Origin of the sequence: Idiomarina abyssalis, from assembly GCF_019797805.1 — a bacterium.
Classification (GTDB): domain Bacteria; phylum Pseudomonadota; class Gammaproteobacteria; order Enterobacterales; family Alteromonadaceae; genus Idiomarina; species Idiomarina abyssalis.
This window is the reverse complement of the sequence record NZ_CP081832.1, coordinates 2,533,768-2,591,438: the sequence shown is the minus strand read 5'-3', so window position 1 is coordinate 2,591,438 and position 57,671 is coordinate 2,533,768. Positions and strand designations below refer to the sequence as shown.

Genomic DNA, 57,671 nt, shown 5'->3' with positions numbered 1-57,671 from the left:
TACTTTTCTTCGTTGATAACATCTACCGTTACACTCTGGCCGGTACTGAGGTATCAGCACTGTTAGGCCGTATGCCTTCAGCGGTTGGTTATCAGCCTACCCTGGCCGAAGAAATGGGTGTTCTGCAGGAACGTATCACCTCTACTAAGACGGGTTCAATCACGTCGGTACAGGCGGTTTACGTACCAGCGGATGACTTGACTGACCCATCTCCGGCAACAACCTTTGCTCACTTGGATGCAACCGTTGTACTTAACCGTGACATCGCGTCATTGGGTATCTACCCTGCGGTTGACCCGTTGGATTCAACGTCACGTCAGTTGGACCCACAGGTTATCGGTGATGAGCACTACGACACAGCAATGGGTGTTCAGGAAGTACTGCAACGCTATAAAGAGCTGAAAGACATCATTGCGATTCTGGGTATGGACGAGCTGTCTGAAGAAGACAAACTGTCTGTATCTCGTGCTCGTAAAATTCAGCGCTTCTTGTCGCAGCCTTTCTTCGTAGCCGAAGTATTCACTGGTGCTCCAGGTAAATATGTATCTTTGAAAGATACTATTGCCGGCTTTAAAGGCATTTTGGATGGTGATTACGACGATATGCCAGAGCAGGCCTTCTACATGGTTGGTACCATCGAAGAAGCGGTAGAAAAAGCCAAAAACCTGTAACCGACCGGGAGGTTTGAATGGCAACACAAACATTAAATCTGGACATTGTTAGCGCTGAAGACAAATTGTTCTCAGGCGTTGTACAAACGGTTCAGGTCACTGGTAGCGAAGGTGAGATGGGTATTTACCCAGGTCACGCGCCCCTGCTGACAAAAATCAAACCAGGTATGGTTCGGTATGTCAGCGAAGCGGGCGACGAAGAGCTTCTGTATGTCGCCGGTGGAGTGTTAGAAGTACAGCCTGGTCATGTCATTGTACTAGCAGACGTTGCTGTTCGTGGTGACGATCTCGATGAGAAAGAAGCTGAAGCGGCGAAGAAACGCGCTGAAGAAGCCATTGCTGACTCAAGTGCAGATGTGACCTATGCAGAGGCAATCGCCGAGTTATCGCGCGCATTGGCTCAGCTTGAGGTTATTCGTAAGCTTAAGCGCTAAAACTTCTGCGTTAAAATACGTAAAAGGCCTTGTTGTTAGTGCAACAGGGCCTTTTTTGTCGTTACAATAGGTGTACGTAATAAAGCTGCTGCAAGCGATACTGAATTAAGGATCTCATTAATATGAAGTTACGCGTTGTTATTCTGGCCGCAGGGAAAGGAACCCGCATGCGTTCAGACTTACCCAAAGTGCTGCATAAAGTGGCGAATAAACCGATGGTAGAACACGTCATTGATACTGCCAGGTCATTAAAGCCAGATGCCATTAATTTAATTTATGGTCATGGTGGCGATCAGCTGCAGCAAGCTATTGCCGGCGACGACTTAACCTGGGTAGAGCAACGTGAACAATTGGGTACCGGTCATGCCGTTCAACAGGTTATCCCGCACCTTAAAAGCAATGAAAAAGTCATTATTTTGTATGGTGACGTGCCCCTGTTAACCGAGTCCACTTTAATTAAGCTGGTAACTGCCAGTGCTAATACCTCGCTTGGCTTGCTGACTATGACGTTAGCGGAACCAACAGGTTATGGTCGTATTGTGCGTAACGAACGCCGCAGCGTAACCGGCATTGTTGAGCAAAAAGACGCAAATGCGCAGCAGTTAGCTATAGACGAAGTAAACACCGGTATTATGATAGCTGACAGCGACAAGCTAAAAGGCTGGCTTGAGCAACTCAGCAATGACAACGCGCAGAAAGAATATTACCTGACTGACATTGTGGAAATGGCCGCCCAGGAAGGCGTAAATATTGCTACTGCACAGCCTGACAACGCGCAGGAAGTGGAAGGTGCCAACAACCGCCAGCAGTTAGCTTCGCTAGAGCGCGCATTGCAGCAGCGTCAGGCCGAAGAGCTGATGACTCAGGGCGTGACCTTAATTGACCCTGCTCGTTTTGATTGCCGCGGTAAATTGAGTGCCGGCAGCGACGTCACTATTGATATTAATGCGGTTTTTGAAGGTAATGTGGTTCTTGGAGACCGCGTTGTTATAGAGCCAAACTGTGTCATTAGAAACTCCGTTATTGGCGACGACACTGTTATTCGCGCGAACTCTCATATAGAAGATGCAAAAGTGGCGAAAGGCTGTAAAGTCGGTCCTTTTGCACGGCTGCGACCCGGCGCGGAACTTGCGGATGAAGCGCAGGTCGGAAACTTTGTCGAAATGAAAAAAAGCCGTTTAGGTAAAGGCTCAAAGGCCAGTCATTTAACCTACCTTGGTGACACTCAAGTGGGTGAATACGCAAACATTGGTGCAGGTACCATTACCTGCAATTACGATGGTGTGAATAAAGCGCTTACTGAAATTGGTGACGGCGCTTTTATTGGTTCAAACAGCTCTCTGGTTGCGCCTGTCTCCATTGGTAAAAATGCCACCGTCGGTGCCGGCTCGGTCATAACCCGAACGGTAGCAGATGACGAACTGGCTGTAGCCCGGGGCAAGCAGCGTAATATCAGCGGATGGCAACGTCCACAGTCGAAAAAAGGAAGTTAACTTATGTGCGGTATTGTAGGCGCGACGTCTGAACGTCGAGTAACAGGTATTTTGCTGGAAGGCTTAAAACGACTGGAGTACCGGGGTTACGATTCGGCTGGTGTGGCTGTTATTGACGCCGATAAGCATTTAAAAAGTGTGCGTCGTACCGGTAAAGTACAGGAACTTAAAGACGCTATAGACCAGAACCCGTTAGACGGGACTATTGGTATTGCGCATACACGTTGGGCAACGCACGGTGGTGTGACTGAAGCTAATGCCCACCCTCACCGCTCTGAGGATCAAATTGCTGTTGTGCATAACGGCATTATTGAAAACCACGAACGCCTGCGCGAAGAGCTAAAAGCCGAAGGTTATGTCTTTAACTCGCAGACTGACACCGAAGTAATCGCTCACTTGATTCATCACGAACGCAAAACGCATGGTGATCTACTGGCTGCCGTTAAGTCGGCAGTACGTCAGTTGGAAGGCGCTTACGGTACCGTGGTTATGGATACCCAATACCCTGAGCGTTTAGTCGTTGCCCGTTCTGGTAGCCCTCTGGTTATTGGTGTGGGTATTGGCGAGAACTTTGTGGCTTCTGACCAGTTAGCTTTATTGCCGGTGACCCGTCAGTTTATCTACCTGGAAGAAGGCGATGTAGCCGACATTAACCGCACTGAAATAGACATTTACGATTCTGAAGGTAACGCTGTCGAACGTGAAGTTGTTGAATCTGACGTAAGCTACGACGCGGGTGGTAAAGGCGAGTATCGCCATTTCATGCTAAAAGAAATTTACGAGCAGCCTATTGCCGTTCGTAACACACTGGAAGGCCGTTTGTCCGAAACCACTGTGCTGGATAATGCTTTTGGCGAAAACGCCGCCGACATTTTAAAAGGTATCGAGCACGTTCAAATTGTTGCCTGTGGAACGAGTTACCACGCAGGTATGGTGGCTCGCTACTGGCTCGAATCTATGGCGAACGTTTCATGTAATATCGAAATTGCCTCAGAATTCCGCTACCGAAAGTCTTATGTTCACCCGAACAGCTTGTTAGTCACCATTTCTCAAAGTGGTGAAACGGCAGATACCTTAGCAGCACTGCGTTTGTCGAAAGAGCTGGGTTATAAAGGCAGCCTGACTATTTGTAACGTGGGCTCCTCGTCTATGGTACGCGAATCGGACCTGGCCTTTTTAACCCGCGCTGGTGCGGAAATTGGTGTGGCGTCAACCAAAGCCTTTACGACCCAGTTGACCGGCCTGCTTATGCTGACCTTAGGTATTGGCAAATACCGCGGCATGCCAGAGCAACAGCAAGAAGCTGTTGTCCACGCGTTGCAGGCCTTGCCGGCCAAGCTGGAAGAAGCGGTGTCACTGGCCGATGAAATTGAAGAGTTAGCGCAGGACTTTGCCAACAAAGAGCATAGCCTGTTCCTGGGACGTGGTAATCAATACCCTATTGCTATGGAAGGTGCGTTAAAACTGAAAGAAATTTCATACATTCACGCCGAAGCGTACGCCGCTGGGGAATTAAAACACGGCCCACTGGCACTTATTGACGAAGAAATGCCGGTTATTGTCGTAGCCCCCAATAACGATTTACTGGAAAAGCTGAAATCGAATGTGGAAGAGGTTCGCGCTCGTGGCGGTTTGATGTACGTTTTTGCCGACAAAAACGCCCGCTTCAAAGGCGATGAGTCGTTAAATGTGCTTAACGTCTGCCATTGCGACGAAGTGATAGCGCCTATTGTCTATACCGTTCCTTTGCAGCTGCTGTCTTACTACGTTGCCCTGATTAAAGGCACCGATGTGGACCAGCCTCGTAATTTAGCAAAAAGTGTAACGGTCGAATAAATCAGAAAGGGCCGAAAGGCCCTTTTTTTCGGCGTACATTAAAGTTCTTATCCTTGAGCTAACGGAGTAGCCTTTTGATGAAAGGTTTTGCGGCAATACCAAAGCTTCCTGCGATGATAATATAATACTTATCTTTAAAGTCGGTAAGGCCTAACGGCTTGTCTAAAAGATCTACGATATAAGCCACATACCCTATACAAAATATAGCCAAGGATAATGCTATAAAATAAAGACTAAAGTTAGTAATAAACGAAAAAACTCCTCTAGTCACTTGTTCTTTTCTCATGGTGATCCAATTATGTCGGTTTCTCATTTCAAAACCTTCCAGGATAATAATACATGGTATGTCGATAAAGATGGCTTTCCAAGCTATGCTGATGGTATTGGCTCACCTTGATTATCATGAACTTTATGATTCGGTTTATTAAATTTATCATACTCGTTTTTATTGTTTTTGTTGTTCTTGTCACGTTATTCCACAGCGTAAGCTATATTTTATATTTTCTTGGAATTACTTCGGAATTTCTAGGTTTAGAAGATTTTAAGCGTAATTATTATATAGTTATTGCCGCAAGTGTTGGCTTTGCTTTAGGCGAGTCTGTTTTTAAGTCTAGAAAAAAATCACGTGATTAAATCTATATCGAGGGTGGTAGTGACCTATTTAGAATTATCACGGAACCGCTAATACTATAGCGATTCTGTGATAATTATTTCACCCTGTAGCTCAAGAGTATTGCGGCAATTCATCATGGTGCGACCATTATCTGGCTGAAATTTAGCTTGTCTATAATCAGGAGTATGAATAAATGGAATCTAAAACCCTGTCACGTTCTTTGTTACTCACATTTATGACCGCATATTTGTTTGGTTGCGGCGGCTCAAATGATTCTGATGAGGGAACTGAATATACCGTCACAGTGGCGTCTGAACCCGTGTATTACGGTTTAGGTATTCAATTTACCCCGCCAATAACTGGACATGGAACTACTCAAAGTGGACAAGAAATTTTCACCACTAGTATTGAGGGCTTTGAACATGAGTTCGGAACCTCTTATGAGTTACGTGTACTTGAGAAAAACGTTGATACTGAAGGTGTTGCCGATGGCAGCTCAATATCAATTGAGCTGGTCGAAGTTATTAGCTCGCAGTCCGACTCCGTTGGCACCAGCTATGTTTACAGCGAAGTAGAACTTAGCGGAAACCCTTTTACTGATAAAGAAGAGGGAGTTTATGGCTTTTATCAATATGAGTTCCTCTGTGCTGAAAACGCGGATTGCGATGCCTTGGTAGCTATTGCCGATAGCGGTGGTCTTGTTGAAGTCGAGTTCGAGTACACCGGTGGTGAAATACCTGTTACTTTGGTTCGATGGAATTAGTAACACTGTGTGAACCTCATGAAAGACTACCGAGAATCAGTAAGTTTTGTACTGCTGAATCTGCTTTTCCAAGTTACTCTCGGGGCTCTACTGAGCCCTTTACTAGATAATTTTGCGGGCCCAATCATAGTGGCTTCAAGTTGTGAAACGGAGTCACTCGAGGGTACTAAGGGCTGGTTCGAGTCCTATGGTGACAGCCTTTTCATTTGGTTTTTCTATCTGTTTGTTAACTTTATCGCTTTGCTTAACGTCGTAATAACCGCCGTTTTTTGTAAGTTTTTTCTGAAACTTAACTTTGTCGCTTCTCACTTGCTTTGCTGCACTTTAGTTGTCTTTTTAGACTACTTAATTATTTACTTAAACGCTCAATGTTAGAACTTAAAGCGGATACAGAAGTCCATTCAGGTAGAGATCAAATTTCGGAGAATAACGTAGGCTGTAAATAGTAACCAGAAAATGCCCATCATGGACATGCGCAGGAAATGAAGGTGGGCTTCAAGTAAAAGGAGCTATCATGGAAAATTTCTTATCACTATGGGGCGAATCGGCGTACACCAGCCTGGGCTTTTTCTGGATGGCTTTATGGGCGTTTGTATTAGGTTATTTAATCAGTAGCCTAATTCAAGTGCTTATCACTAAGCGGCGAATGCGCAAGGCTATGGGCGGCAATGATCTCAAATCCGTGTCGCTGGGCACCTTTTTTGGCTTTATCTCCAGTTCTTGCAGCTTTGCTGCACTTTCTACCACCCGGGCATTGTTCAATAAAGGGGCGGCCTTTAGTGCTTCAATGGCCTTTATGCTGGCTTCCACCAACCTGGTCATTGAACTGGGTTTTGTTATTTCTATTTTCCTCGGTTGGCAGTTTGTGGTTGGTGAATACGTTGGTGGGTTGCTGCTAATTTTATTCGTCTGGCTTTTTATTACGGTAACTAACCCCAAAAACCTCATCAAAAACGCCCGAGAAGAAGACGAAGAAGACGACGAGCATCAACATGAGAGCACGTTGTCTGATCTCTTTAGCTCAGATACCTGGAAAAAAGTTGGTCAAAAGTACGTTATGGAATGGCAGATGGTCTGGAAAGACGTGCTTATTGGTTTTACCGTTGCTGGTGTTATTTCCGCTTTTGTGCCGAGCGCGTTTTTTGAATGGCTGTTTATTGGCGTGGGTGCCGAGGGCGAACCGGGTTTCTGGTCATTACTGCAACAAGCGGTAGTGGGCCCGGTAGCCGCATTTTTCACCTTTATTGGCTCTATGGGTAATATTCCATTGGCTGCCGTCCTGTTCGGTGAGGGCGTAGCCTTTGCCGGTGTTATGGCGTTCATTTTCTCCGACTTAATTGTACTGCCGGTACTAAAAATTAATGCTCGTTACTATGGCTGGAAAATGGCGCTGTATATTGCCTTAATGCTTTTCACCTGTCTGGTGGCAGCATCCTTGGTTATGCACTATGGACTGTTCGCCTTCGATTTACTGCCGGACGCATCACAATGGTCGTCGCCGGCCGAGCAGGAACATTTCAAACTTGATTATGGCTTTGTTCTGAACCTTATTTTCTTACTACTAAGCGTGGTCATGATTGTTCTTTGGCGTAAGAAACAAAAAGAGCACGAACATCACCACCACCATGACCATGGCGGTTCGTCCTCGGTAAGTGAAAAGGTTATGACCGGCCTTTGTGGTGTGAGTGTATTCTGGTTATTGGGCGGAATGGCCGTCTATATTTTGTAAAGTACCTTAACGGACAGGCTTTGTTATGCCATGTTTAGACTATGAAAGTTCTGATATGTGATGACTCAAAAGTTGCTCGAAAAAGCATTGAGCATGCCTTACCCAAGAGTTGGGACATTGAGGTGCGCTTTGCTGAAAACGGGCAAGAAGCTTTAGCTCTTGTAGAGCAAGGTCTTGTTGAGCTGCTGTTTCTGGATTTAACTATGCCGGTTATGGATGGTTTTGAGGTATTACAGAACATTAAGGAAAAGCAGTTAGACTGCCTGACTATTGTTGTTTCCGGTGACATACAGGAAGAGTCTCAGCGCCGGGTTGAAAAGCTCGGAGCTTTGGGTTTTATAAAGAAACCCATTGTTTCTGAAGAGTTGCACGATGTACTTGAGCGCTACGGCCTTATCAGAGAGTTATTGCCCGGGAACCACCAGCGTAAGAAGACAAAAACGGAACATATTGAACCTACCGATATTTTAAAGGAAGTGAGCAATATTGCGCTTGGTGATGCGGCAAAACTGCTTGGTGGTATGCTGGGTTCCTTTATTCAGCTACCTGTGCCCGATGTTGCTAAGCGCCCATACAATACTCTGATTAACGAACTTCACGATGAAAATATCCGGGTAAACATGGTGTCCGAAGGTTTTGTTGGTAACGCTATAGCCGGAGAAGCCATTCTCTGTGTTGATAACCGAACTCTCAACGACTTACCGTCTAAGTTGTCGGACTATCACGGTTATGAATTTAAGGACGACAGCCGAAGTGTCCTTTTAGATGTTGCCTCAACGCTTATTGCCGCTTTTTTAAAGCGGTTCTCATCGCAACTGGATTTAGAGTTAAATATTAGCCAGCCAGCTTTCTTGGGAATGAGCGAAACCGTCAATAATGTTTTTAAAGAGGATGTGAAAGATAAAGAAGTTTTAATCATTACCATCGATTATGAGATCCCTGATTACCATTTAAATTGCGATCTCTACGTTATTTTCACTGAAGCTTCAATTGCTGCACTTGAAGAACGAGCCGGGTACTTTATCGATGAATAAAGAGGAACTAGACATCACCAACCTACACTGGGTACTGCAAATTCTTCAGAACATTGAGGTTGGGTTGATTGTTTTTGACCGCGATTACAACGTTAAAGTGTGGAATGGCTTTATGGAAAACCATAGCGGTATCAGTAGCGTTGTCGCTAAAGATGAAAATTTGTTTACGCTATTGCCAACCTTACCTAAAAGCTGGTTCCAATATAAAACTGAGTCCGTTTTAAAGTTGGGTATTCAGGCTCACTGTAACTGGCAGCAAGAGCCCCATATTCTGAACTTCGAAAACACCCGACCGTTTACGGCTGAATCTGATTTGATGTTCCAGAACGTGACGTTATTTCCTCTATTTTCTACGGACAAGCAAATTCACCATATTTGTGCGTTGGTTTATGACGTCAGTGAGGAAGCGAATAACTTATTAAAGCTAAAAACCATCAGCCAGACCGACGCCTTAACCCAGCTGTTTAATCGCGGACATTGGCAAACGCTGTTTGAGCAGGAGTTTCTTCGTTGTAAGCGTTACGAAGACACCGCTTCAGTTATTATGATGGATATTGATCACTTTAAGCAGGTTAATGACACTTATGGGCACCAAATTGGTGACCGCGCTATTCAGCTAATAGCAGATATTATACTGGGAAGTCAGCGAGAAACGGATGCCTGTGGTCGTTACGGTGGAGAAGAGTTTGTCATACTCTTACCTAAAACGTCATTAAATGATGCTGTGTTAGTGGCCGAACGCCTGAGAAAGCAGATAGAGGAAACGCTTCTGCCCTTAGGCAAAGAATATAACGATGAGCAGCTAAAATTGACAGTAAGCGCAGGCGTTGCTGAGTTTTCTAATGAATTTTCAATTGCTGAGAACTGGTTAGAAAAAGCGGATGCTGCGTTATATGAATCGAAAGAGAAGGGCCGAAACCAGGTATCGAAGTAAAACCTCCGGCAAACAACCGGAGGTTTTATTCTTATTGTTTAGAAAGTAGCAATTACCTTCAAATCACCTGACACTTTGCTTTTATCAGAAACATAACCAATGCCCTGAGGGTTACTCAGTAAAAACTCAATAACCGCATCATCATTTGCCAAAGTATCTAGCGGCGTTGCACGGCCGGTGAACTTCAACTTTGCCCAGTGGCGTTTAAGCTGCTCACCAGACTGCCCTAATAAGGTTTCTTCGAAAGCCTTTCGGGTTGCTGAGTCTTCAGGTAAGTTTACCCCGGTTAAAACTCGCGACTGCCCCAGGAATATTCGAGAAACTGACTCTTCATTAATCTCAGTTTGTGAAACGACTACGCCATTTTGTGCAAGAGCTGAAAAGCTCAGCAGGCTTGTCGCTATAACGATGAGAAATACAGCAAACTTTTTCATCATAATTCCTTAAAATACAAATTGAACTGCAGCGGAAACCAGTACGTCAGACTCATCGATTAACTTGTCGTCAGAATGGGTAACGTCAAACTTCAGTACAGCGCTTGGCGCGATGTTAAAGTTGGCGCCTACAGAGGTGTAAGTGTTCTCGCTAATAACCTGAGTTGCTACTTGGTTAATAACAGCTTGTAACTGAGGAACAGGAACGCTGAAACGCTCGGCATCAATGACTTTATCGTCGGTTTGGCCAACGGTAGCGTGTAATGTCCAGTCTTCAAAACGCTTACCTGCAGTAAGATAACTAGAGCGCTGTTCAGGAATATAGCTGCCATCAACTTCAAGCTCGGTATATTCTCCACCTACAAACCAGTTGAAATTGTCGTACATAAAACCGACACCAGCGAAAGTCCCTTTGTCTTCAGAAACTTCCAGCTCTGAAGCGACCTGTGCAGCTCCCGCTTCTCTTAGCGTTGCCAGCAAGCCGTCAATCTCATTAAGATGAATGTTGGTATCGTTGGTCTGGTAATACGCAATACGCATGGTCAGGTTGTTGTAGATGGCGCTGGTATTAAAACCTATCAGGTTATTCATTTCTGCTTCTGCCGCTTCGCTGCCACCTGCTTCAATATCGTCTTGCATGTTGCCGGCAATAACTTGCGTATTGAAGATAAAGTTACCGGCAAAGGCGTTGTGTTGGAAGCTCACACCAGTGTAATTGTCGAAAGCGACACGATAGACACTTTGAGGTGTGCGCAGCCAGTGGTAGCTGTAACCTACATCCAGAGAGTCTGAATACATATAGAAAGGCAGGCGCAATTTACCCACGTTAATGCTTGCCGCGTCGGTTAGTTGGTACTGTAAGTAGGCCCATTCAACACCTAAGTCGAAGTCCTCTGAGCCACGAGACATAATCTGTGCGGTGACACTGAGTTTGTCAGACAAGTTAGCTTTTGCTTGTAGTGCAAATAAGCTCTCCGGATTAAAGTCTACGTCGTTATCGTAGCCAAACAGTTCGTCGTCGCTGCCAGTTGTCATACCTGCTGCGATATTACCAAAACCACTCCACTGAATTTTATCTTGTGCCTGAGAAGGCAGGCTCATGACCAGTGCTGCAGCACCGAAACAAGCTGCTAGAGAGTACTTCATTTAAAGCTCCTGAGAAAAGTTACATCATCTTAATTTAGAGGGATCTAAATTTGGCGAAATTTTGCACTGTTAAAGATGCGTAAGCAATACTTCATTTGCCGTACAAAAGAGTGTTAAATTAACAATATGGCTCATTTTTATGCGCTTTTTATCGCCTGAAAAGTACATTTGATTAACAGTTAAGGATGCTATGCACCATCACCATCATCACCACGAAAGCTCGTCAGAGCGCATTGGCTGGGCGTTTTTCCTTAACCTGTGTTTTACCATTATTGAGTTTATTGGCGGAGTGTTGACTAACAGTACCGCTATTTTAGCTGACGCAGTGCATGATCTCGGCGACAGCATCTCTATTGGTATGGCCTGGCTGTTGGATAAGTTCAGTCGAAAAGACGCAACCCACACCTTTACCTACGGCTACCAGCGGCTTTCTCTGGTGGGTGCTTTTATTAATGCTGTTGTACTGACGGCAGGTTCTATCTGGATTTTATTCGAAGCTATTCCTCGTTTATGGAACCCGGTAATGCCAATGGCCGAAGGTATGGCGCTATTGGCCGTGTTCGGTGTCATTGTTAATGGTTATGCGGCATTTAAGCTTTCTCATGGCAAGTCGCTGAATGAACGCGTGCTTAACTGGCATCTGCTTGAAGACGTATTGGGCTGGGTAGCGGTGCTAATTGTGTCGATCATTCTTATGTTTGTCGACTGGCCTATTTTAGACCCCCTTTTATCCATTGCTTTTACCCTGTTTATTTTGGTGAACGTTATTCGTCACCTGGGTTCTACGGTTAAACTCTTTGTACAGGCGTCCCCCGACCCGGAAGTTTATCGGCAAATACGCGAACAATTAACCTCGTTAGAACTCGTGAATGATGCCCACCACTTACATTTCTGGTCTTTGGATGGTGAGCGCCATGTATTAACGGCGCATATTGTGGTATCAAAAGAACTGGAATGCGCGGAAAGAGCGCTTTTAAAACAACAAATATCAGAACAGTTAGCTGTGTTTGAGTTGGCTCATACAACCATAGAGCTGGAGTACCCAGACGAAGCTTGTCGAGATCATTAACAGGAGAAGATCATGGAATTGTTCGGAAGTTATACCTCGCCGTTCGTTAGGCATTGTCGCATTGCTTTACTGGAGACAAAGACAAAATTCTCATTTACCGAAACGGACTTTGAAACCAGCGCTAAATTAACCCCGGCTAAAAAGGTGCCGTTTTTGCACCACAATGATCTGCGCCTTCATGACTCAAGCAGCATACTAAAATACGTTCGGGAAAAAGCCGATGAGCGTTTTTTTGCGGACACAAAAGATTTTGATCAGTACTGCCTGGTAAACACGGCTATGGATGCTGCCATTAATTTGTTCTTGTTAGAAAAAGCGGGTGTAACACCAGATAAGGTACCTTACCTTAAGCGCCAGCAGCAGCGTATTGAAGACATACTTCAACTCATGGAAGACAAAGAGCATGCGGTTGCTTATGAAGGGCCTCACCCCTTTAGTGACGGAGAGCTACGTTTAGGTTGTTTCTTAAGCTGGGGCTTATTCCGTGAACGTTTCAATCTGGATAAGTATCCGCGACTTCAGGCCTTTGTCGATAAATTAAACGACTATCCTTACTTCGCGGATACTGATCCTAACCGTGATTAATCGGCTTTAATGGCACGGCTGCGCTGGGGAATTTCCTCATTCAGCAGCCGGTCATTTTGTGAATAGTCCACCGGAACATCAATAAGATGAACCCCGGGCTTATCTAAGCAGTCTTTTAGCAGCGGTATCAGATTCTCAGTTTTGTCTAAACGATAGCCCTTCGCACCATAAGACTCTGCATATTTCACAAAATCCGGGTTATTGAAATCTAAACCATAGTCGCTGAGTTTCATGTGTTGCTGCTTCCATTTGATCATGCCGTAACCGCTGTCATTCAGGATAACGACAACAATATCCAGCCCCATGCGCACCGCGGTTTCAAGCTCCTGCGAGTTCATCATAAAGCCGCCGTCACCGCATATTGCCATAACTTTCTTTTCCGGGTTAACCAGCTTAGCAGCCATTGCAGAAGGTAAGCCGGCACCCATTGAAGCCAGTGCATTATCCAGCAGTACAGTATTTGGCTGACGCGCTGGGTAATTACGGGCAAACCAAATTTTGTAGATGCCGTTGTCCAGTGCGATAACACCATCGTCCGGCATCACTTCACGCACATCTTCCACCAGACGCTGCGGTAAAACCGGGAAGCTACCGTCGTCGGCACCTTCATCGGTATGGTCACGCATATGGTCGCGAACCTTCAGCATAAAGTCGAAGTCCCAGTGGTCTTGTGGCTCGGTTCCCTCTTTCAATTGCCAGATGCTGTTGCCAATATCACCAATCATGCTGGCGTGCGGGAAGTAAACTGAGTCGACTTCTGCGCCCTGAAAGTTAATGTGTACCACTTTACGCTTATCGTTATCGCCGGTTTTCATCATAAATGGGGGCTTTTCGACCACGTCGTGGCCCACATTAAGGATTAAATCCGCTTTCTCTATCGCCCGGTGCGGGTAGTCGCCATCGGAAACGGCCGCGTTACCCAGCCAGCGAGGATGATCCTCATTGATAACGCCTTTACCCATTTGGGTGGTAATAAAAGGAATGCCGGTTTTATCGACAAAGGCGCGTAACATTTTTGCCGTAATTTTACGGTTGGCAGCGGCACCTATCAGCAACACCGGGTGTTTTGCTTCTCGCAGCAGTTCCAGCACGTGGCGTACCGACTTATGCTCAGTAATGGGGCGGCGCGAATGACTGGCCTGTATTGGAAGGCTGCTGACTTCCTCGCGGCTGATGTCATCCGATAACTCCAGATGAGAAGCGCCCGGGCGTTCGTCCTCAGCGCGACGGAAAGCTTCGCGTATGTGCGCCGGAATGCTGCTGGCGCTAATAATCGCCTGGGTGTATTTGGTAATGGGGGTCATCATGTCGACCACATCAATGATTTGGAATTGACCCTGATGACGCTCCTTTATGGGTTTTTGTCCGGTAACCACAACCATGGGCATAGCGCCAAGCTGAGCATAGGCCACAGGGGTAACCAGATTCGTTGCACCCGGCCCCAGGGTTGATAGACACACGCCGGGCTTTCCGGTCAGGCGACCGTATGTGGCAGCCATAAAGCCAGCGCCCTGTTCATGCCGGGTTAAAATAAGTTCGATATCAGACTTTGAGAGGGACTCAAGTAAGTCCAGGTTTTCTTCGCCGGGAATGCCGAAAATGTACTTCACACCCTCGTTTTCAAGTGCTTTTACGAATAAATCGGATGCTTTCACTTCGCTTTCTCCTTGCGTTAAAGAATCTTCTAGTTAGGCCTACGTAAAGCATAGGAGAGATGATCAAAAAAATCCGCAATCAGCACTAACTGATTGCGGATTTTACAGTTTTTTAAAACTGAGTTCTTAGAACGAGTAACTGACTTTTGAGTAAACAAAGCGGCCACGAGGGTTGTGAACGCTTGGTGCATACCCGTAAAGGTCATTGTTAAACGCTTCCGGTGGCTCTTCGTCGAACAGGTTGGTGGTACCTATCGTCAAACGAAGTTCCGAGGTGACATCGTAGTATGCTTGTAAATCAACCAGTAGCTGCTTATCAACCATACGCGCTTCGCTGGATTCGACGTTTGCCGGTGCCTGATAGTCTTCAAACTCACCAATGTAGTTCAGATTGAGGTTAACACCTAAAGCATCACGTCCCCATTCTGCACGGGCTGTCCAGCGGTGCTCCGGATACTCGTACTCGCCGGCATAGTCGATACCGTCTTTCTCGAACTTGCTCATGTAAGACCAATCAAGACCTAAACGAACATCGCCAATGTCTTGTAGTTGCCAGTTATAGTTTGCTGAAAAATCAACCCCTGCAGCTTCTTGGCTGGAAAGGTTAACGTAGGTGTTGTAAAGAACAGCCAACTCACCCAGCTCATCTCCTGGTAGTGGGTCGCGGCGCTCACAGACCTCGCTGTCCTGGTCGTTACAGTGCTCGTTGTAAACGTTCTCAAAGTCGTTTTGAACAATTTTGTTATCTTGTTCAATTGACCAGTAATCAGCAGAGATATCAAACGCGTCAGTGACCTGCCAAATACCACCAATATTATAGCTTGATGACTCTTCTGGCTGCAGGTCTTCAGAGCCGGAGAATACAATGGTGTAATCCAGTGGTACACAGCTTTCGCCATCGGTTTCGCAACGATACTCATCAACAAAGAAAGTTGAAACCTGCGATGGGCCCAGACCAATTTGTGCCAGTGACGGAGCACGGAAACCTTCGCCGTAGGATGCACGTAAAGTCACGTCTTCAGTCGGACGCCATTGCAATTTAAACTGCGGATTGAAGGTTGAGCCAAAGTCACTGTAGTCATCGTAACGACCGGCAACAGTTGCTTCTAACTGATCAGTAATTGGAATGAGAAATTCGACATAAGCAGCCCACTGGTCGCGCTCAGCTTCGGCCTGCACCGATTCGGTACCAAAGATAAGACCACGCTGGAACTGATCATCCGGTTGGTCAAATACGTCTTCTTCACGGTATTCAAGACCCGCTGCCATGGAGACCCAATGCTCACCCAATTGGAACGCTTCGCCGGCGATACTGGCATCAACTGCGGTCAGGTGGGATTCACCCCGGCGTACCAGTGAAGTAGTAATGTCATTAATGACTTCAGGGTCGTTGATGGTGCCGCCAAATGGATTGTAGTTGCCAGCGTTAATTTGCTCCTGCAAAAAGTCAGTACGTACCCATCCTTGCTCACGTGAACCCGTTTGCATGCCTTCGCTGCGGCCTTTTTGGTAAGAGACATCCCAGACCCAGCCGTCTAAGTCTCCGCGTAAGCCTGCAATAAAACGTAAAGTGTCGGATTCAACATCCCAAATACGAGGGCCGGCATCCACTGTTCGGAAAAAGTTGATATCGACACGCTCGCCCCAAGGGTTGTTAGGGTGGTCAGCCGGGACATAGAGTCCGGCGTCGGCGTCTAACGGAGTCGGTGCGCCGCCGGCTTTTGAACGGTTATGCTGAGCGGCAACTTCAATATAGCCCTCAACGTCTCGTGAGAACTCTTTACGAGACTGAATAATGGCACCTACACGTTCAGCTTCCGGGAAAATTTGCGCATAAGGACCATAGTCAAATACACAGCGTGTTCCAACCAGTGAATCTTCCGGGCAGTCCGGATCGGGCTGCTCTTCACCGTCAACAATAAAGCTTCCCGGAAAGCCTCGTGATGAGCGAAAGTCATTACCACCCCACGGACTTTGATTCGCTGTGCCGTTACGACCAAACTCGGCACCTGTAATCGAGGTGTTTTTCCAGTAATCCAGAATCATGGTGGTATTGCTGTCGTCTCCACCCGTGCCCCAGACCAGACTCATACTGGTTTCTTCATAGTTAGCATCGCCGGTCGTTCCACCGTGGCTGGCGGTTAATTCTGTACCGACAAAGTCATCTCTTAAAATAATATTAACGACACCAGCTACGGCGTCAGAACCGTAAATAGCGGAAGCACCGTCTTTCAGAATATCGATGCGTTCAATCGCCGCTACGGGAATTGAGTTAATGTCGACAAATGAATTTGCTACGCCTTCGGCAAAGGAAGAAACCGCTACACGACGGCCGTTAAGCAAGACCAGTGTTGAGTCGGCACCAAAGCCACGCAAGCTAATTGCAGCAGCGCCGTTCGCGGTAGTGTCCTGGCTATTGCCCTGAGTTGAGAAGGTTCCGACACCGGCCGAAGGTAAGCGCTCTAAGAGTTGCTGAAGGTTGTTGAAACCTGAGGCTTCAATGCTTTCTCTGTCAATAACTTCGACAGGAGAAGCGCCTTCCATATCGGTTCGTGAGATTCTGGAGCCTGTGACCTGAATGCGTTCAAGAGCGTCATCTTCTGCCTGATTCTCTTGATCCTGCGCAAAGCTGACCGGTGACGCGAATGCGGCTCCTATTGCTAATGCACATAGCGAGTATTTAAAGTTTGTTTTCATTATTATGTTCCCCCCCGGGAGTTTTTATCGATTTTGTGTGTTAAATCAACAACACAGCATCTTTTGTTACATTAAATCAACATATGATCAAGATAATTTAGTGTAAAAGTTTGAAAAAAATCGAAAGCTTGATGCTAAATGGATTAAGTGAGGGGAAGCTGTTTATACTTTAAATGAAAAAGCCCGCGACTCAGAAAGAGCCGCGGGCTTTGTATTAAATGGAACTAACGATTAAGAGTTTTCTTCACCTGTCATTTCTTCTAAGCGTGCACGTAACTCTTCGTCGTTTTGTGCCTGCTGAATAATCATGTTGTATTCTTGCGGAGTAAGGCCTGCATCTTCAACGGCTGCAATCATTTCTTCCTGTGCAGACTGCTGAATTTCACGAGCCTCTTCCTGGTTCTCAGCCTCCTGGAACTGGTCACGGTATTTTTCAGTAACACCCTGAACGTCTTCCATAGCGGTTACAAATTTAACCAGCATACCTTCAGAGATTTCCTGAGTTTGCTGCTGCTGAGCCATAGGATCCTGCGATTGCTGCTGTTGAGCCATTGCCGCAGTACTACCCAGCGCGAATACAGTTGCTAATGCGATAATTGTCTTTTGCATGATAATCTCCTAATTGAATTTATCAGTTTTTATTAACGCTCTAACTAAAGCGAAGACTGTGCCAACTTTTCAACATATTGATTTAATTTGGTTTTTATCTTTTCTCAGTTATCGCCCAGAAAATCAGCCCAAAAATGTGTATCCTTAGTACACAGTCAAAGGAGGCAGTGTGACAAAAAGATACAGTTGGCCACTATCCAGCCTGCAGCGAAGACTTTTAATGTATGTTGTCGTGCCGATGTTATTGATTTCGGGCGTGGCGATAAGTGTTGGACTGCAGGTTGCATCTGACGAAGCCAATGAGCGTTTAAAAAGTGACTTAGAGCTGCTGGGACGGGCCATTAGCTTACCCATAAGCGATGCACTACTTAATAACGACTTAGCAACGGTTCAGGCTAACCTGGATTCAGTCTTCAATATTGGCCGGGTGTACGGGGCATCGGTATACAATGTGTATGGTCAGCAAGTTGCTGAAGCCGGTATCACCGAAACTGACTTGAGCAACAGCCAGCTCGCACTGGAAACTGTTCAGACGGGGGTGAAGCAAGACGACTACCGCCGTGTTGAAGGCCGCGATGTTTTCTCTCAATTTCTTCCTATTGTTGATCGTGGCGGCCGCATTATAGGTTTATTACAAATAAACCGGCGGGCCAGTGACTTCGATGAGTCTTTTGAAACGCTGAGTCAGTATGCCTGGCTGAGCTGGGCTGCATTCGGCCTGATCACTATTGCGGTATTGGTATTTGGGCATTATCGCGGTGTTGGGCGACATGTGGTGGCACTAAAAGACGCAATGCTGCAAGTCGCAAAAGGAAATCGAAGCACTCGAGTGACACCTGCCGGGCCTTCGGAGCTTCAGGATGTTGCCCTGGGGTTTAACCGGATGCTGGATAGCATTACTGAAGCGGAGCAGGAGTTAGAACAGCGACGTGAGCACGAAGCGTCGTTGCAGCGAGCGTTGCGGGAACAGGAAAAAATGGCAGCTATTGGCAGTGTAGCCAGTGGTGTTGCCCATGAGTTAGGAGCGCCGCTTACTGTTATTGATGGACGCGCCAGCCGATTATTACGTAACCATAAAGACGATGACAGCCAGCGACAACTTAAGGCCGTCAGAGGCCAGGTACAAAGGCTTACCGGACTGGTGAATCAATTGCTGGCATTTTCAAGAACGCCGGTGCAGCAAAGAGAAAGCATTTCCCTGCGAAATCTGGTAACAACGGCAATGACTAGCATTGAGTTTGAGCAGGATAAAGGTTCTGCCAGAGTGGTAGTTAAAGAGCTTGTCGATGTCATTCTTAAAGTTGACATAAAGCGACTGGAACTGGCCTTAGTAAACGTACTGCGCAATGGCTTACAGGCTGCTGAATCTGAGGTTGCTGTCGCGGCTGAGTACGCGAATGACGGAGTCGTCATTACCATAGATGATGACGGAGAAGGTTTACCTGATGCAATGAAAGATAAAGCATTACAGCCGTTCGAAACCAATAAGCCACAAGGTAAAGGGACGGGTCTGGGTTTGACCATAGTTAAGCACGTATTGAATGATCATGGTGGTGAATTGTCTTTGACCAATAACCCAAATGGCGGTTGTCGGGTTATTTTGAGTTTACCGGCACAATGCGTTCGGCAAGCGGTTAAAAACGGAGGCAGTAAGTGACAGCAGCAAAAGCCATGATAGGTGTAATTGAGGATGATCCGGCTCTACAGGAACTGCTTGTTGAAGAGCTTGAAGCTGAAGGCTATAAGGTAACTGCCTGGGGCAGTGTTGAAGGCTTTAAAAAAGCCGCTGCAACTCTGGACTTGATCATTAGTGATATTCGCTTGCCGGGTCAGTCCGGGCTGTCACTTTTAGACAGCCTGAAAAATGAAGACAACGCTCCGGCACTGTTATTAATTACGGCTTTTGGCACGGTTGATCAGGCGGTTGATGCGTTAAAGCAGGGCGCGGATGACTTTCTGACCAAGCCTTTAGATGTTGAACATTTATTGCTAAGTGTACAACGTATTCTTGAGCATCGCTCGCTACAACGAGAACTCAAGCGCTACCGTCAGCAGCAAAAAGGACCGGGTGGTTTAGTCGGGCAGAGTCCGTCAATGCGCAAGCTTTATGATCAAATAGAACGTATTGCGCCAGCTGACGGAAGCGTTCTGATCACCGGCGAAAGTGGGACCGGTAAAGAGCTGGTGGCGAAGGCGCTGCATCAGTTAAGTGACCGCGCTGAACAAAGCTTTCAGGCGGTAAACTGCGCCGGCATTCCGGCCGATTTAATGGAAAGTGAATTTTTCGGCCATGCAGCCGGGGCTTTTACCGGCGCGCAGAAAAAACGTCAAGGTTTATTGAAACAGGCAGACGGCGGCACTTTGCTACTGGATGAAATTGGCGAAATGCCAATGGCTTTGCAGGCGAAACTATTACGTGTGTTGCAGGAAGGTACCATCCGCGCGGTAGGCAGCGACGAAGAAGAAACGGTGAATGTCCGCATATTGGCTGCTACCCACCAGGACTTAGAAAAGCAGGTTGAAGACGGGCGCTTCCGGCAGGACTTATTTTATCGGCTGGAAACCTTTAGTCTGCGAGTGCCGCCTTTACGCGAGCGTGGAGAAGACATTGAACGTCTCGCTAACTACTTTTTACAACAGTTGCGGAAGGGCAGCGACAAAGCGGTTCAGAGCATTTCACCGGCTGCGCTCGAACAGCTTTATCGCTATCGCTTTCCTGGTAATGTCCGCGAACTGCAAAATGCGATAGAGCGTGCTTTTACCTTTTCCAGAGACGACAAAATAGCGGTTGAAGATTTACCGCAAAGAATTCTGGAGAGTGCGCATGAACCGGAAGTGGAATATGCCGCAGAGTGGCCAACTCTGGACGAGTATCAAAACCAATATATACGCAAAGTGCTGGTGCACGCAGAGGGTAATAAATCGAAAGCGGCTGAAATTCTTGGGGTAACCCGGCGTACCTTATACCGCTGGCTTGAGCAGCATGGTGAGTGATCAAACTGGCGTTTTACTGCGTAGTCTATAATAAGTTTTTGACTCATTTAACGGGAGTGCTAAGTGAAAGTATTAATGGTATTAACCTCACACGATAAACTCGGTGACACAGACCATAAGACAGGTTTCTGGGTAGAAGAATTTGCGGCCCCGTACTACGTTTTTGCAGACGCGGGCGTGGATGTTACTTTGGCATCGCCAAAAGGTGGTAAGCCACCCATCGATCCAAACAGCACTTCCCCTGACGCTCAAACGGAAGCGACGAAGCGCTTTGATAACGACACAACAGCACAGCAGAAACTCGAGACGACCTGCAAGCTGGATGAAGTTGATCCGGAAAGTTTTGATGCGATTTTCTATCCTGGTGGTCACGGACCTTTATGGGATTTAACGAACGACGAGCATTCAATTAAGCTCATTGAGCACTTCTGGAGTAAAGGTAAGCCGGTTTCCGCTGTTTGCCATGCTCCTGCGGTATTACTGAATGCAAAAACGCCGTGTGGCGACCCTATTGTTCAGGGCCGCACAGTAACGGGCTTTAGTAACAGCGAAGAGGCTGCGGTAGAGCTTACCGATGTGGTCCCTTTCTTACTTGAGGACGAACTGACAGCTAAAGGCGGTCATTACCGCAAAGTTGATGACTGGCAGGCCTATGCCGTTCAGGACGGCATGTTAATTACAGGCCAGAACCCTGCATCATCAGAGCAGACGGCACAGCGCCTGCTCGATGTACTCAGAGCCAGCCTGTAATTTGCCTTAAAAGCGTCGGCGCCAACTGATGCCGACGCTAGCCTGCCTTCCTACTGCAGGCTCAAATGAACGTCCGCTTCCCTGGTTAACAACAACAGCACCGACGTAGTCTTTGTCCGTAATATTGTCGACCCTGGCCCACACGTCCAGCTCGCTTTTTGCCCACTGCCAGTCGCGGCTTATTGCTATATCCCATGTCGTATAAGACGGTGCAAAGGTATCGTTTTGATCATTAACCGGCGTTTCATTTCTATACTGCCCCGCTAACTGAACCAGCCATTGCTCTGCGGGCTGCCAGTTAAGGCGTAAATACCCCTGGCTTTTCGCTACGCCGGGTAATTGATTCCCCTGTAACGGGCCATCATCAAAGCTAGCGTCTATATAGCTGTATGACAGCAGCAAGTTGAGCTGCCGCGTTAGTTCGCCATTAATGCTCAGTTCAGCCCCTTCGCGCGTTGTTTCTGAGGCATTACGGTAGGTAGTACGCCCATCGTTTGACTGGTCTACGAGAATTTCGTCTTCGCTTTCAATACCAAAGAAAGCGAAATGCAGACGCCAGTCGTTATCGAGTTGATGTTTAATACCCCATTCCCACTGATCATTGGTGGATGGACCCAACTCGCGGTTCAGGCCTGAGCCCTGGTTGCGGTACGCCAGTTCAGTTAGTGTCGGGGTTTCAAAGCCCTGCCCGACACTCAGGTAAGTCGCCGAGGTTGGCAGGAATTGCCAGGTAACTGAAACGGCAGCGGTGGTCTCGCTAAAGTCACTGCTACCACTGTCATCGGAGTTATCCAGCTCAGTAAAGTAGTCTTTTACTTCATAATTGATGTCACTGTAACGAACCCCACCAGTTGCAGACCACTCTTCAGACAGCTGCCACTGAAAACGCAAATAAGCTGAAGCATTTTCAATCCAGTTGAATTCGTCGCGACGCAGCTCGCCCTTTTCACCGCTGTTATTCACAAAACCAAAGCGGTGATCCTGTTGGCGTTCTATTTGCGCGCCGAGGGTTGCCGACCAGTTGACTCCGCGCTGGCGCCAACGTGCATGTGCTCCCTCAAACTGGCGGGAAACATCGATAACCGCCCCCGAGCTTGTGTCACCATCACCGGCAAACGGCAGGAACTGCTCAATATCTCGGTCGCCCTGCCACAGTGAGAGTAAGCCCTCGCCATTGTCGCGTTCATGAAACCAGCTAAATGAACCCTGACGATGATGAATGTCTTTGCGGGTATTGAAGTCAACTGCCCGTTGTACTGTCTGGGTGGGGTCATAACGCCAGTCTTGTGGGGTTAATGCGCTGGGGTCCTGCAATAGTGGCGCATCGTTATTATCGTAGCGGATAATAAAGCGATTCTGATCATCCCATTGATGATACCAGCGCACAGCCTGTTGCTGGCGCTCGGCGGAGTTATGCCGGCGCGGACCGTCAGTCTGAAAATCCGACGCCAGAACTTGCAGTTGTTTATTGTCGGTTGCCCACTGTGCATTGACGTTATACCGCTGTGTGTTGTTCTCGCTGAACTGCCCACCCCACTCCAGTGCGGTTTCAGTCGGCTTGCGGCTGAACCATTCAACCACACCGCCACCAGAATTGCCGTACAAGGTAGCTAACGGACCGCGTAAAACTTCCAGCGAATCAATGCTGTCGAGAAAAATACTCGAAGTTTGCGCCTGACCATCGGGCATAGACAAAGGAATACCGTCGACATTAAGTTGCAAACCTCTTACTCCAAACGCGGCTCGTGAGCCGAAGCCGCGAACCACCAGGCGTGTATCCTGTGCGTAGTTATAACGGCTGTCTGCCTGAATTCCTGCAACGCCGGCTAAGGCGTCACCGGCATCAATCTTCATGGAGGGTAAGGTGTTTTCAACGTTAACACGGTCAATACTGGCTGCAGTGGTTAGCCAGGGTGTTTCGCTCTGAGTGGCTGTCACCACGACGGTTTCGTCGACTTCAGTTGAATGAACAACGAAAGAGGCCGCCAATAAAGGCAGCCCCGTGTAAGTGAGTTTTTTTAAAACTGCTGAATATGACATGGTTAATCCGCTGGTTTTATCTGAATAATGGCACCGTCAGACTCATCGGTCAGTAAATATAAGTAACCGTCGGGCCCTTGGTTTATGTCACGAATACGTGCATCAACGGCGTCTTCAAATAAGCGCTCTTCATGCATCATGCGGCCTTCATATAAGTCCAGGCGGGCTACCAGGGAGCTTTTCAGGGCAGCAACAAAGAAGTCGCCTTTCCATTCAGGGAAAGCATCTCCCGTGTAAAAGGTGGCGCCAGCTGTTGCAATAGACGGAACCCAATAATAAAACGGCTGCTCAGTGCCTTCTTTTACGGCGTCCTCGCTGATGGTCCCACCACCGTAGTCAACGCCGTAAGTCACTTCCGGCCAGCCATAGTTTTTACCGGCTTCAGGAATATTCACTTCGTCGCCACCTTGTGGGCCGTGTTCAACCGACCATAACTTTCCGGTTTCAGGATGAATATCAGCGCCCTGCACATTGCGGTGACCGTAGGACCAAATTTCGTCAAGTGCGTTGTCGTCGCCAACAAAGGGGTTGTCTTCCGGTATGCTGCCATCCGGCCAAATACGTACGATTTTACCGTGATGGTTATCCAGCGTTTGTGCATCATCCATACGTGAGTAACGGTCACCTAAGGTAACGTACAAGTGTCCCTCAGGAGAAAAGACTAACCGTGAACCAAAGTGAGCATTGCTCTCATATTTTGGTGCCTGGCGAAAGATAACTTCTTTATCCGTAAATTCTTTGTCATTAAGTTTGGCACGCATAACGGCCGTACTGTTGCCTTTACCCTCGTCCTGGGCCGCTTCGGAGTAGCTAATGTAAACCCAATTGTTTTCTTCAAAATCCGGGTCAACGGTTATATCCAGCATGCCACCCTGACTTTTAGCAACGACTTCCGGGGTGCCGCTGATTTTTTCGCGGTAGCTACCATTAGCTGATACCCAGTAGATATCTCCGGTTCGTTCTGTTACTAAAATGCTTTTATCCGGAAGAAATGTCATGCCCCAGGGGTTGGTGAAGCCGTCAGCAAGTGTGCTGACACTGACTTTATGACGTTCCGTTTCGACATCTTCAGCGGTTGCAGCAGTACTGAAAGAAGCCGCTAGTATTGCGGTTAAAACAACTTTTGGATTGAACATCGGTCTCTCCTTCTTATTGAATTACCTTCAGTATACGTCATTCATCGGAATTTTGATGACACTGTGCTTGATCTGTTCGTCGCTTTGGCCGTTAATACTGTTATCAATTGTAAAAAGGTATTGGAACTTCATGAGCAGCAAGGTGTTTAGTACCGACTCGTTACTGATTTTAGCGCAGTGGTTAGCCGCTGCTTTTGTTCTGGTTATTATTGGGTTAGTCGTTTCTGTTGGCATCATGTACGTTGTTGACAGGACGCAGAACCGACACACCATAAGACATAACTACCCTGTTATTGGCCGCTTTCGCTACATGTTTGAGCGTATGGGTGAGTTTATGCGTCAGTATTTCTTTGCTATGGATCGTGAGGAAATGCCATTTAACCGGGCGCAGCGCAGCTGGGTGTACCGGGCTGCCAAGAACGCTGATCGTAACGTTGCCTTTGGTTCAACACGTGACTTAAGTCGTACCGGAACTATTATTTTCAGCAACGCTCCCTACCCGCCTATGGCTGAGCAGGCAACATCGCCAGAACCCATTACCATTGGTCCTTACTGCGAGACGCCTTATTCTCCGGTGTCGTACTTTCATATTTCAGGAATGAGTTACGGTGCGTTGTCGCCGGTTGCGGTTAAGTCATTGTCGCAGGGGGCTGCAAAAGCCGGCTGTTGGTTGAATACGGGTGAAGGTGGCTTGTCGCCTTATCATTTAATGGGGCATTGCGACATTGTGTTTCAAATGGGAACTGCGAAGTTTGGTGTTCGCGATAAAGAAGGTCGACTCGACGAGGACCGTCTGGCAGAACTCGGTCGTCACGATAATGTGAAAATGTTTGAAATTAAACTGAGCCAGGGTGCTAAACCAGGTAAAGGCGGCATCCTCCCGGGTGTTAAAGTTAACAGTGAAATAGCCAGAATTCGGGGAATTGTTGAAGGCGAAGACGCAATCAGCCCAAACCGTCATCCGGAAATAAGCAATAATGAAGAGTTACTCGATTTTATCGAAAAGGTTCGTAATATTACCGGCAAGCCAACGGGTTTTAAATTTGTGATGGGCGACCCTTCATGGATCGACGAACTGATAGATTGCATTTTAACTCGCGGCGAAGAAGCCGCACCTGACTTTATCACTCTGGATAGCGCCGATGGCGGAACCGGAGCGGCACCCCAGCCGCTAATGGACTACGTTGGTTTAAGAGTCACGGAAAGCTTGCCGATACTCATCGATAAACTGACAGAAGCGGGCTTGCACGAGCGTGTCCGAGTGGTAGTTTCCGGCAAAATGATTACACCGGCTGATGTGGCCTGGGCTATTGCTATCGGTGCCGATTTCGTGACCTCGGCCCGGGGTTTTATGTTTTCATTAGGCTGTATTCAGGCTATGCAGTGCAACAAAAATACTTGTCCAACTGGCGTAACAACGGATGATCCTAAGCTGATGAGGGGGCTGGATCCTGAGAATAAGTCGGTACGTGCGGCTAACTATCACAAATATATGGAGTATGGCGTCAATATCATTGCGCACTCCTGCGGTGTAACCGATCCACGCCGGTTAAACCGCCGCCATGCCCGGGTTATTAAGCCCGATGGTGAGAGCATCAGCCTGGCGGAACGTTATCCGTTACCACCGGCCAGACGTCGTTAGTTGAGTGTATTGACCGGCAACAGGCGCGCAATTTCTTCCGCGATTTTGCGGAAGGTTTGCCGACGACTGGTGGTCGGACGGTATACCAGGCCGATATCACGAGAAGCTTCCTGACCGGTTGGCTTTAATGAAACCAAATCGGTGTTTTCTAAAATTCCCCGGTCAATGGCCATTTGCGGAACAAAGGTAGCACCTAAGCGGGCGTCTGCCATTTGCACCAGGCTGTGTAGGCTAGTCGCCGTAAAAGGATTCATTTTAATGGAATCGGTAAGCTGACAGGCCGCGACGGCGTGACCGGTCATGCAGTGCTCTTTTTCCAGCAGAAAAATACTGCGATCAGGCAGTTTGTCGTAGTCAACCGGTTCCCCGACTGTTTCCGCCAGCTCCTTATGCACCACCAGTTTGAAAGGGTCACGACCCAGTATCCATTTTTGGTTGCCCTGAATGTCCATCGGCAGGGCCAGTAAGAGAATATCCAGTTCGCCGTTACGCAGCCGGTGCAGTAAATTTTGTGTGGTATCTTCAGAAAGTTGCAGCAGTAGCTTAGGGAACTTGTCTTGTAAATTTTTACTCAGTTCGCCAATAACAAAGGGGGCTATGGTAGGAATAATGCCGAGTCTTAACGGGCCTTCCATAATATTGCCCTGCCCTTGCGCATAATGCAGTAACTCTTCCGACGCGCTAATGATGTCCCGTGCTTTTTCCACAACTTCTTCGCCTAAGGCGGTAAAGAGAAAGGACTTATGGTCACGCTCAATAAGCTGGCAGTCCAGTTGCTCTTCCAGGTTTTGAATGCCACTGCTTAACGTCGACTGGCTAACATTGCACTCGGCCGCCGCGCGGTTAAAGTTTTGCTCCTGGTGCAGCGCCAGCAGGTAACTTAGGTTTTTCAGACTTGGTAATTTACTCATGGGATACCCGTCGCGTTTTTAATTGGTATTTCCGATTATCATAATCCGTTTTATTCGTTTTATCCAATCTGTCTCCGTCCGTACACTAGCTCTCGACTCGTTAAGGAACGAATACACTTTAAATCCCAATCACGGAGACAATTTATGTTAACAGTAGGCGATAAACTACCAGAATTCAGCGTCATTGCGGCAAAACCTAAGTTCAACATGCCGGAAGAGAATGGCGAAAGCGCTTTTGAAACTATCGACAACAACAGCTTTGAAGGTAAGTGGAAAATCATTTTCTTCTACCCAAAAGACTTCACTTTTGTTTGCCCAACTGAAATTGTTGAGTTCGCAAAACTGAATGAAGACTTCGCTGACCGCGACGCCGTTGTTATGGGCGGTAGCACGGATAATGAATTTGTAAAACTGGCATGGCGCCGTGAGCACCCTGACCTTGACCGCCTGAACCAGTATTCTTTTGCTGATGATGGCTCATTGGTTGATGGCCTGGGCGTTCGTGACAAAGCTGAGAATGTTGCTTTGCGTGCGACCTTCATTGTTGACCCGCACAACGTTATCCAGCACGTATCGGTGAACAACCTGAACGTGGGTCGTAACCCAGCAGAAATCGTGCGTATTTTAGACGGTTTACAGACCGATGAACTCTGCCCTTGTAACCGTGCACTGGGCGGCGACACCCTTTAATCGGTGTTAATTCCCAAACCTAAGCGCTGATGGCATTGCCATCGGTGCTCGCTAGGCACTTTTACAGTATTTCAGGAGTTAAGCATGGCAATTGCAGACTACAAACAATTATTGGGTGATCACAGTAAAGACACCAAATTAAACCTGTCGAGCTTGTTCTCAAACGTTGAGCAGTCAGGTTTAACAAATGACCAGTTCTACGGCACAGCACTTTCGCTGGTTTACACCTTGTCGAACGACGAGCTGACTCAGGCTGTGGAAGAAGAAGCCGAAGGAAAAATTGAAGAAAACGTTAAGACGGCGGCAAAAACAGCAGCGTCATTAATGGCAATGAATAACGTTTATTATCGCTTCCTGCATTTATCGAGCGATAAACAGTTTTCTAAGCTTCCTGCGGGGCTCCGCATGAACGCAATGGCGAACCCGGGTGTGGATAAAGCCGACTTTGAGTTGTTCTCACTGGCGGTATCGGCACTGAATGGTTGTGGTATGTGTATTGATTCGCACGTACAAACCTTGCTGAAGCACGACGTTTCAGCACAAGCAATCCAATCGTCAATTAAGTTGGCGGCGGTACTTAATGCAGCCTTAACTGCACGCAAACTGTCGTAAACCCTCTAGGGGCTCCCCTTTGCCCCGTGCAACCTTTGCCCGTACCTTTTGGTGCGGGCTTTTTTATGGGTGCCTTTTTGTTGCTCCGTAGTTTATGTCCTACGCTTAAAACAGAAGCTAAGGAGGTACTATGCTGAGTATTAATTCAGACCGCTTAAAAAAATCCGTGCTTGAACTGTCCAACATTGGTTATAACGAGACCGATCATGGCGTCTACCGTTGGGGTTTTACTGATGCCGATATGGAGGCGCGCCAATGGATGATGAACCAGGCAAAAGCCGAAGGTTTTGAAACCTTTATGGATGGTGCCGGTAATGTGTTCTTCGGTATAGGGGATTATTGTAAGAAGCCCGCCGTTCTTACCGGTTCGCATTTAGATACGGTTCCGGCCGGCGGTATTTTTGACGGCGCACTGGGCGTGTTGGCCGGATTCGAAGTTTTGCGCTCGATCAAAGAAAATGACATTAAATTGAAGCATCCTGTATGGGTGGTCGGCACTGCCGAAGAAGAAGGACGCTTTGGAGGCATGATGGGGTCACAGGCTATTGCCGGTGTATTAAACCCTGACTGGCTTATGTCCGCTCATGATGCTGACAATGTGTACCTAAAAGACGCCATGGCCGCTCATGGAATGAATGTGATGGATGCTCTGGACGCCGCATGGCCACCGGAGCGCCTGAAAGCCTTTTACGAGTTACACATTGAGCAAGGGCCGGTACTTTTTCAAAAAGAAATTACCATTGGTGCTGTGGAGGGCATATCCGGTGTTTTCAAATGGATAGTGCACTTAAAAGGTAAAGCTGACCACGCTGGTACAGCACCAATGAACATGCGCAGCGACGCCTTCATGGGGTTGGCTGACTTTGCTCATGAAATTGAGCGCATTATTGCAGAAGACGGTACGGACAAGACGCGCATTACTGTGGGTAAAGTGGATTTAAAGCCGGGCAGCCCGCATACCGTACCCGGAGAAGCCGTATTTACTATTGTCGGTCGTGATATGAGCCCGGATGTGATGAAAGAGCTCGCGGATTCTTGTAATAAGGCGTTGTCAGCCATTGCCCGTAAACACCGCTTAAAATTTGAGTATGAACAGGTAAGCTGGCTGAATCCTCAGGCATGTTCAGAAAAATTGACAAAGCAGATAGAAGAGAAGGCAAAAGCAAGAAAGTATTCGTGCCTGAAAATGCCCAGTGGGGCTGGTCACGATGCACAGTTTTTTACTGAAATTACAGAGTCAGGTCTTATTTTCATTCCGTCTGTAAACGGTGTCAGTCACGCGCCCGATGAGTGGTCGCACTGGCATGATGTGGAAGCTGGTTGTAACATACTTTTTGATTGTATTATTGATTCAGCTCAGTGAGCTGCGCAAACAGTTAGGATCCGTTATACTGTGCGCACCTCGCCGTGATACTAAGTGGTATTGTTCATGGAACAAAAGATAACGGTTCAGTCCGCCGATAAAGTTAAAATTCAACGTCCGGACGGGCAAAAGCACAACAATAACTATTCCCCTCGTAGCCGCATTTATGTGCGCGACATTAAAGGTGCGATGGAGTACTTCCGCCGTGGCTTTGGCTTCCTGCTACTGGCCGTTTTTGCCATTATTCCCTGGCTCACCTACCAGGGCGAACAGGCGGTTCTGCTCGACATTATGGAGCAGCGCTTTCGTATTTATGGTTTAACGCTTTGGCCACAGGACTTTACCGTTGTTGCCTGGTTCGCCATTGTGGCGGCCGTTGCGCTGTTTTTTGTGACCACTATATTTGGACGTGTTTGGTGTGGCTTTATGTGCCCTCAAACAACCTGGACCTTCATATTTATGTGGTTTGAGAAAAAGTTTGAAGGCCCCCGCAATAAGCGTATTAAGCTGGATGAGCGCAAAATGGACTTTGATAAGTTCTGGCGTAAAGCCGGTAAACAAACTGGCTGGATTCTGGTGGCTCTATTAACATCCATGACCTTTGTCGGTTACTTTACCGATATACGCGAACTCTTCCTCAATTTCTTTACTCTGGATGCTGGCTTCTGGGCAACATTCAGCGTTCTGTTCTTTACTTTCTGCACTTATGGCAACGCCGGGTACATGCGCGAGATTATGTGCACGCACATGTGTCCTTACGCCCGCTTCCAGTCAGCTATGTTTGATAAAGACACCTACACCGTGTCGTATGATGCAGAACGCGGAGAGCCGCGTGGTCCTCGGTCACGTAAAGCCGACCCGGCGGAGAAAGGCTTAGGACACTGCATCGACTGTTATATGTGCGTTCAGGTTTGCCCGACAGGGATTGATATTCGAAATGGGCTGCAATACGAGTGCATTGACTGCGGTGCCTGTATTGATGCCTGTAATGACGTTATGGATAAAATGAACTATCCGAAAGGGCTTATCCGCTTTACCACAGAGCGTAACCTGGCGGCTAAAGACAAAAAGCAGAAGACCAATCCGTGGCGAATGAAAAGTATTGGCTACTTTATTATGGTCCTGGCGGTGAGCGCGGTATTGGTCTGGGATATTGCCAGCCGAGTCCCACTGGAAGTTGATGTATTGCGAGACAGGAACCAGCTTTTCAGAGAAAATATTGAAGGCCAGATTGAAAACGTCTTCACCTTAAAGCTGGTTAATAAATCTCAGCAGGACATGACTTACCGCATAGAGGTCAAAGGTTTTGAACAGTTCGAACTGATTGGTGACTCCACTAAACAGGTTTCGGCCGGTGAGGTTGGCACATTGCCGGTAACGGTAGAGGTTCCACCCTCTTTATTGAAAGAACAGGTCACAGAGTTTTACTTCGTGGTAACAGCGGTTGATAATGCGGATATAACTAATACGCATCAGAGCCGCTTTTTATATGAGTAATCTTACAGAGAACGCGTCTGACTTTGCTTTTCAGGGGCTGACGCCGGATCTTGTTGTTAATGCGTTAGAAAGTGTCGGTTTGTATCCTGCTTCGGGCTTGCTGGCGCTGAATAGCTATGAAAACCGGGTCTATCAGTTTGCTGATGATGATCGCAAACGCTATGTGGCAAAGTTCTATAGACCTCAGCGCTGGCGCACTGAGCAAATAGAAGAAGAGCTGGCGTTTGTCGAGGAGCTGGCGCAAGCAGAGGTTCCGGCCGTATCCGCTTTACTACTGCAGAATAAGCGCCTGCATGAGTTCGAAGGCTATCGCTTTTGTGTTTACTCAAGCATTGGAGGGCGGGCATTTGAGCCTAATGACCTGGATGAGCTTGAACGCCTGGGGCGTCAAATTGGACGCATGCATGCAGTGGCTCAGGCGGGCAAGTTTAAAGTGCGGGAAACTATCGACTATGAAGGTTTTGTGGAGCAGTCCGTGGCGGAGTTACGGCAATCCGCTTTATTACCCGCAGAGCTAAAAGACGCCTTTTTTGCCATTCTTGATCCCTTAAGTGAGCGCTTACGTTCTACACCTCTGCAAGACTTTGATTATCAGCGTCTGCATGGCGACTGCCATATTGGTAATATTCTGCAGTATGAGGAAAAACTGACCTTTGTCGATTTTGACGATTGTCGCTCAGGACCTGCGGTCCAGGACTTATGGATGATGCTTAATGGCCCGCATCAGGAGCAGACTCTGCAGATGGATGCGCTGCTTACTGGTTATGAAGATTTTTGCGAATTTGATACCGCGCAGTTGATATTAATTGAACCTTTGCGCAGTTTCAGAATCATTCAATATATGGCATGGTTATCGCGCAGGTGGCAAGATAGTGCTTTTCAGAGAGCGTTCCCCTGGTTTGCAGAAAGCCGTTATTGGGAACAGCAGATTCTGGCATTGAAAGAACAATTAGCGGGGCTGGACGAAGCGCCGCTGAACCTTGGTTTTAACGGATAGTCTTAACAGATAACAGGAAATGACAATGAAAAAGTGGTTAATGGGTTTTGCCGGAGCATTAATGGTAGCAGCAGGTTTTGCTCAGGCTCAGGATTTTGAGGAAGGTGTTCACTATGAGGTGATAGCCGATGAAGCTACCAGTAAACCGGAAATTACCGAGTTCTTTTCTTTTTACTGTGTTCATTGCTACCGGTTTGAACCCATAGCAAAAGAAATGAAGTCTGAATACCCGGAAGCTTTTAAAAAGGCGCATGTGTCGTTCATCAGCCCACGGGGCAATGTGGGTGAAACTATGACTCAGGCTTTTGTGGTTGCACAAAAGCTGGATAAAGAAGAAGAACTGTCCGCTGCTATATTTGACTATAACTTCAATAAAAACAATATGCTGACCAGTAAACAAGACATTCGTAATGTTTTTGTGGTCAATGGTGTTTCTGGTGACGAATTTGATAAAGCCATAGCGAGTTTTAGTGTTCGTGCTGCAGCGGCTAAAATGGACCGCCGCGCCAGTAACTTAGGGGTTAACGCAACACCGACCTTTATCGTCAATGGTAAGTATCAAATGCTGCCACAGGGTTTCCGTGACAGCGACAACTTCCTTGAAGATTTTTCTAACCTGGCCGGTTATCTGCTGGAAAAATAATTCAGGACTCCGGTTTGTACTGACAATAAGCGCCTTCTCCATTCTGGGAGAAGGCCTGATTATTGTTTAAAAACTGATAGTTCTTCAGTCCAAAGTCCGGCATAACACTGTACAAGTATTCCACAATAGAACTTTGTACTGCCTCGTATTTCATCCAGTCGATTTGCTTACAAAAAGCATAGATTTCTAAAGGGATACCGGCAGCTGTCGGCTGCATTAATCGAGCCATGAGCGTGAGATCTTCTCGGACTTGTTTATGGTTTCTAAGATAATTATCAGTAAAAACTCTAAAGACGGTTAAATTACTGACCGGCTTTTCCAGTTCATTAGCCTCTAGCCAGTCTTCTGCGGACTGTTTGAAGTGCTTTTTAGCCAACTCATCCAGTTGCTCGTCGGAAAGAATTTTGGAACTGTCGAGGTCAATCATCAGTGATCGGCGCATGCGACGACCTCCGGTATTAACCATTCCCTGCCAGTTTTTAAAGGATTCGTGAATCAAAACATAAGTCGGTAAATAAACAATGGTTTTATCCCAGTTTTCGACTTTTACTGAAATAAGCCCAACTTCTTGCACTGTGCCATCAACACCGTGGTCAGTCAGCTCTATCCAGTCCCCTATGGCAACCATGCGGTTAGTCGCCAATTGTACTCCGGCAACAAAGCCCATTAAGGTATCTCTGAAAACCACCATCAAAATAGCGGTCATTGCACCGAAGCCACTTAGTAGGTACATGGGCGACTTGTTCATAATAATGGCAATGGTAATAATGATAGCCATCAGCACCAAAACGAGCTTGGCCACCTGTATAACCCCCGTAATTGGGACTTCTCTTGCTTTATAGGTGTAGTCATAGGCAATTGAAATAACGTTAGCTAAGGCGGTAAGAATACTGGTGATAACCCAGGTGAGGTAAACCCCTACAACGGTACGTAGCGGCGACTGCCAGCTTTCGAAGTCATCAATAAACAGAATAGGTATAAAGCTGTGTATTACGACAATAGGAGCCAGGTTTGCACAGCGCTTGAAAAAGCCACTGTTAACTAAAGCTTTATACCAACGCTCAGGTGCTTTGCTGAGTAACCGATCAATGGCGTGATCAATAATCCAACGGGCTAAGGCATAAGCAATGTAACAACCTATTAAAACGAGTAATGAGCTGATAACAAGACTCAGCTCTTGTAGGTTACTGTCAATTCCGAATTTTTGAAGCCACTCTTTTATAAACTCAAAGTCCATTATAAAACTCCCTTAGCGGGTGCTGTGAATTTCCTTACGCATTTCGTCAATGGTTTGGTCTTTTTGCTGCCAACGTTTATTCAGCCACTGTTGAAAGTGAGCCCTAAAAGCTTCGTCACTGGCGTAATCACCAATTAAGTCTTTAGTAATAGGCAATGTCTGTATATCAACATAGACGTTTTTCAGCTGTCCGCTTAATAGATGCCAGACTACCGGGCGCTTATCGTTCCCCGGATAAACAATGGTAATGTCCAGAATGGCTTCAAACTGACCGCCCATAATTTGCAGTGAGAAGGCGGTACCACCTGCTTTGGGAGGGAGCAAATTACGAAAAGGGCTTTGTTTTTTCTTGTGCTTTTCCGGAGTAAATCGTGTGCCTTCGCAGAAATTCACCACTGTTGTGGGAATGTGACGGAACTTAGCACAGGAACGCGTGGTTGTTGCGATGTCTTTGCCTTTTAAATGGGGCTTTTTCTTTAGCAACTCTTTTGAATAGCGCTTCATAAAGGGCATATCGAGTACCCAGCAGCCCCAGCCAATAATAGGTACCCACATAAGCTGTGACTTTAGGAAAAAGCGTGGCATTGGCATATGGCGGCGGGTCAGGTGCATTAATACCAGTACATCGACCCAGCTGCGGTGGTTTGCCATAACCATATACCAACCCTTTTCATGGAGTTCCAGGTCACCTTTAATGTGCCAGTCCATGCGTTGGGTCAGCTGAAACATCATCGACATACAGTATGCCCAGACTCTGAATAAGCCGTTTCCTAGCTGCGAACAAATGCGTTGAGGGGTTTTAAATGGCAGTAACACTTTAAAAACACCAATACCAATAATTGAAACACCAATAATAGCGGTGGTGATTAATCCCCATAAAAAGTTAATAACCACTCTGAAGGGAATAAGTATTGATGTCAGCATATCGCCCAGCCCTAACCATAAACAATGAGCAAATGATAACTGAAGCCAGGAATGATGTCTGTTGCTAACCAGTAAAAATTAATGATACTGTATATATGTACAGTATTGGAGACGTTATGCAGACAAAGATTCAGACCCTTATCCAACAGGGGCTTATCTGGCATGGCCAGACGACAGACACTCAGGCAGCAGCGCTAAGCACGGGGTTTAAGCAACTGGACAAAGTGCTTGGTGGCGGGTGGCAATACCCGGGTTTGCATGAGTGGCAGCTACAAGCGCCCTTCTCTGAGCAGGCTTTACTATTGCCGCTGGTAAAGCAGGCCGTGCAGCATCATCAGCCCGTTTTCTGGATAAACCCTCCAGCCTGGCTGTCGGCGGCGGGGTTGCATTATTATGGCTTAAGCAAGTCGATGCAGATAGTCATTCAAACGAATGCAGAAAAAGCAGCCTGGGCTTTTGAGCAGGTACTGCAAACAAAAAATGCCTTGGCACTGGGCTGGTTTGAGCAAAAAACAACGACAGCTCAGTGTGTCCGACGTTGGTATAAAGCGTCGCAAACAGGACAAATGGGTGTGGTCCTGAGTGAGCCAACGGTTAATGAAGAAGCCCGGGCGTACTCTAATCGGTTACGTGTAAAGATGACCACAACAGGCGTCACGCTGGACTTGTTAAAGCGTAAAGCTGGCTGGCCATTGGAAAACGTAGCGCTTCAGTAATGTGGCTGTATTGTCATTTCCCTCAGTTGCTGCTGGATAACCGGGTTCGGTTACAGCCTGAGAGCAACACACTGCCTCTGGCGTTTCATCAGTTACAGGGCAGTCAGTCTGTTATTGTGCAGTGCAATTCGCGGGCATTGGAATGTGGTGTAAGGCCACAACTTCAGACCGTTATGGCAATATCGCTTTGTGAGCAGCTGCAGCTCATGGAGTATTCGTCAGAGCGTGAAGAGCAAGCCCTGCAGCAGTTGGCCACCTACTTGTATCAGTGGGCAGCCAAGCTGGTGTTGTACCCACCGCAAGGGCTGGCAATTGAGTTGAACAGCCTGGAACAATTGTATGGTGGGCGTAATGGCGCATTTAATGTCTTGTCGCAAAAAGTTCAGGAATTACCGGTTGCTTCGCAGTTGGCTGTTGCGGATAACTCATTAGCTGCGCAATTGTTAGCCGAATTTGGTTCTCCTGTTTCTCTTTTGGCTGAAAAGCAAGCTAATCTGCTGGCAGAGTTACCCATTCAGAATGCCGGTTTAAGCCTGAAAGCGCAGAAGCACAGCAAAGCTGCGGGGTTTCGTTTGCTGGGGGAGCTTATGCAACTGCCCGGAGGGGAAGTTGGCCGCCAATTAGGGTTGGAAACGTTATTGCATCTGGAGCAGCTGCAAGGGCTGAAGCAACAAAGTCATCACTTTTTTATGCCCCCGGAAAGTTTTCAGCAAAGCTTAGACCTGGTGACTGAGATCCCTCATTGGCAAGGGTTACTGTTCCCGCTAAAAAGGCTATTTGGGGAGCTGGAGAACTTTCTTTATCAACGGCAGAAAGTGGTACAGCAGGTAAAAGTTGAACTGCAGCATCGCAATGAGCCTCCTTCAGTTGTTCCGGTCGCTTTAGCTGAGCCGGGTTGGCGAGTGTCTAATTTCTTGTCTTTACTGCAGTTGAAAATGGAATCCATCCCTTTGCCGGAGCCGGTTATAGAAATTAGGCTGGTGGCGAATGAATTATTGCGTGCTGAGCAACACAATGAGCAATTTTTCGGAGCGCAACAGCATCGGCATGAAACTCTGCAGCTCATTAGCCGGCTACAGGCAAAGTTAGGCAAAAATGCCGTATTTTCTCCGGCAGTGAATGATGATCCTCGTCCTGGCTACAGTGAGGTTGCTCGTCCGCCCGGGGAAAAACCGCAAGCTTTATTGAATGCACCGAAACGCCCTCTTTGGATGTTGCGACCAGCACAAGTAACCTCGATAGATTTGTGGCAATTACAGCATGGGCCTGAACGGAAACATTGCGGCTGGTGGGACGCAGATGAAGTTGCACGGGACTACTGGATCGCGAAAGACAAATTAGGGCGTTTGGGTTGGATCTATTTTGAGTCTGACCAGTGGTATTTACAGGGTTGGTTTAGCTGAAATGTCATCGCCTTCTGTGCTTAATAAATTTGCGGAATTACACAGCCTGAGTCACTACAGCTTTTTACAATCTGCAGCGGCTCCGGAAGATTTAGTCATTCGGGCCGATGAATTGGGTTACACCGCCATAGCAATAACCGACGAATGCTCGGTGGCAGGCATTGTTAAGGCCTATCAGGCGTCAAAGGAACGTCGCATTAAATTCATTGTTGGCAGTGAGTTCCGGCTGCCTGAGCTGGGGACCATAATATTGCTCGCCCCTACTCGCGAAGCTTATGCTCAGCTTTGTAAAAAAATCACGTTGTTTCGTAGTCGCAGCGAGAAAGGTCATTACCAGGCCAATATTGACGATTTTTTTAACGGGCTCTCTTTATGTTTTCTGCTCTGGCAACCTGACTTCAGACAGGCTCAACTAATTGCTATTGGCGAAAAGCTTAAATCGGTATGGAAGCAACGGTTTTGGTTATTGTACGAGCGTCATTATCAGGCTGACGATGAAAAGAACTTTCACGCTATGACTGAGCTGCAACGAGCACTTAAGGTGAAAGTAACCTGTGCGGGAGGCGCCCGTATGGCAACGACAGAACAGCAACCGTTATACGATATTCTGAACGCTATTGCGCAGGGAAGCTCGCTGGCAGAACAGCCGGGTTTAGCCAGCAATAACGCAGAGCATCGTTTACGTAGCTTAAGTGAGCTGCAGCAATGTTACCCAGAAAAGTGGCTGGCAGAAAGCGTAGCTATTGCCGACCAGTGTCAGTTTTGTTTATCAGAGCTTCGCTACGAATACCCTGCTGAACTGGTACCTGATGGAATGAGTGCTGCAGAACACTTAAAGCAGTTAACTGAGGACGGCGCGCGTTGGCGCTACCCCGAAGGCGTACCTCCATCAGTAAAGGCACTTTATTTGAAAGAGCTTAGTCTGATAAAAGAGCAGAGCTACGAGCCTTTCTTTTTAACCATTCACGACTTAGTTCGCTTTGCCCGTAAGCAGGGTATTCTGTTTCAGGGGCGTGGTTCGGCGGCAAACTCCGTCGTTTGTTATTGTCTGGGTATTACCGCGGTTAACCCTGCGCAAATTCAGGTATTGTTTGAGCGCTTCATTTCTAAGGAGCGGAACGAGCCGCCGGACATTGATGTCGACTTTGAGCACGAGCGCCGCGAAGAGATTATTCAGTACATTTACCGAAAGTACGGTCGACAGCGAGCTGCCCTTGCGGCGACCGTTATTACCTATCGCTTTAAAAGTGCTTTTCGGGATGTTGGCAAAGCGCTGGGATTTAGTGAGCAACAGCTGCAGTATTATCGAAGTCATTTGGATACGCGCGATAAAGAGCAAAGCTGGCAGCAACAGCTCGCGCAACAGCACCCTGAAGTAGCAAATTCGGTGCGGGGCCGACACCTTTTACATTTTACCGAGCAACTTATGGGCACTCCCCGACATTTGTCTCAGCATGTCGGTGGGTTTGTCATTGCTGCCGATGACTTATCCCGGCTGGTTCCGGTAGAAAATGCCTCCATGACGGAGCGAACGGTTATTCAGTGGGACAAAACAGACCTTGAAAGTCTCGGGCTGTTAAAAGTGGATGTACTGGCGCTGGGTATGCTCACTGCGTTACGAAAAATGCTGGCGCTTATTAACTCACGCTATGACCAGCAACTCACCATAGCAACCATTCCGCAGGAAGACAGGCGGGTTTATCAACAGTTGCAAACCGCCGACTCTATGGGGATTTTCCAGATAGAGTCCCGGGCGCAAATGAACATGTTACCGCGACTAAAACCCCGGACTTTTTATGATCTGGTCATTCAAATTGCGATTGTCCGGCCTGGCCCTATTCAGGGTGACATGGTACACCCTTTTTTGCGACGTCGGGCCGGTCTGGAAGCCGTGGATTACCCCAGCGATGAAGTAAAGTCGGTATTAGAAAGAACCCTGGGTGTCCCTATTTTTCAAGAGCAGGTAATTAAGTTGGCTATGGTTGCCGCTGGTTTTAGCGGTGGAGAAGCGGATCAGCTTCGACGCGCGATGGCCTCATGGGGACAAAACGGCCACTTAACCCGCTTTGAAGACAAGCTTATCAATGGCATGTTGGCGCGCGGCTATAAACAAGAGTTTGCCGAACGACTTTTCAAGCAAATTTGCGGTTTTGGACAGTATGGTTTCCCTGAGTCTCATTCTGCCAGCTTTGCCAACCTGGCTTATGTGTCGTCCTGGTTTAAAACCTATCATCCGGCGGTTTTTTATGTGGGCTTGCTTAATAGTTTACCAATGGGCTTCTATTCGGCCTCGCAATTGGTACAGGATGCACAGCGCCACGGCGTTGAGTTTCTATCGGCAGATATTAATTTGAGCCACTGGGATTACCATTGGTTACCTAAAGAAGATACGAGCTCTGTTGAAACCGTGCGTATGGGGTTAAGGCAAATTCAGGGGGTATCTGAAACAAGAATCATACAGGCACTGAATGAAAGACCGGAAAGTGGCTTCGCCAGTATTCATGAGTTAAGGCAAAGTGGGCTGAGGGACTCCGATATCAGCGCCCTAGCCCGCGCCGATGCTTTGCAGAGTATCGCAGGCCATCGACATCAGGCGCACTGGCAAAGTGTTTCCATAAGTGATCAACAAATGCCGCTATTTGCGAATGTAAAAGATCAGCCCGCCCGGGAACTGCCTGCGCCCCATGAGTCAGAGAACATAAAAGCCGATTACGAATCAACGGGTCTGACTTTAGGCCGGCATCCATTAGCTTTACTGAGAAACTCTCCGGAATTAAAAAACTGTGTCATGGCCAAAGACCTGATAACTTGCCGTTCTGGCCAGGTGCTCACACTGGCTGGCTTAGTGACCTGCCGACAAAGGCCCGGAACCCGTAGCGGGGTCACCTTTTTAACGCTGGAAGATGAAAGCGGAAACAGTAATGTGGTGGTGTGGGCGCACACCGCTCGTCAATTTCGGCAGTGTTTCCTGACCAGCAACCTGCTTTGGGTAAAAGGTATTGTCGAAATTCACGAAGGTGTGGTGCATGTTATTGCAGGCCGGCTAAAGGACTTATCCAGCCTGCTGAGTTTTTCCCGGCTTGAAAGCCGACGCTTCCATTAATTTAAGAAACGGGGCTCACCTGTAAAAGGTAGTCATCTTTAAGATCAACGTAATTTTGCGCCGACTGGCTTAAAAAGTTACTTTCACTACTATTTAAGCGGCGTTTCTTCTCAGCCGGACTGCCAACATATAAATAACCGCTTTCTAAGCGTTTGCCCGGAGGGACTAAGCTGCCTGCACCAATAATGACATCATCTTCTACGACAACGTCATCCATAATAACGGCCGACATACCCACCAGAATGCGATTGCCCAGGCGGCATCCGTGCAGCATACAGTGGTGGCCTACAGTGACATCGTCACCAATGACCAGAGGATGTCCTTCTGGGTTCGAGTTCGATTTACGAGTGACATGTAATACCGTGCCATCCTGAATATTTGTACGCTTACCAATGGTCATGCTGTTGACGTCACCACGCGCGGAAACCATAGGCCAGACACTACTGTCATCACCAATGGTGATATTGCCGACAATAACGGAGCTGGGATCCAAATAAACCCGCTCCCCAATAACTGGTTCATATTCATGGTAACTGCGGATATCTGCCATAAGTGTGCTCCTAAGTTAAAAAGCTATTAAGACCTTTATAGCAGATAGAGAATAATAGGTCATGTTTGGCCTTGCTTTGGTGAGAAAAGCAGCGTGTTGCCGAAACTTTACGCAGTCAGCAAAAAAACAGTTATAAAGGCATAAAAAGCGCTTGACGGGGCGAGTTAAATCTCTAAAATGCGCTCCACGTTCGAGGCAGGCAACGAAGCCGCCGAAAACCTAAGTTTTCTAAAAAATCTTTTTTCAAAAAAGTATTGACGGAAAACACACGGTGTGTAGAATACGCACCTCTCGCAGCCAAGGCTGCTGAGAAACGCTCTTTAACAATTATATCAAGCCAAGCAAACTGTGTGGGCACTTGCAGAAGTAAGCAAACAGAAATATTTGTATTGCAACTTTTGAATGAGTGTTCAGCAAGGTTTCATTAATGAAGCTAAGCAAAAACGCGTAATTCATTGAGTTGATTGAACTACTTTTAATTGAAGAGTTTGATCATGGCTCAGATTGAACGCTGGCGGCAGGCCTAACACATGCAAGTCGAGCGGTAACAGAGAGAAGCTTGCTTCTCTGCTGACGAGCGGCGGACGGGTGAGTAATACTTGGGAATTTGCCTTTAGGCGGGGGACAACCACGGGAAACTGTGGCTAATACCGCATAATGTCTACGGACCAAAGTGGGGGACCTTCGGGCCTCACACCTAAAGATGAGCCCAAGCGGGATTAGCTAGTTGGTGGGGTAAAGGCTCACCAAGGCGACGATCCCTAGCTGTTCTGAGAGGATGATCAGCCACACTGGGACTGAGACACGGCCCAGACTCCTACGGGAGGCAGCAGTGGGGAATATTGCACAATGGGGGAAACCCTGATGCAGCCATGCCGCGTGTGTGAAGAAGGCCTTCGGGTTGTAAAGCACTTTCAGCGACGAGGAAGGAGTGTGTGTTAATAGCGCACATTATTGACGTTAGTCGCAGAAGAAGCACCGGCTAACTCCGTGCCAGCAGCCGCGGTAATACGGAGGGTGCAAGCGTTAATCGGAATTACTGGGCGTAAAGCGTACGTAGGCGGCGTGTTAAGCAAGATGTGAAAGCCCCGGGCTCAACCTGGGAATTGCATTTTGAACTGGCATGCTAGAGTCCTGAAGAGGGTGGTAGAATTTCCAGTGTAGCGGTGAAATGCGTAGATATTGGAAGGAATACCAGTGGCGAAGGCGGCCACCTGGTCAGAGACTGACGCTGAGGTACGAAAGCGTGGGGAGCAAACAGGATTAGATACCCTGGTAGTCCACGCCGTAAACGATGTCAACTAGTTGTTCGTGTCATTAAGACGTGAGTAACGCAGCTAACGCACTAAGTTGACCGCCTGGGGAGTACGGCCGCAAGGTTAAAACTCAAATGAATTGACGGGGGCCCGCACAAGCGGTGGAGCATGTGGTTTAATTCGATGCAACGCGAAGAACCTTACCATCCCTTGACATCCAGTGAATTTTCCAGAGATGGATTAGTGCCTTCGGGAACACTGAGACAGGTGCTGCATGGCTGTCGTCAGCTCGTGTTGTGAGATGTTGGGTTAAGTCCCGCAACGAGCGCAACCCTTATCCTTAGTTGCCAGCACGTAATGGTGGGAACTCTGGGGAGACTGCCGGTGATAAACCGGAGGAAGGTGGGGACGACGTCAAGTCATCATGGCCCTTACGGGATGGGCTACACACGTGCTACAATGGCGCATACAAAGGGCAGCAAGCCAGCGATGGTTAGCGAATCTCATAAAGTGCGTCGTAGTCCGGATTGGAGTCTGCAACTCGACTCCATGAAGTCGGAATCGCTAGTAATCGTGGATCAGAATGCCACGGTGAATACGTTCCCGGGCCTTGTACACACCGCCCGTCACACCATGGGAGTGGGCTGCACCAGAAGTGGTTAGTTTAACCTTCGGGAGAACGATCACCACGGTGTGGTTCATGACTGGGGTGAAGTCGTAACAAGGTAGCCGTAGGGGAACCTGCGGCTGGATCACCTCCTTACAAAACAGCTTACGGAAGTGAGTGTCCACACAGTTTGCAGGCTTGATATTAAAAGAGAAGAAAACTGGGTCTGTAGCTCAGCTGGTTAGAGCGCACCCCTGATAAGGGTGAGGTCGGCAGTTCAAGTCTGCCCAGACCCACCATTTTGTCATTCTGGACGGCGTTATTCGGGTACTCGCATACTGGTGTATGCTTCGCACCCTCTTGCCTTGCCAGAATGCCAAAAACATTTCAAGTCTCAGGCTTTGCCTTACTTGAAATGCCCTTATCGGGGGTGGTCGAAACGCCCATAACGGGGCCATAGCTCAGCTGGGAGAGCGCCTGCCTTGCACGCAGGAGGTCAGCGGTTCGATCCCGCTTGGCTCCACCATTTCTTCTCTTCGTAACCGTTAGCGTTAAGCGTTCTTAAACAAGAATGTTTACCGGTAACTTAGTGTTACGTGCTCTTTAACAACATGAAAAGCTGATTGTAATATTAAAAGTAAGAAATGCCACTCTACTTGAACAAACTGATTTGGTAGAGGCGTATCGAACTTGTGTACAGCGAGAACAAACAATCTTGGTCACGTATGCCAGACACCTTCGGGTTGTATGGTTAAGTGACTAAGCGTACACGGTGGATGCCTAGGCAGTTGGAGGCGATGAAGGACGTACTAACTTGCGATAAGCCATGATAAGCCAGTAAGAGGCATTTGAGTCATGGATTTCCGAATGGGGAAACCCACTCTGTTTACAGAGTATCCGGCACTGAATCAATAGGTGCCAGGAAGCGAACCCGGAGAACTGAAACATCTAAGTACCCGGAGGAAAAGAAATCAACCGAGATTTCCCCAGTAGCGGCGAGCGAACGGGAAGCAGCCCTTAAGCTTAACTTGTGCTAGCAGAATCCGATGGGAAGCGGAGCCACAGACGGTGAGAGCCCGGTATGTGACGGTGCAGGATAAGTGAAATCGAGTAGGTCGGGACACGTGATATCCTGACTGAACATGGGGGGACCATCCTCCAAGGCTAAATACTCCCAACTGACCGATAGTGAACCAGTACCGTGAGGGAAAGGCGAAAAGAACCCCGGCGAGGGGAGTGAAACAGAACCTGAAACCGTGTACGTACAAGCAGTAGGAGCGGACTTGTTCCGTGACTGCGTACCTTTTGTATAATGGGTCAGCGACTTATATTCTGTAGCAAGGTTAACCGTATAGGGAAGCCGTAGGGAAACCGAGTCTTAACTGGGCGTTGAGTTGCAGGGTATAGACCCGAAACCGGGCGATCTAACCATGAGCAGGTTGAAGATTGAGTAACATCAATTGGAGGACCGAACCCACTAATGTTGAAAAATTAGGGGATGACTTGTGGCTAGGAGTGAAAGGCTAATCAAGCCCGGAGATAGCTGGTTCTCCCCGAAATCTATTTAGGTAGAGCCTCGGACGAATACCATTGGGGGTAGAGCACTGTTTGGGCTAGGGGGTCATCCCGACTTACCAACCCCATGCAAACTCCGAATACCAATGAGTACTATCCGGGAGACACACGGCGGGTGCTAACGTCCGTCGTGAAGAGGGAAACAACCCAGACCGCCAGCTAAGGTCCCGAAGTTATGGCTCAGTGGGAAACGATGTGGGAAGGCAGAGACAGCTAGGAGGTTGGCTTAGAAGCAGCCACCCTTTAAAGAAAGCGTAATAGCTCACTAGTCGAGTCGGCCTGCGCGGAAGATGTAACGGGGCTAAGCCATACACCGAAGCTGCGGCTGCATACTTATGTATGCGGGGTAGGGGAGCGTTCTGTAAGTGGGTGAAGGTGTGTTGAGAAGCACGCTGGACATATCAGAAGTGCGAATGCTGACATGAGTAACGATAATGGGAGTGAAAAACTCCCACGCCGGAAGACCAAGGTTTCCTATCCCATGCTAATCAGGGTAGGGTAAGTCGGCCCCTAAGGCGAGGCGGAAACGCGTAGTCGATGGAAAACAGGTTAATATTCCTGTACCGATGTTCATTGCGATGGGGGGACGGAGAAGGCTAGGTGAGCCGGGCGTTGGTAGTCCCGGTGAAAGTGCGTAGGCTGAGGACTTAGGTAAATCCGGGTCCTTAAGGCCGAGACACGAGACGAGCACCCACGGGTGCGAAGTCATTGATGCCATGCTTCCGGGAAAAGCCTCTAAGCTTCAGATGAACATTGACCGTACCCCAAACCGACACAGGTGGTCAGGTAGAGAATACTAAGGCGCTTGAGAGAACTCGGGTGAAGGAACTAGGCAAAATAGTACCGTAACTTCGGGAGAAGGTACGCCACTGGCGGTGATTGACTTCGCGTCATGAGCTGTTGGTGGTCGCAGTGACCAGGTGGCTGGGACTGTTTATTAAAAACACAGCACTGTGCTAACACGAAAGTGGACGTATACGGTGTGACACCTGCCCGGTGCCGGAAGGTTAATTGATGGGGTTAGTTTTCGGACGAAGCTCTTGATCGAAGCCCCGGTAAACGGCGGCCGTAACTATAACGGTCCTAAGGTAGCGAAATTCCTTGTCGGGTAAGTTCCGACCTGCACGAATGGTGTAACCATGGCCACGCTGTCTCCACCCGAGACTCAGTGAAATTGAAATCGCAGTGAAGATGCTGTGTACCCGCGGCTAGACGGAAAGACCCCGTGAACCTTTACTACAGCTTGGCACTGAACATTGAACCTACATGTGTAGGATAGGTGGGAGGCTTTGAAGCATTGGCGCTAGTTGATGTGGAGCCATCCTTGAAATACCACCCTTGTATGTTTGATGTTCTAACATTGGCCCCTTATCGGGGTTGTGGACAGTGCCTGGTGGGTAGTTTGACTGGGGCGGTCTCCTCCCAAAGAGTAACGGAGGAGCACGAAGGTTGGCTAAGTACGGTCGGACATCGTACGGTTAGTGCAATGGCAGAAGCCAGCTTAACTGCGAGACAGACACGTCGAGCAGATACGAAAGTAGGTCATAGTGATCCGGTGGTTCTGAATGGAAGGGCCATCGCTCAACGGATAAAAGGTACTCCGGGGATAACAGGCTGATACCGCCCAAGAGTTCATATCGACGGCGGTGTTTGGCACCTCGATGTCGGCTCATCACATCCTGGGGCTGAAGTCGGTCCCAAGGGTATGGCTGTTCGCCATTTAAAGTGGTACGCGAGCTGGGTTTAGAACGTCGTGAGACAGTTCGGTCCCTATCTGCCGTGGGCGTTTGAGAGTTGAGAGGAGCTGCTCCTAGTACGAGAGGACCGGAGTGGACGAACCGCTGGTGTTCGGGTTGTCATGCCAATGGCACTGCCCGGTAGCTACGTTCGGAATCGATAACCGCTGAAAGCATCTAAGCGGGAAGCGAGCCTCGAGATAAGCTCTCACTAGCACTCAGAGTGCTCTGAAGGGTCGTTGAAGACGACAACGTTGATAGGCGGGGTGTGGAAGCGTAGTAATGCGTTGAGCTAACCCGTACTAATTGCCCGTGAGACTTAACCATACAACACCCAAGGTGTTTGGGACGTTACGCACAAGCGAGCGACTTTACCGAATTAGAGCAAATAGAGTGGCGTATTTTTAAAGACGCAGTCAGTTTTTACATGTTGTGACAGTTTATGTCTGGCGGCCATAGCGGTGTGGCACCACCTGAATCCTTTCCGAACTCAGAAGTGAAACACACCAGCGCCGATGGTAGTGTGGGGTCTCCCCATGCGAGAGTAGGTCACCGCCAGACTTTTATTCTAAGAAGCCCTCAGCTTACGCTGGGGGCTTTTTTATGTCCGAAACAAAATTCAGTAGCCTGACGTTCACGTCAGGTGAGTCGATTCCCCCCCGACCAGCTTGAAGCCTAAATCATACCAACCTACCATTTATTCATCCCTTCCTGATTAATAAACTAACCTTTTTTTCTATTTTTTAGAAAATAAACGGCGATATTTACTGATATTCATTTCATATAATTGGACTAAGATACTATTTGTACGAACGAAAGAGATGAAAGCAATGTTTAGAAATACACAGACAGGCTACGGTGCCATTACCATCGTTATTCATTGGTTAACGGCTCTGATGGTTATCGGGCTTTTTGCTCTTGGCTGGTGGATGCTCACCTTAACCTACTATGACGAGTGGTATCGGCTGGGGCCTTGGTGGCATAAGTCCTTCGGTATCGTATTACTTGCTTTAACTGTTCTGCGAGTCATCTGGACTTTATTGAATACTAAGCCTAAACCTTTAGGCAGCAGGTTGGAACGTGTTGGTGCTAAGGCAGGCCATTTGTTGCTTTATGTACTGTTATTTACGGTCATGATCAGCGGTTTTTTAATATCCACCGCAGACGGCAGTTCTATCAGCGTCTTTGATTGGTTTTCGGTGCCTGCTGTGATTACCGATTTACCAAAACAAGAAGACATTGCCGGTGAGGTGCATTGGTATTCCGCGTTGGCGTTAGTGATTTTAGCCGGCGGTCATGGTTTAGCGGCAATGAAACACCACTTTATTAATAAAGACAGCACACTAATTCGAATGTTTGGAAAAACTAAGAGGAAATAATTATGAAAAAGACATTAATTGCAGCCGCTGTGGCGGGTAGTGCATTATTTACTTCGGCAGCTATGGCAGAAGATTATAAAATTGATATTGAGGGGCAACACGCCTTTATTCAATTTAAAATCAGTCACTTAGGTTATAGTTGGTTATATGGTCGTTTTAATGATTTTGAAGGGTCTTTTAGTTACGACGAAGATGCCCCTGAAAATGCGTCAGTGAACGTAACCATCGATACTTCCAGCGTTGATACAAACCATGCTGAGCGTGACAAGCATTTACGTGGAGACGACTTCTTAAGCGTATCTGATCATCCGACGGCGACATTTAAAAGCACCAAATACGTACCGGATGAAGATGATAAAGAGGAAGGTACTCTGCATGGCGAATTCACGCTTAACGGTGTTACCAAAGAAATCGCTATCGATGTTGAGCATATCGGCGCAGGCGAAGATCCATGGGGCGGATTCCGCCGCGGTTTTGCGGGCGAAGTTGATTTAACCCTGGCGGACTATGGAATTGACTACAACTTAGGCCCTGACGCCAAAGAAGTACAGTTGATGCTGTCTATTGAAGGTGTACGTCAATAATCACAGCACCAACCTTAGTTAGTGAGCTAACGCCTCTTTGTAGGCGTTAGCTGCTAATTGGCTATCGCCCAGCGCATGGTAAGCGTCGCCTAAAAGACGATAAACATGAGTGCTAGGCTCAATCTCCGCTAGTTTCTTCAACGCTCGCTGCGCTAACGAGAAGTCCTGATTGTCCATCGCAATTTGCGCCAGAGCATACAAATAGTCTCTGCTCTCAGGGTTTTGCTTTAACTGAGCCTGTACAAATTCCAGCAGTTTTTCCGATTTCGCATTAAATAGATGCAGAGAGTTTACCGCAGCCGGCTCTAAGTCACCTCGTTTAAGGCCTTTAAGAATCACTCTTGCGGATATTTCGTGATCGCCCAAATGCTTCAACGCGGCGGCATAACTTAAACGAACGGTTGCATCAGCACGTTGCTTACTTGGTAAGCTGCGCCACTCGTTGTAGAGCATTTCGTTACTTTTACGCCCTTCAGCAACAAAGCGTTCGAAATACACCTGATACTCAAGGCGTTCGAACTCAGCTGGAGCAAGGTCAGTTACCTGGCGAAGCTCCGGCAAAAGATCCTTAAGTTGCTGCCAGTTTCCCGATGCGCTAAATACGCGGTAAGCCAATTTCAATACGTTAGCCGTATGAGGCTTTGTTTTTAACAGGCTTTGGATTTTGCGGTCAGCTTCTGCCGGGTTCACTTTAACCTGTTGCTCAATAACGACCAATTGTAAGAGTGTGTCGGAGTTTTCATAAAAACTGCCGGCTTCTTCCTGCCAGTAGGTTGCTTTACCAGCATCTTTATCAAGACAGGCGGCAGCGGCAGTTAATGCCGCAAGGTTATTATCAGGCGCCTTTTTATAGGCTTTGGCAAAGCTCTCGGCGGCTTTATTGGGTTCATCATTGAGTAACTCACGAATACCCTGCTGATACATTGTCTGGGCTTTGCGTTCGCTGCGATTGGCCAGCCATTTTCGACCCTGGCGAGTTTTACTCAGCAGCCGACGCAGTAACGACCAAACAACGGCCAACACAGCAACAGCCACAACAGTTACCACAAATAGACCGACAACGGTTGTCTCAATGGCAACGCCAGCAAACTGAACCAGAACGTAACCCGCGTTACCAGAGGCCATGGGGCCAATAATGGCACCTAATATAATGATAACAACCAGCGCAATGATCCACTTCATGACGCGTCTCCCTGCTCAATTGTCTGAGCAATGAAGTCCAGTGACTCAAGCTGATCGAGGCTTCGCTCTTCAAAGTCCTCGCGACTTAGCGCCTGAATGCGGGCCACGACATCTTGCGTGGCCGCTTTATCGCCTTTTACTTCTAAAATCAGTTCTGATAACTGCTCTAGATAACGTTGCCATAATTGTTCGTTGTTCTTAACTGCGGCTTGCTGAGCCAGAGTAAAGGTTAACTGAATTCGCTCGTTAATAGCCGTACGTTGAGTGACATTTAATAAAGGTTCCGGGTCACTTTCTACCGGCTGAATGCGGATAAAGTTATCAAGGAACGACTGCCAGTTAGCACTCAGGTTAGTTTGCCAGTCGTTAACGTCGTCGCTGACTGCCTGAGTGTCAGAGCTGAGACGCTGCTGATTGTTATTTACTTTATCCGGTAAGTCAGCCACCCGTTGCTGAAGCCCCACTAGCTGTAAAGCCAGATCAGTGTTGTCGGCTTCTACTATGGCATTAACCCGCTCAATATCTCCTGCTAATTTTTCGCGGGTACGAATGGCGTCCCGGTTGTCGATACCCACTAACTGCTGGTCCGCAAGCTTTAAAAGTCTAAGCGCCGCTTTGTAGTCTTCCTGGCTCCACATCATTCGTGCTGCGGCTGATAGCGTTTGTTTAATTTCCACTAAGCGCCAGTAAGCTGCTTTTTCTGCCGGCGTTTTACGGACATCATCGCGTAAATCTTCCAGGCTTTGGCGTAGATTGGTGAGTTCGCGTTGTAACTGCTGATCGGTATTACTGAATTTATCGAGTTCCCGTGCCTGAACGGTGCTTTGCAGTTGTTGCTCTAAATTGGCGACTGAGCGTTCCAATTGGTTAAAACGAGCGTCAATCGGGTCTTGTCTTGGTTGCTCTACAACCTGCTCAGTGTCCGCGTTAAATAATGCGGGAAAGCGGGTGTAACCCCAGTAGGCTGCAGCCGCTATAGCCACTAAAATAACGAGCCACATTAATCGCTTAAAGAAGCGCCCACTACTTTTCTCTGCCGTCAGCGTCTCTTCTTCGGGTTGATCGTTGTTCTGGTCATTATTCTGTAACTCGTCGTTCTCTACTCTATTCTCTTCAGTCATGAGTTTTTCCATCCGCTATTAGCGCATTCATTAATATGGCGTCCGCTGCACTGCCTGTTACTTTGATACTGTCTGATTGTCCAAAAGGAATCAAACCTTTCAAGCGGTGACTTGGCACTATCCACTGACAATTATCCAGCCATGTCTTTGCCGAGCTTGGCATTGATGACAGAAAGTATCCCAGTTGCTCAGCACTTGTAACTACTATAGTACCTACTGATTTTATCCACTGTTCAATAAGTTCGGGATCATTCAATGTGAGTTGTTTCCTGCGGTAAACTTCCCAGTAGTCAACGGATGCGCCTCGTGCCCGTAGCGCATCGGCCAGTAACTCACGTCCGCCCTCACCCCGAATAATTAACCAGCTTTGCTGTTCCAGCTTTTGCAGCTCAGCCAAGTCCAGCAACCCCTCGGACTGATGTATAAAAGTAGGGCAACTTACCGGCGTGTTTAAGTGCTTTGCAGCAAACGAAGCCGTACCGGGGCCAACGGCATAATATTTAGAGGGAACATCGGTAAAGCCAGCTTTTGCAGCGTAATGTGCCGCGTTTTTGCTGACAACAACAATACCATCCCAATGCCGTTGCTTAAGATCGGTTAACTGCTTTTTATCTACAGGCAGGGGCTCTATTTCAATAAAACTGTGAACAAAGCACTCTCGGCCGGTCTCGCGCAACTGGCGAGTGAAGGCGTCCGGCATATTACCCGGGCGCAGCAGTAAAACCGCTTTATGACTGACTGGATTCACTGTCATAGACTGCACTTAAAATTTCGGCTGCACCTTGTTTAAGTAACCGCTCAGCAAGCTCTGAACCTAATTCTTCCGCCTTAGACGCCGGGCCGCGCACTTCATCTCGAAGTACTTTACCACCGTCAGGCTCGCCAACCAGGCCGCGTAAGTAGACGTTGTCGCCTTCCAGTTCAGCATAAGCACCAATAGGCACCTGACAACCACCATCCAGACCGCGGTTCATTGCACGTTCGGCTAATACTCGTGTACGGGTTTCCTGACATTGCAGTGGCGCCAGTAAGGCCTTCATTTCGTCGTCATCGCTGCGACATTCAATGCCCAGTGCACCTTGTCCGTTAGCCGGTAATGACTGCTCCACCGGAATAAAGGAGGTAATACGGTCGCCAAGCTCTAATCGAATTAAGCCTGAAGCAGCCAGTATAATGGCATCAAATTCACCGTCATCCAGTTTGCGTAAACGGGTCTGAACATTGCCGCGTAAATCTTTTATGACTAAATGCGGAAACTGCTCTTTAACCTGGCAACGACGACGCAAACTACAGGTCCCGACCACGGCGCCTTCCGGCAGTTCATTAAGGTTTTTGTAGTTGTTGGATACAAAAGCATCACGCGGATCTTCGCGTTCACAAATGGTGTGAAGCTCCAGCCCCGGCGGGAACTCAACCGGTAAGTCTTTCATGCTGTGTACGGCAATATCCGCACGCCCTTCCAGCATGGCTACTTCCAGTTCCTTTACGAATAAACCTTTGCCGCCAATCTTTGCCAGCGGGGTATCCAGAATGACATCGCCTTTGGTAGACATAGGAACCAGCTCTACCGACAGGCCCGGGTGCAGCTCTTCAAGGCGCTGTTGAATGTGTTCAGCCTGCCATAAAGCCAGCTTGCTTTTGCGTGTTGCAATTCTAACGCGTTGGGTCATTCGTTTTCCTTTACGACGATTAATGACTTTTTGGGTATCTGGTGCGATGATAGGCACCAGAGAAACCCAAACGGAATACCTATAGTTTAGCGATGTTTAGTCGAATTGTAATCAAGACGCTGGTGCTATCAGCCATTTTAATGACTTTAGTTGGTTGTGGTCAGAAAGGACCATTAACGCCTGAGCCTATGCCTGAGCAAAATACACCTGCAGAGCCGCCGGCGGAAGATAAAGAATGAGCGAATTAATTGACTATAAAAATGGCCAGTTTCACATTGAAGGCTGCGATGTTGAGAGCCTGATTGAGCGTTTTAGCTCGCCTTTGTATGTTTACTCTAAAGGTCAGATTTTAAAAAACTGGCGCGAGTTTCAACAGTACTGGCCAACCCCTCACAAACTTTGCTACGCGGTCAAAGCGAACAGCAACTTAGCTATTTTACAGCTACTGGCTGAGCACGGTGCCGGGTTCGATATTGTGTCCGGTGGCGAGCTTCAACGCGTACTCATGGCTGGTGGCAAAGCGGAAGATATTGTCTTTTCCGGTGTGGCTAAGTCAAAAGATGAAATCATTATGGCGCTGGAAGCGGGCATTGGCTGCTTTAACGTAGAGTCGGAGGCGGAGCTTGAGCGTATTCAGGACATTGCTGCTGCCATGGACAAACAGGCTCCGGTATCGTTAAGAGTGAACCCCGATGTTGATGCCAAAACGCATCCGTACATTGCCACAGGCATGAAAGCCAACAAGTTTGGCATCAGCATGTCACTGGCCAAGCCGGTTTTTCTGAAAGCGCATAGCTTACCCAATATTAATTTGATTGGTGCGGACTGTCACATTGGCTCGCAGATAATGACAGCCGAACCTTTTCTTGATGCGGCTCAGCGTATGTTTAATCTGGTGGCAGAGTTGGAAAAGGACGGTATCAACTTAACCCACTTGGATTTAGGTGGCGGTTTTGGTGTGGCGTATCAGCCGGAAGAGCCTTTGGATAAAGCCTTTTATTTAAAAGAGCTGGTTAAACTCGCCGAAAGTTACCCGCAAATTACAATGGTACTGGAACCCGGTCGCGCTATTACCGCAGATGCCGGAGTTCTGCTGACGACGGTGGAATACATTAAACCCTCAGACGATAAGAACTTTGTGCTGGTAGATGCCGGCATGAATGACTTATTACGTCCGTCTTTGTATCAGGCCTGGCACGACATTCTGCCGGCATACGAGAACAAACGCGGCGGCGACCAACTAAACGATGTGGTGGGACCGGTGTGTGAAACCGGAGACTTTTTCGGACACGCGCGGCATTTGCATGTGCAGCAGGGCGATGTACTTATCGTCAAGCATGCAGGTGCTTATGGCTTCACCATGGCATCAAATTATAACAGCCGAGGCCGTCCGCCCGAGGTTTTGGTCTCTGGTGAAAATGCTACACTTATCCGCGAGCGAGAGAGCTTTAATGATCTTGTCCGGGGCGAGCACTTGTTACACCAGGAAGGCCAATAAAATGTTATTACATTTTTCAAAAATGCACGGGCTCGGCAACGACTTTATGGTGGTGGATAATGTCACCCAGAATTTATATGTGAATCCGGACCAAATTCGTCGTTGGGCAGACCGGCACACAGGCATTGGCTTTGACCAAATGCTGCTGGTTGAACCACCCTATGACCCCGACCTGGACTTCCATTATCGCATTTTTAACGCAGACGGCAGCGAAGTTGCGCAATGTGGTAACGGTGCCCGTTGTTTCGCAAAGTTTGTCAAAGCCAAAGGCTTAAGCAATAAAAACCATCTTAAGGTCAGCACCAAAGCGGGCAAAATGGTTTTGCATTTAGAAAAGGACGGACAAGTAACGGTGGATATGGGCGAGCCCTTATTCGAACCGGCGGCGGTGCCTTTCAAAGCGCAAAAAGCGGAACAGACTTACGTTTTACGAGTAAAAGATGAAACCGTTCTGTGCGGCGTTTTGGGGTTAGGCAATCCGCATTGTGTTATTGCAGTGGATAACGTCGATACGGCACCAGTGCAGACTCTTGGCGCTGACTTAGCTGCGCATGAGCGCTTTCCGGAAAGTGTGAATGTAGGTTTCATGCAGAAAATATCCGCGGATGAAATAAAACTGCGCGTATTTGAGCGTGGAGTCGGTGAGACCATGGCCTGTGGCAGTGGCGCCTGCGCTGCAGCTGTCGCGGGCATTCAACAAGGTTTACTGAACGAACGAGTAAAAGTCAGCTTGCCGGGTGGAGATTTGCTTATTCGCTGGCAACAAGGGCATCCGGTTAAAATGACCGGCCCCGCAGAATTGATTTACGATGGACAAATGGTGTTATGAGTAGCGAATCGAACATAATGGCAAATGAACGGCTGGACGACAGCCTTATCAGAGAATACTTACAAGAGAACCCTGACTTTTTCACGCGAAACGATGATCTGCTGACTCAACTGCAGTTTCAGCACAGTGAAAAAGGAGCGGTGTCGTTAATAGAGCGTCAGCAACAGAAGCTGCGTTTGCGCGTGAATCAACTGGAAGAAGAAATTACCGAGTTGATGATTAACGCACGTCGTAACGAGGCTATTTTTTCTGCTTACAGTAACTTGTATGTTCGCCTTCTGCGTTGCCAAAGTCTGACTCAGGTACTGGAAGAGTTAGAAAACACCTTTGAAAATGAACTGGAAATGCCGGCTTTGTCACTCAAGTTCTTTGACAGCCCTGTGGAGCTGGATGAGCAATACAGCTTTGCTTCCGACACTCACAAAAAGCTGTTGAGCAAGCGCTTTAATGACAGCTCTATTTATCTTGGGCGTTTAACCGAGCAGGAGCATAAGCTGTTGTTCCAGGACGAAGACATAGCCTCAGTTGCTTTACTGCTGCTGGGCGACAACGGTGAGTTGGGTATGCTTGCGGTTGGCAATACCAATGCCAGCCACTTTGAGCCGGCAATGGACAAATTATTGATCAATCAGCTACAGGCTCTGCTAAGTGCATTGTTACCGGGGCTACTGAAAAACCATGAAGCTGCATGACTGGCAGCAAAAATGGATGCAACAACTGCAGGGAGAGCGAGGGTTAGCAGAGCTGACGCTGAAGAACTATCAGCGTCTTATTGCCGCTGACCTGGCTGCTCTTGAACTGCAAAAAATAACTGAACCTAAAGCACTGCGTGTGCCTGTTATTGAGCGGCTTTTAGTTGGCTGGCGCCGCAATGGTCTGGGTGAGCGCAGTATTGCTTTAAAACTATCGGCGTGGCGGACATTTTGCCAGTTCATGGTGGAATCTAACGCTATGGATGATAACCCCGCCATGTCGGTATCAGCTCCGAAGATCCCCAAACGCTTACCCAAAAACCTCGATGTGGACAGTATTTCCCATTTACTGGACTTACCCACAGATGATGACCTGGCGATTCGCGATGCCGCCATGATGGAGCTGCTGTATGCCAGTGGTATTCGTCTGGCGGAGCTGGTCAGCCTTGATCGAGATGACATTGATCACCGTATGATGCAATTAAGGGTAACGGGTAAAGGCAGCAAAACGCGCATTGTGCCCTTTGGCCGCTGCGCAGAAAAAGCCTTAAAGAAATGGTTGTCAGTCCGTCAATCCTGGCTTAACGAAAAGCCCGAGCTGGCGCTATTTGTCAGTAAAAGGCTGCAGCGTATTAGTCCGCGTACTGTGCAGCAGCGGCTGAATTACTGGGGTAAGCAGCAAGGTGTAGTGGGTGACTTGCATCCGCATAAACTGCGGCATTCATTTGCTTCTCACATGCTGGAATCCAGTGGTGACCTGCGTGCTGTGCAGGAAATGTTAGGGCACGCTAACTTATCCACAACTCAGGTGTATACACATTTAGATTTTAAGCGTTTAGCCAGTGTTTATGACAGCGCTCACCCGCGTGCCCGGAAAAAATCGACCTAAATTCAACTCAATGAGAGTAATGCGTTATGCAGTTTCATCGCCGTTGGTATTTGCCCAAAGTCATTAGTTTTGATTTAGACGACACACTGTACGACAACGTGCCGGTTATGCAGCGCGCAGAGAAAGCGGTGCATAACTACATTACAGAACAATTTCCGCAAACCGCTGAGTGGGATATGCACCACTGGCGTCGTTTTCGTGACGAAGTCAGCCGAACCGATCAAGCTCTGGCCAGCGATATGACCAAGCTTCGACTGAAAACACTGGAGTTAGGGTTAAAAAAGTTCGGTATTGGTGACGTATCAAAGGCCGCAAACACCATAATGGATGTGTTTTTGTCTGAGCGTAGTAATTTTCAGGTGCCATACAACAGTTTTGAGTTACTTGAAGCATTATCGCAGCATTACAAACTGATAGCGCTTAGCAATGGTAATGTCGATGCCGGAAAAATAGGCTTGGCGAAATACTTTGATCAGGTGATTCAGCCAGGAGACGGCATTCGGGGTAAACCTTTGCCCGATATGTTTGCGGCGGCGCAACGTGAATTGCCTAATTTGCAGCCGCATGAGTTTTTACACGTGGGTGATCATCCTTATTCCGATGTTCTTGGTGCGCAGCGTCATGGCTGGCAGTCGGCCTGGCTAACCTCCGGGCTGGGAACCTCAGAACATTTGTCGGTATTACCAACGGTTACTTTGCATAATCTGAGTCAGCTTCAGCAACTTCTGCTGGACTAAAGCGTCTGATTAACTACTGGTTGCTTATACAGTGATGCGCTATTACACTGGCGCATTAACGCAACACAGTTCCCAATAATGACTTAGGTGACCGCAGATGAGTACACACCCGCTTCTGGCAGATTTAAATGAACGACAGCAACAAGCCGTGTCTGCAACAGACGGGCATATGCTGGTTCTGGCGGGAGCCGGTAGTGGCAAAACCCGTGTGTTAGTGCACCGCATCGCCTGGCTTATTCAGGAGCGGCAGTATTCGCCTTTTAGTGTGCTGGCGGTTACCTTTACCAATAAAGCAGCGGCGGAAATGCGTGGTCGTGTTGAGCAACTGGTTGGCAGCTCAGTGCGCGGTATGTGGATTGGTACCTTCCATGGTCTGGCGCACCGCCTTTTGCGCGCGCACTACATGGATGTCGGGTTGCCCCAGAACTTTCAGATCCTCGACAGCGATGACCAACATCGGCTGATTAAACGCTTAATTAAAAGTTTAAACCTGGACGACAAACGTTGGCCGGCAAAGCAGGCGCAGTGGTACATCAACGGTAAAAAAGACGAAGGTTTGCGCCCGCAGCACATTGAAACTTACGACCCGACAGAGCAAACCCTAAAAGAAATCTATACTTTGTATCAGGAAAGCTGTGATCGGGCTGGTCTGGTCGACTTTGCGGAGTTGTTATTACGGGCACACGAATTATTGCGCAATAACCGGATTGTCCGCGAGCATTACCAAAACCGTTTCCGGCATATTCTGGTGGACGAGTTCCAGGATACCAACTCCATACAATATGCCTGGGTGCGTTTACTGGCTGGCGAAAGAAACAGCGTGACTATTGTGGGTGACGATGATCAGTCCATTTACGGTTGGCGTGGTGCTAAAGTTGAAAACATCCATCAGTTTTTATCCGACTTTGAAGGCGCAGAAACCATTCGTCTGGAGCAAAACTATCGTTCAACCAGCACCATATTGCGCGCAGCAAACTCGGTTATTTCCAATAACTCTGGGCGGCTG

General features: G+C 47.9%; 48 protein-coding genes, 2 tRNA genes and 3 rRNA genes (2 of these 53 only partly in view). 37 read left to right on the top strand and 16 right to left on the bottom strand.

Features of this window, described 5'->3' with window-relative positions; genetic code table 11:
- From atpD to glmS, 4 genes are all read left to right on the top strand, one after another.
- Positions 1-671 carry the 3' portion of a F0F1 ATP synthase subunit beta gene (gene atpD / locus K5X84_RS12415; protein ID WP_054488985.1) on the top strand. 715 nt of this gene lie to the left of the window's left edge, so 671 of the gene's 1,386 nt are visible here — the last part of the coding sequence; its start codon lies beyond the left edge, outside the window; it ends in the stop codon at positions 669-671.
- A 17-nt stretch (positions 672-688) separates the two neighbouring features.
- Positions 689-1,105, top strand: coding sequence for a F0F1 ATP synthase subunit epsilon (locus tag K5X84_RS12410; protein WP_222236055.1), 417 nt, complete (start codon positions 689-691; stop codon positions 1,103-1,105).
- A gap of 122 nt (positions 1,106-1,227) precedes the next feature.
- Positions 1,228-2,598 carry a bifunctional UDP-N-acetylglucosamine diphosphorylase/glucosamine-1-phosphate N-acetyltransferase GlmU gene (gene glmU, locus K5X84_RS12405; protein ID WP_222236054.1) on the top strand — a complete coding sequence of 457 codons (1,371 nt, stop codon included), beginning with the start codon at positions 1,228-1,230 and terminating at the stop codon, positions 2,596-2,598.
- 3 nt (positions 2,599-2,601) lie between these two features.
- The gene (gene glmS / locus K5X84_RS12400; protein ID WP_199493912.1) at positions 2,602-4,434 is read left to right on the top strand and encodes a glutamine--fructose-6-phosphate transaminase (isomerizing); all 1,833 of its coding nucleotides are present in this window, start codon (positions 2,602-2,604) and stop codon (positions 4,432-4,434) included.
- A gap of 58 nt (positions 4,435-4,492) precedes the next feature.
- On the opposite strand, the gene K5X84_RS12395 is transcribed toward glmS, so the two are convergent.
- The gene (locus K5X84_RS12395; protein ID WP_222236052.1) at positions 4,493-4,720 is read right to left on the bottom strand and encodes a hypothetical protein; all 228 of its coding nucleotides are present in this window, start codon (positions 4,718-4,720) and stop codon (positions 4,493-4,495) included.
- Between the two features lie 520 nt (positions 4,721-5,240).
- Here K5X84_RS12395 and K5X84_RS12390 point away from each other — a divergent pair.
- From K5X84_RS12390 to K5X84_RS12375, 4 genes are all read left to right on the top strand, one after another.
- Entirely contained in the window at positions 5,241-5,810 is a 570-nt protein-coding gene (locus K5X84_RS12390; RefSeq protein ID WP_222236051.1) for a DUF4377 domain-containing protein, read from the top strand.
- Between the two features lie 514 nt (positions 5,811-6,324).
- Positions 6,325-7,539 carry a permease gene (locus K5X84_RS12385; RefSeq protein ID WP_222236049.1) on the top strand — a complete coding sequence of 405 codons (1,215 nt, stop codon included), beginning with the start codon at positions 6,325-6,327 and terminating at the stop codon, positions 7,537-7,539.
- Positions 7,540-7,580: 41 nt separating this feature from the next.
- Complete coding sequence (locus K5X84_RS12380) at positions 7,581-8,573, top strand: response regulator (protein WP_222236048.1); 993 nt, start codon at positions 7,581-7,583, stop codon at positions 8,571-8,573.
- Positions 8,566-9,507 carry a GGDEF domain-containing protein gene (locus tag K5X84_RS12375; protein ID WP_222236046.1) on the top strand — a complete coding sequence of 314 codons (942 nt, stop codon included), beginning with the start codon at positions 8,566-8,568 and terminating at the stop codon, positions 9,505-9,507. The genes K5X84_RS12380 and K5X84_RS12375 overlap by 8 nt, the downstream gene beginning before the upstream one ends.
- Before the next feature lie 38 nt (positions 9,508-9,545).
- Here K5X84_RS12375 and K5X84_RS12370 read toward each other — a convergent pair whose 3' ends face one another.
- Entirely contained in the window at positions 9,546-9,944 is a 399-nt protein-coding gene (locus tag K5X84_RS12370; protein WP_074930813.1) for a type 2 periplasmic-binding domain-containing protein, read from the bottom strand.
- 6 nt (positions 9,945-9,950) lie between these two features.
- Entirely contained in the window at positions 9,951-11,087 is a 1,137-nt protein-coding gene (locus K5X84_RS12365; protein ID WP_222236045.1) for a hypothetical protein, read from the bottom strand.
- Between the two features lie 190 nt (positions 11,088-11,277).
- On the opposite strand from K5X84_RS12365, the gene K5X84_RS12360 reads away from it, so the two are divergent.
- Positions 11,278-12,156 (top strand): cation diffusion facilitator family transporter, encoded by an 879-nt coding sequence (locus tag K5X84_RS12360; protein WP_054489013.1) that lies wholly within the window; start codon positions 11,278-11,280, stop codon positions 12,154-12,156.
- A gap of 12 nt (positions 12,157-12,168) precedes the next feature.
- A complete protein-coding gene (locus tag K5X84_RS12355; RefSeq protein ID WP_054489016.1) occupies positions 12,169-12,741 on the top strand; it encodes a glutathione S-transferase family protein in 573 nt (190 codons plus the stop codon).
- Here the strand turns inward: K5X84_RS12355 and K5X84_RS12350 are convergent.
- The 3 genes from K5X84_RS12350 to K5X84_RS12340 form a co-directional block, all read right to left on the bottom strand.
- Positions 12,738-14,396 carry an acetolactate synthase large subunit gene (locus K5X84_RS12350; RefSeq protein ID WP_054489018.1) on the bottom strand — a complete coding sequence of 553 codons (1,659 nt, stop codon included), beginning with the start codon at positions 14,394-14,396 and terminating at the stop codon, positions 12,738-12,740. The genes K5X84_RS12355 and K5X84_RS12350 overlap by 4 nt on opposite strands.
- 126 nt (positions 14,397-14,522) lie before the next feature.
- Entirely contained in the window at positions 14,523-17,093 is a 2,571-nt protein-coding gene (locus K5X84_RS12345) for a TonB-dependent receptor (RefSeq protein ID WP_222236044.1), read from the bottom strand.
- A 231-nt stretch (positions 17,094-17,324) separates the two neighbouring features.
- Positions 17,325-17,702 carry a DUF4168 domain-containing protein gene (locus K5X84_RS12340; RefSeq protein ID WP_222236043.1) on the bottom strand — a complete coding sequence of 126 codons (378 nt, stop codon included), beginning with the start codon at positions 17,700-17,702 and terminating at the stop codon, positions 17,325-17,327.
- A 169-nt stretch (positions 17,703-17,871) separates the two neighbouring features.
- On the opposite strand from K5X84_RS12340, the gene K5X84_RS12335 reads away from it, so the two are divergent.
- The 3 genes from K5X84_RS12335 to K5X84_RS12325 all read left to right on the top strand — a co-directional run bounded on the left by K5X84_RS12335 (position 17,872) and on the right by K5X84_RS12325 (position 21,446).
- Positions 17,872-19,359, top strand: a complete 1,488-nt coding sequence (locus tag K5X84_RS12335; protein ID WP_244994795.1) for a sensor histidine kinase — start codon at positions 17,872-17,874, stop codon at positions 19,357-19,359.
- The gene (locus K5X84_RS12330) at positions 19,356-20,696 is read left to right on the top strand and encodes a sigma-54-dependent transcriptional regulator (RefSeq protein ID WP_222236042.1); all 1,341 of its coding nucleotides are present in this window, start codon (positions 19,356-19,358) and stop codon (positions 20,694-20,696) included. Before K5X84_RS12335 ends, K5X84_RS12330 begins: the two co-directional genes overlap by 4 nt.
- Before the next feature lie 63 nt (positions 20,697-20,759).
- The gene (locus K5X84_RS12325; RefSeq protein ID WP_054489027.1) at positions 20,760-21,446 is read left to right on the top strand and encodes a type 1 glutamine amidotransferase domain-containing protein; all 687 of its coding nucleotides are present in this window, start codon (positions 20,760-20,762) and stop codon (positions 21,444-21,446) included.
- 6 nt (positions 21,447-21,452) lie between these two features.
- On the opposite strand, the gene K5X84_RS12320 is transcribed toward K5X84_RS12325, so the two are convergent.
- Both K5X84_RS12320 and K5X84_RS12315 read right to left on the bottom strand, forming a co-directional pair.
- The gene (locus K5X84_RS12320; protein WP_222236041.1) at positions 21,453-23,486 is read right to left on the bottom strand and encodes a TonB-dependent receptor family protein; all 2,034 of its coding nucleotides are present in this window, start codon (positions 23,484-23,486) and stop codon (positions 21,453-21,455) included.
- Between the two features lie 2 nt (positions 23,487-23,488).
- Complete coding sequence (locus K5X84_RS12315; protein WP_222236040.1) at positions 23,489-24,622, bottom strand: PQQ-dependent sugar dehydrogenase; 1,134 nt, start codon at positions 24,620-24,622, stop codon at positions 23,489-23,491.
- A gap of 130 nt (positions 24,623-24,752) precedes the next feature.
- Here K5X84_RS12315 and K5X84_RS12310 point away from each other — a divergent pair, with 130 nt between their 5' ends.
- Positions 24,753-26,264 carry an FMN-binding glutamate synthase family protein gene (locus tag K5X84_RS12310; RefSeq protein ID WP_199493891.1) on the top strand — a complete coding sequence of 504 codons (1,512 nt, stop codon included), beginning with the start codon at positions 24,753-24,755 and terminating at the stop codon, positions 26,262-26,264.
- On the opposite strand, the gene K5X84_RS12305 is transcribed toward K5X84_RS12310, so the two are convergent.
- The gene (locus K5X84_RS12305; protein ID WP_199493890.1) at positions 26,261-27,175 is read right to left on the bottom strand and encodes a hydrogen peroxide-inducible genes activator; all 915 of its coding nucleotides are present in this window, start codon (positions 27,173-27,175) and stop codon (positions 26,261-26,263) included. The two genes, K5X84_RS12310 and K5X84_RS12305, sit on opposite strands and share 4 nt — an antisense overlap.
- A 144-nt stretch (positions 27,176-27,319) precedes the next feature.
- On the opposite strand from K5X84_RS12305, the gene K5X84_RS12300 reads away from it, so the two are divergent.
- From K5X84_RS12300 to K5X84_RS12275, 6 genes are all read left to right on the top strand, one after another.
- Entirely contained in the window at positions 27,320-27,865 is a 546-nt protein-coding gene (locus tag K5X84_RS12300) for a peroxiredoxin (protein ID WP_011235799.1), read from the top strand.
- Positions 27,866-27,949: 84 nt separating this feature from the next.
- Positions 27,950-28,477 (top strand): carboxymuconolactone decarboxylase family protein, encoded by a 528-nt coding sequence (locus K5X84_RS12295; RefSeq protein ID WP_199493889.1) that lies wholly within the window; start codon positions 27,950-27,952, stop codon positions 28,475-28,477.
- Positions 28,478-28,607: 130 nt separating this feature from the next.
- On the top strand, positions 28,608-29,840 hold the full coding sequence (locus K5X84_RS12290; protein WP_199493888.1) for a Zn-dependent hydrolase: 1,233 nt from the start codon (positions 28,608-28,610) through the stop codon (positions 29,838-29,840).
- Positions 29,841-29,906: 66 nt separating this feature from the next.
- Complete coding sequence (ccoG, locus tag K5X84_RS12285; RefSeq protein WP_222236039.1) at positions 29,907-31,337, top strand: cytochrome c oxidase accessory protein CcoG; 1,431 nt, start codon at positions 29,907-29,909, stop codon at positions 31,335-31,337.
- Positions 31,330-32,334, top strand: a complete 1,005-nt coding sequence (locus tag K5X84_RS12280) for a serine/threonine protein kinase (RefSeq protein WP_054489045.1) — start codon at positions 31,330-31,332, stop codon at positions 32,332-32,334. Before ccoG ends, K5X84_RS12280 begins: the two co-directional genes overlap by 8 nt.
- A 25-nt stretch (positions 32,335-32,359) precedes the next feature.
- Positions 32,360-32,977: a thiol:disulfide interchange protein DsbA/DsbL gene (locus K5X84_RS12275; protein ID WP_054489047.1), complete on the top strand. Its 618-nt coding sequence runs from the start codon at positions 32,360-32,362 to the stop codon at positions 32,975-32,977.
- A gap of 1 nt (position 32,978) precedes the next feature.
- On the opposite strand, the gene K5X84_RS12270 is transcribed toward K5X84_RS12275, so the two are convergent.
- Positions 32,979-34,214, bottom strand: coding sequence for a mechanosensitive ion channel family protein (locus K5X84_RS12270; protein WP_054489049.1), 1,236 nt, complete (start codon positions 34,212-34,214; stop codon positions 32,979-32,981).
- A 12-nt stretch (positions 34,215-34,226) separates the two neighbouring features.
- A complete protein-coding gene (locus tag K5X84_RS12265) occupies positions 34,227-35,138 on the bottom strand; it encodes an acyltransferase (RefSeq protein WP_199493884.1) in 912 nt (303 codons plus the stop codon).
- 116 nt (positions 35,139-35,254) lie between these two features.
- On the opposite strand from K5X84_RS12265, the gene K5X84_RS12260 reads away from it, so the two are divergent.
- Genes K5X84_RS12260 through K5X84_RS12250 form a run of 3 tightly spaced genes read left to right on the top strand, consistent with a single transcriptional unit; the run spans position 35,255 to position 40,360 of the window.
- Positions 35,255-35,854, top strand: coding sequence for an ImuA family protein (locus K5X84_RS12260; RefSeq protein ID WP_222236038.1), 600 nt, complete (start codon positions 35,255-35,257; stop codon positions 35,852-35,854).
- Entirely contained in the window at positions 35,854-37,257 is a 1,404-nt protein-coding gene (locus tag K5X84_RS12255; protein ID WP_222236037.1) for a Y-family DNA polymerase, read from the top strand. Before K5X84_RS12260 ends, K5X84_RS12255 begins: the two co-directional genes overlap by 1 nt.
- Before the next feature lies 1 nt (position 37,258).
- Positions 37,259-40,360 carry an error-prone DNA polymerase gene (locus K5X84_RS12250; protein ID WP_222237032.1) on the top strand — a complete coding sequence of 1,034 codons (3,102 nt, stop codon included), beginning with the start codon at positions 37,259-37,261 and terminating at the stop codon, positions 40,358-40,360.
- Position 40,361: 1 nt separating this feature from the next.
- Here the strand turns inward: K5X84_RS12250 and K5X84_RS12245 are convergent, their stop codons facing one another.
- Positions 40,362-40,910, bottom strand: coding sequence for a gamma carbonic anhydrase family protein (locus tag K5X84_RS12245; RefSeq protein ID WP_054489059.1), 549 nt, complete (start codon positions 40,908-40,910; stop codon positions 40,362-40,364).
- A gap of 476 nt (positions 40,911-41,386) precedes the next feature.
- Here K5X84_RS12245 and K5X84_RS12240 point away from each other — a divergent pair.
- From K5X84_RS12240 to K5X84_RS12210, 7 genes are all read left to right on the top strand, one after another.
- Positions 41,387-42,929 (top strand): 16S ribosomal RNA (locus K5X84_RS12240).
- Positions 42,930-42,995: 66 nt separating this feature from the next.
- Positions 42,996-43,072, top strand: a tRNA-Ile gene (locus K5X84_RS12235).
- 151 nt (positions 43,073-43,223) lie between these two features.
- Positions 43,224-43,299 (top strand) — tRNA-Ala (locus tag K5X84_RS12230).
- Between the two features lie 223 nt (positions 43,300-43,522).
- Positions 43,523-46,411 (top strand): 23S ribosomal RNA (locus K5X84_RS12225).
- A 118-nt stretch (positions 46,412-46,529) separates the two neighbouring features.
- A 5S ribosomal RNA gene (gene rrf / locus K5X84_RS12220) occupies positions 46,530-46,645 on the top strand.
- The 16S, 23S and 5S rRNA genes sit together here with 2 tRNA genes alongside, the layout of an rRNA operon.
- Positions 46,646-46,914: 269 nt before the next feature.
- Positions 46,915-47,463, top strand: coding sequence for a cytochrome b (locus K5X84_RS12215; RefSeq protein WP_222236036.1), 549 nt, complete (start codon positions 46,915-46,917; stop codon positions 47,461-47,463).
- Between the two features lie 2 nt (positions 47,464-47,465).
- A complete protein-coding gene (locus tag K5X84_RS12210; RefSeq protein ID WP_054490502.1) occupies positions 47,466-48,047 on the top strand; it encodes a YceI family protein in 582 nt (193 codons plus the stop codon).
- An 18-nt stretch (positions 48,048-48,065) separates the two neighbouring features.
- Here K5X84_RS12210 and K5X84_RS12205 read toward each other — a convergent pair whose 3' ends face one another.
- Genes K5X84_RS12205 through hemC form a run of 4 tightly spaced genes read right to left on the bottom strand, consistent with a single transcriptional unit; the run spans position 48,066 to position 52,020 of the window.
- Positions 48,066-49,229, bottom strand: coding sequence for a heme biosynthesis HemY N-terminal domain-containing protein (locus tag K5X84_RS12205; RefSeq protein ID WP_222236035.1), 1,164 nt, complete (start codon positions 49,227-49,229; stop codon positions 48,066-48,068).
- Positions 49,226-50,350, bottom strand: coding sequence for a uroporphyrinogen-III C-methyltransferase (locus K5X84_RS12200; RefSeq protein WP_222236034.1), 1,125 nt, complete (start codon positions 50,348-50,350; stop codon positions 49,226-49,228). The genes K5X84_RS12205 and K5X84_RS12200 overlap by 4 nt, the downstream gene beginning before the upstream one ends.
- Positions 50,343-51,104 (bottom strand): uroporphyrinogen-III synthase, encoded by a 762-nt coding sequence (locus K5X84_RS12195; RefSeq protein WP_222236033.1) that lies wholly within the window; start codon positions 51,102-51,104, stop codon positions 50,343-50,345. The genes K5X84_RS12200 and K5X84_RS12195 overlap by 8 nt, the downstream gene beginning before the upstream one ends.
- The gene (gene hemC, locus K5X84_RS12190; RefSeq protein ID WP_222236032.1) at positions 51,079-52,020 is read right to left on the bottom strand and encodes a hydroxymethylbilane synthase; all 942 of its coding nucleotides are present in this window, start codon (positions 52,018-52,020) and stop codon (positions 51,079-51,081) included. The genes K5X84_RS12195 and hemC overlap by 26 nt, the downstream gene beginning before the upstream one ends.
- A 92-nt stretch (positions 52,021-52,112) precedes the next feature.
- Between hemC and lptM the strand changes: the two genes are divergently transcribed.
- From lptM to uvrD, 7 genes are all read left to right on the top strand, one after another.
- Positions 52,113-52,259 (top strand): LPS translocon maturation chaperone LptM, encoded by a 147-nt coding sequence (gene lptM / locus K5X84_RS12185; protein WP_126783178.1) that lies wholly within the window; start codon positions 52,113-52,115, stop codon positions 52,257-52,259.
- The gene (lysA, locus tag K5X84_RS12180; RefSeq protein WP_222236024.1) at positions 52,256-53,518 is read left to right on the top strand and encodes a diaminopimelate decarboxylase; all 1,263 of its coding nucleotides are present in this window, start codon (positions 52,256-52,258) and stop codon (positions 53,516-53,518) included. Before lptM ends, lysA begins: the two co-directional genes overlap by 4 nt.
- A gap of 1 nt (position 53,519) precedes the next feature.
- On the top strand, positions 53,520-54,347 hold the full coding sequence (gene dapF / locus K5X84_RS12175; RefSeq protein ID WP_054490491.1) for a diaminopimelate epimerase: 828 nt from the start codon (positions 53,520-53,522) through the stop codon (positions 54,345-54,347).
- A complete protein-coding gene (locus K5X84_RS12170; RefSeq protein WP_054490489.1) occupies positions 54,344-55,039 on the top strand; it encodes a DUF484 family protein in 696 nt (231 codons plus the stop codon). Before dapF ends, K5X84_RS12170 begins: the two co-directional genes overlap by 4 nt.
- Positions 55,026-55,928 carry a tyrosine recombinase XerC gene (locus K5X84_RS12165; RefSeq protein WP_199494857.1) on the top strand — a complete coding sequence of 301 codons (903 nt, stop codon included), beginning with the start codon at positions 55,026-55,028 and terminating at the stop codon, positions 55,926-55,928. The genes K5X84_RS12170 and K5X84_RS12165 overlap by 14 nt, the downstream gene beginning before the upstream one ends.
- Before the next feature lie 26 nt (positions 55,929-55,954).
- A complete protein-coding gene (locus K5X84_RS12160; protein WP_199494856.1) occupies positions 55,955-56,665 on the top strand; it encodes an HAD-IA family hydrolase in 711 nt (236 codons plus the stop codon).
- A gap of 97 nt (positions 56,666-56,762) precedes the next feature.
- A protein-coding gene (gene uvrD, locus K5X84_RS12155; protein ID WP_222236022.1) for a DNA helicase II crosses the window boundary here: on the top strand, positions 56,763-57,671 show its start. It continues 1,263 nt past the right edge of the window; only the first 909 of its 2,172 coding nucleotides appear in the window; the start codon lies at positions 56,763-56,765; the stop codon falls past the right edge of the window.

What these genes read in the sequence shown, in the direction of transcription:
- K5X84_RS12410 (WP_222236055.1), top strand. Translation starts at nt 689, where the DNA reads ATGGCAACACAAACATTAAATCTGGACATTGTTAGCGCTGAAGACAAA.
- glmU (WP_222236054.1), top strand. Translation starts at nt 1,228, where the DNA reads ATGAAGTTACGCGTTGTTATTCTGGCCGCAGGGAAAGGAACCCGCATG.
- glmS (WP_199493912.1), top strand. Translation starts at nt 2,602, where the DNA reads ATGTGCGGTATTGTAGGCGCGACGTCTGAACGTCGAGTAACAGGTATT.
- K5X84_RS12395 (WP_222236052.1), bottom strand. Translation starts at nt 4,720, where the DNA reads ATGAGAAAAGAACAAGTGACTAGAGGAGTTTTTTCGTTTATTACTAAC.
- K5X84_RS12390 (WP_222236051.1), top strand. Translation starts at nt 5,241, where the DNA reads ATGGAATCTAAAACCCTGTCACGTTCTTTGTTACTCACATTTATGACC.
- K5X84_RS12385 (WP_222236049.1), top strand. Translation starts at nt 6,325, where the DNA reads ATGGAAAATTTCTTATCACTATGGGGCGAATCGGCGTACACCAGCCTG.
- K5X84_RS12380 (WP_222236048.1), top strand. Translation starts at nt 7,581, where the DNA reads ATGAAAGTTCTGATATGTGATGACTCAAAAGTTGCTCGAAAAAGCATT.
- K5X84_RS12375 (WP_222236046.1), top strand. Translation starts at nt 8,566, where the DNA reads ATGAATAAAGAGGAACTAGACATCACCAACCTACACTGGGTACTGCAA.
- K5X84_RS12370 (WP_074930813.1), bottom strand. Translation starts at nt 9,944, where the DNA reads ATGATGAAAAAGTTTGCTGTATTTCTCATCGTTATAGCGACAAGCCTG.
- K5X84_RS12365 (WP_222236045.1), bottom strand. Translation starts at nt 11,087, where the DNA reads ATGAAGTACTCTCTAGCAGCTTGTTTCGGTGCTGCAGCACTGGTCATG.
- K5X84_RS12360 (WP_054489013.1), top strand. Translation starts at nt 11,278, where the DNA reads ATGCACCATCACCATCATCACCACGAAAGCTCGTCAGAGCGCATTGGC.
- K5X84_RS12355 (WP_054489016.1), top strand. Translation starts at nt 12,169, where the DNA reads ATGGAATTGTTCGGAAGTTATACCTCGCCGTTCGTTAGGCATTGTCGC.
- K5X84_RS12345 (WP_222236044.1), bottom strand. Translation starts at nt 17,093, where the DNA reads ATGAAAACAAACTTTAAATACTCGCTATGTGCATTAGCAATAGGAGCC.
- K5X84_RS12340 (WP_222236043.1), bottom strand. Translation starts at nt 17,702, where the DNA reads ATGCAAAAGACAATTATCGCATTAGCAACTGTATTCGCGCTGGGTAGT.
- K5X84_RS12320 (WP_222236041.1), bottom strand. Translation starts at nt 23,486, where the DNA reads ATGTCATATTCAGCAGTTTTAAAAAAACTCACTTACACGGGGCTGCCT.
- K5X84_RS12315 (WP_222236040.1), bottom strand. Translation starts at nt 24,622, where the DNA reads ATGTTCAATCCAAAAGTTGTTTTAACCGCAATACTAGCGGCTTCTTTC.
- K5X84_RS12310 (WP_199493891.1), top strand. Translation starts at nt 24,753, where the DNA reads ATGAGCAGCAAGGTGTTTAGTACCGACTCGTTACTGATTTTAGCGCAG.
- K5X84_RS12305 (WP_199493890.1), bottom strand. Translation starts at nt 27,175, where the DNA reads ATGAGTAAATTACCAAGTCTGAAAAACCTAAGTTACCTGCTGGCGCTG.
- K5X84_RS12300 (WP_011235799.1), top strand. Translation starts at nt 27,320, where the DNA reads ATGTTAACAGTAGGCGATAAACTACCAGAATTCAGCGTCATTGCGGCA.
- K5X84_RS12295 (WP_199493889.1), top strand. Translation starts at nt 27,950, where the DNA reads ATGGCAATTGCAGACTACAAACAATTATTGGGTGATCACAGTAAAGAC.
- K5X84_RS12290 (WP_199493888.1), top strand. Translation starts at nt 28,608, where the DNA reads ATGCTGAGTATTAATTCAGACCGCTTAAAAAAATCCGTGCTTGAACTG.
- ccoG (WP_222236039.1), top strand. Translation starts at nt 29,907, where the DNA reads ATGGAACAAAAGATAACGGTTCAGTCCGCCGATAAAGTTAAAATTCAA.
- K5X84_RS12280 (WP_054489045.1), top strand. Translation starts at nt 31,330, where the DNA reads ATGAGTAATCTTACAGAGAACGCGTCTGACTTTGCTTTTCAGGGGCTG.
- K5X84_RS12275 (WP_054489047.1), top strand. Translation starts at nt 32,360, where the DNA reads ATGAAAAAGTGGTTAATGGGTTTTGCCGGAGCATTAATGGTAGCAGCA.
- K5X84_RS12270 (WP_054489049.1), bottom strand. Translation starts at nt 34,214, where the DNA reads ATGGACTTTGAGTTTATAAAAGAGTGGCTTCAAAAATTCGGAATTGAC.
- K5X84_RS12265 (WP_199493884.1), bottom strand. Translation starts at nt 35,138, where the DNA reads ATGCTGACATCAATACTTATTCCCTTCAGAGTGGTTATTAACTTTTTA.
- K5X84_RS12260 (WP_222236038.1), top strand. Translation starts at nt 35,255, where the DNA reads ATGCAGACAAAGATTCAGACCCTTATCCAACAGGGGCTTATCTGGCAT.
- K5X84_RS12255 (WP_222236037.1), top strand. Translation starts at nt 35,854, where the DNA reads ATGTGGCTGTATTGTCATTTCCCTCAGTTGCTGCTGGATAACCGGGTT.
- K5X84_RS12250 (WP_222237032.1), top strand. Translation starts at nt 37,259, where the DNA reads ATGTCATCGCCTTCTGTGCTTAATAAATTTGCGGAATTACACAGCCTG.
- K5X84_RS12245 (WP_054489059.1), bottom strand. Translation starts at nt 40,910, where the DNA reads ATGGCAGATATCCGCAGTTACCATGAATATGAACCAGTTATTGGGGAG.
- K5X84_RS12215 (WP_222236036.1), top strand. Translation starts at nt 46,915, where the DNA reads ATGTTTAGAAATACACAGACAGGCTACGGTGCCATTACCATCGTTATT.
- K5X84_RS12210 (WP_054490502.1), top strand. Translation starts at nt 47,466, where the DNA reads ATGAAAAAGACATTAATTGCAGCCGCTGTGGCGGGTAGTGCATTATTT.
- K5X84_RS12205 (WP_222236035.1), bottom strand. Translation starts at nt 49,229, where the DNA reads ATGAAGTGGATCATTGCGCTGGTTGTTATCATTATATTAGGTGCCATT.
- K5X84_RS12200 (WP_222236034.1), bottom strand. Translation starts at nt 50,350, where the DNA reads ATGACTGAAGAGAATAGAGTAGAGAACGACGAGTTACAGAATAATGAC.
- K5X84_RS12195 (WP_222236033.1), bottom strand. Translation starts at nt 51,104, where the DNA reads ATGACAGTGAATCCAGTCAGTCATAAAGCGGTTTTACTGCTGCGCCCG.
- hemC (WP_222236032.1), bottom strand. Translation starts at nt 52,020, where the DNA reads ATGACCCAACGCGTTAGAATTGCAACACGCAAAAGCAAGCTGGCTTTA.
- lptM (WP_126783178.1), top strand. Translation starts at nt 52,113, where the DNA reads ATGTTTAGTCGAATTGTAATCAAGACGCTGGTGCTATCAGCCATTTTA.
- lysA (WP_222236024.1), top strand. Translation starts at nt 52,256, where the DNA reads ATGAGCGAATTAATTGACTATAAAAATGGCCAGTTTCACATTGAAGGC.
- dapF (WP_054490491.1), top strand. Translation starts at nt 53,520, where the DNA reads ATGTTATTACATTTTTCAAAAATGCACGGGCTCGGCAACGACTTTATG.
- K5X84_RS12170 (WP_054490489.1), top strand. Translation starts at nt 54,344, where the DNA reads ATGAGTAGCGAATCGAACATAATGGCAAATGAACGGCTGGACGACAGC.
- K5X84_RS12165 (WP_199494857.1), top strand. Translation starts at nt 55,026, where the DNA reads ATGAAGCTGCATGACTGGCAGCAAAAATGGATGCAACAACTGCAGGGA.
- K5X84_RS12160 (WP_199494856.1), top strand. Translation starts at nt 55,955, where the DNA reads ATGCAGTTTCATCGCCGTTGGTATTTGCCCAAAGTCATTAGTTTTGAT.